This is a genomic window from Chelatococcus sambhunathii (genome assembly GCF_001418005.1).
Lineage (GTDB): Bacteria > Pseudomonadota > Alphaproteobacteria > Rhizobiales > Beijerinckiaceae > Chelatococcus_A > Chelatococcus_A sambhunathii.
In genome coordinates this window covers 52709-108553 of sequence record NZ_LIOL01000001.1, presented here as the reverse complement: position 1 = coordinate 108553, position 55845 = coordinate 52709, and the positions used below count along the sequence as shown (strand labels likewise).

Annotated in this window: 52 protein-coding genes (2 of these 52 only partly in view); 35 read left to right on the top strand and 17 right to left on the bottom strand. The window is 68.3% G+C overall.

Annotated elements, in window-relative coordinates:
• Positions 1-247, top strand: partial view of an Lrp/AsnC family transcriptional regulator gene (locus tag ASC46_RS00570; RefSeq protein WP_055457363.1) — the 3' portion only. It extends 230 nt beyond the left edge of the window; 247 of the gene's 477 nt are visible here — the last part of the coding sequence; the start codon falls outside the window, past its left edge; the stop codon is at positions 245-247.
• Between the two features lie 426 nt (positions 248-673).
• Positions 674-1519 (top strand): AAA family ATPase, encoded by an 846-nt coding sequence (locus ASC46_RS00565; protein WP_055457362.1) that lies wholly within the window; start codon positions 674-676, stop codon positions 1517-1519.
• A 358-nt stretch (positions 1520-1877) separates the two neighbouring features.
• Here the strand turns inward: ASC46_RS00565 and ASC46_RS00560 are convergent, their stop codons facing one another.
• A complete protein-coding gene (locus tag ASC46_RS00560; RefSeq protein ID WP_055457361.1) occupies positions 1878-2561 on the bottom strand; it encodes a GntR family transcriptional regulator in 684 nt (227 codons plus the stop codon).
• 80 nt (positions 2562-2641) lie between these two features.
• Here ASC46_RS00560 and ASC46_RS00555 point away from each other — a divergent pair, with 80 nt between their 5' ends.
• The 8 genes from ASC46_RS00555 (at position 2642) to dksA (ending at position 10785) form a co-directional block, all read left to right on the top strand.
• Positions 2642-3571: a dihydrodipicolinate synthase family protein gene (locus tag ASC46_RS00555; protein WP_055457360.1), complete on the top strand. Its 930-nt coding sequence runs from the start codon at positions 2642-2644 to the stop codon at positions 3569-3571.
• A 16-nt stretch (positions 3572-3587) separates the two neighbouring features.
• Positions 3588-4604 carry a 4-hydroxyproline epimerase gene (locus tag ASC46_RS00550; RefSeq protein ID WP_055457359.1) on the top strand — a complete coding sequence of 339 codons (1017 nt, stop codon included), beginning with the start codon at positions 3588-3590 and terminating at the stop codon, positions 4602-4604.
• Positions 4605-4667: 63 nt separating this feature from the next.
• On the top strand, positions 4668-5195 hold the full coding sequence (locus ASC46_RS00545; RefSeq protein ID WP_096335309.1) for a SixA phosphatase family protein: 528 nt from the start codon (positions 4668-4670) through the stop codon (positions 5193-5195).
• 27 nt (positions 5196-5222) lie between these two features.
• Positions 5223-6668: a YcjX family GTP-binding protein gene (locus ASC46_RS00540; RefSeq protein ID WP_055457357.1), complete on the top strand. Its 1446-nt coding sequence runs from the start codon at positions 5223-5225 to the stop codon at positions 6666-6668.
• A 4-nt stretch (positions 6669-6672) separates the two neighbouring features.
• On the top strand, positions 6673-7692 hold the full coding sequence (locus ASC46_RS00535; RefSeq protein WP_055457356.1) for a YcjF family protein: 1020 nt from the start codon (positions 6673-6675) through the stop codon (positions 7690-7692).
• Positions 7693-7831: 139 nt separating this feature from the next.
• A complete protein-coding gene (locus ASC46_RS00530; RefSeq protein ID WP_055457355.1) occupies positions 7832-9205 on the top strand; it encodes an MBOAT family O-acyltransferase in 1374 nt (457 codons plus the stop codon).
• A gap of 393 nt (positions 9206-9598) precedes the next feature.
• Positions 9599-10198, top strand: coding sequence for a hypothetical protein (locus ASC46_RS00525; protein ID WP_055457354.1), 600 nt, complete (start codon positions 9599-9601; stop codon positions 10196-10198).
• A 167-nt stretch (positions 10199-10365) separates the two neighbouring features.
• Entirely contained in the window at positions 10366-10785 is a 420-nt protein-coding gene (gene dksA, locus ASC46_RS00520) for an RNA polymerase-binding protein DksA (RefSeq protein ID WP_026015273.1), read from the top strand.
• Between the two features lie 41 nt (positions 10786-10826).
• On the opposite strand, the gene ASC46_RS21820 is transcribed toward dksA, so the two are convergent.
• Complete coding sequence (locus ASC46_RS21820; protein ID WP_280949160.1) at positions 10827-11294, bottom strand: winged helix-turn-helix transcriptional regulator; 468 nt, start codon at positions 11292-11294, stop codon at positions 10827-10829.
• Between the two features lie 47 nt (positions 11295-11341).
• Here ASC46_RS21820 and ASC46_RS00510 point away from each other — a divergent pair, with 47 nt between their 5' ends.
• Positions 11342-11983 carry a glutathione S-transferase family protein gene (locus tag ASC46_RS00510; RefSeq protein ID WP_055457353.1) on the top strand — a complete coding sequence of 214 codons (642 nt, stop codon included), beginning with the start codon at positions 11342-11344 and terminating at the stop codon, positions 11981-11983.
• A 77-nt stretch (positions 11984-12060) separates the two neighbouring features.
• Here ASC46_RS00510 and ASC46_RS00505 read toward each other — a convergent pair whose 3' ends face one another.
• A complete protein-coding gene (locus tag ASC46_RS00505) occupies positions 12061-13578 on the bottom strand; it encodes a hypothetical protein (protein ID WP_055457352.1) in 1518 nt (505 codons plus the stop codon).
• Between the two features lie 352 nt (positions 13579-13930).
• On the opposite strand from ASC46_RS00505, the gene cckA reads away from it, so the two are divergent.
• The 3 genes from cckA (at position 13931) to alaS (ending at position 20655) form a co-directional block, all read left to right on the top strand.
• A complete protein-coding gene (gene cckA, locus ASC46_RS00500) occupies positions 13931-16426 on the top strand; it encodes a cell cycle histidine kinase CckA (protein WP_055457351.1) in 2496 nt (831 codons plus the stop codon).
• Between the two features lie 135 nt (positions 16427-16561).
• The gene (gene recA, locus ASC46_RS00495) at positions 16562-17647 is read left to right on the top strand and encodes a recombinase RecA (protein ID WP_055457350.1); all 1086 of its coding nucleotides are present in this window, start codon (positions 16562-16564) and stop codon (positions 17645-17647) included.
• Positions 17648-17994: 347 nt separating this feature from the next.
• On the top strand, positions 17995-20655 hold the full coding sequence (gene alaS / locus ASC46_RS00490) for an alanine--tRNA ligase (RefSeq protein WP_055457349.1): 2661 nt from the start codon (positions 17995-17997) through the stop codon (positions 20653-20655).
• A gap of 7 nt (positions 20656-20662) precedes the next feature.
• Here the strand turns inward: alaS and ASC46_RS00485 are convergent, their stop codons facing one another.
• A complete protein-coding gene (locus ASC46_RS00485) occupies positions 20663-21136 on the bottom strand; it encodes a GFA family protein (RefSeq protein ID WP_055457874.1) in 474 nt (157 codons plus the stop codon).
• A 342-nt stretch (positions 21137-21478) separates the two neighbouring features.
• Positions 21479-22693 carry an NADP-dependent isocitrate dehydrogenase gene (locus ASC46_RS00480; protein ID WP_055457348.1) on the bottom strand — a complete coding sequence of 405 codons (1215 nt, stop codon included), beginning with the start codon at positions 22691-22693 and terminating at the stop codon, positions 21479-21481.
• A gap of 199 nt (positions 22694-22892) precedes the next feature.
• Here ASC46_RS00480 and ASC46_RS00475 point away from each other — a divergent pair, with 199 nt between their 5' ends.
• From ASC46_RS00475 to rpsD, 3 genes are all read left to right on the top strand, one after another.
• Positions 22893-23681 carry an RNA methyltransferase gene (locus ASC46_RS00475; protein WP_055457347.1) on the top strand — a complete coding sequence of 263 codons (789 nt, stop codon included), beginning with the start codon at positions 22893-22895 and terminating at the stop codon, positions 23679-23681.
• 267 nt (positions 23682-23948) lie between these two features.
• Positions 23949-24818 carry a glutamate racemase gene (gene murI, locus ASC46_RS00470; RefSeq protein WP_055457346.1) on the top strand — a complete coding sequence of 290 codons (870 nt, stop codon included), beginning with the start codon at positions 23949-23951 and terminating at the stop codon, positions 24816-24818.
• A 191-nt stretch (positions 24819-25009) separates the two neighbouring features.
• Positions 25010-25627: a 30S ribosomal protein S4 gene (gene rpsD / locus ASC46_RS00465; protein WP_055457345.1), complete on the top strand. Its 618-nt coding sequence runs from the start codon at positions 25010-25012 to the stop codon at positions 25625-25627.
• Between the two features lie 131 nt (positions 25628-25758).
• On the opposite strand, the gene ASC46_RS00460 is transcribed toward rpsD, so the two are convergent.
• From ASC46_RS00460 to rpe, 3 genes are all read right to left on the bottom strand, one after another.
• Positions 25759-26310: an RBBP9/YdeN family alpha/beta hydrolase gene (locus ASC46_RS00460; RefSeq protein WP_055457344.1), complete on the bottom strand. Its 552-nt coding sequence runs from the start codon at positions 26308-26310 to the stop codon at positions 25759-25761.
• A 108-nt stretch (positions 26311-26418) separates the two neighbouring features.
• On the bottom strand, positions 26419-27726 hold the full coding sequence (gene purB / locus ASC46_RS00455) for an adenylosuccinate lyase (RefSeq protein WP_055457343.1): 1308 nt from the start codon (positions 27724-27726) through the stop codon (positions 26419-26421).
• Positions 27727-27754: 28 nt separating this feature from the next.
• Positions 27755-28438, bottom strand: a complete 684-nt coding sequence (gene rpe, locus ASC46_RS00450) for a ribulose-phosphate 3-epimerase (protein WP_055457342.1) — start codon at positions 28436-28438, stop codon at positions 27755-27757.
• A gap of 223 nt (positions 28439-28661) precedes the next feature.
• Between rpe and ASC46_RS00445 the strand changes: the two genes are divergently transcribed.
• Positions 28662-29933 carry a glycosyltransferase gene (locus tag ASC46_RS00445; RefSeq protein ID WP_055457341.1) on the top strand — a complete coding sequence of 424 codons (1272 nt, stop codon included), beginning with the start codon at positions 28662-28664 and terminating at the stop codon, positions 29931-29933.
• A gap of 5 nt (positions 29934-29938) precedes the next feature.
• On the opposite strand, the gene ASC46_RS00440 is transcribed toward ASC46_RS00445, so the two are convergent.
• Positions 29939-30907 carry a hypothetical protein gene (locus ASC46_RS00440; RefSeq protein ID WP_063189131.1) on the bottom strand — a complete coding sequence of 323 codons (969 nt, stop codon included), beginning with the start codon at positions 30905-30907 and terminating at the stop codon, positions 29939-29941.
• 197 nt (positions 30908-31104) lie between these two features.
• Between ASC46_RS00440 and ASC46_RS00435 the strand changes: the two genes are divergently transcribed.
• Positions 31105-32352, top strand: a complete 1248-nt coding sequence (locus ASC46_RS00435; RefSeq protein ID WP_055457339.1) for an FAD-dependent oxidoreductase — start codon at positions 31105-31107, stop codon at positions 32350-32352.
• Here the strand turns inward: ASC46_RS00435 and ASC46_RS00430 are convergent.
• Positions 32325-33350, bottom strand: a complete 1026-nt coding sequence (locus ASC46_RS00430) for a P1 family peptidase (protein WP_055457338.1) — start codon at positions 33348-33350, stop codon at positions 32325-32327. The two genes, ASC46_RS00435 and ASC46_RS00430, sit on opposite strands and share 28 nt — an antisense overlap.
• 96 nt (positions 33351-33446) lie before the next feature.
• Between ASC46_RS00430 and ASC46_RS00425 the strand changes: the two genes are divergently transcribed.
• Positions 33447-34175: a cytochrome c biogenesis CcdA family protein gene (locus tag ASC46_RS00425; RefSeq protein ID WP_055457337.1), complete on the top strand. Its 729-nt coding sequence runs from the start codon at positions 33447-33449 to the stop codon at positions 34173-34175.
• Positions 34176-34266: 91 nt separating this feature from the next.
• Positions 34267-34737, top strand: a complete 471-nt coding sequence (locus tag ASC46_RS00420) for a DUF1203 domain-containing protein (RefSeq protein ID WP_055457336.1) — start codon at positions 34267-34269, stop codon at positions 34735-34737.
• A 60-nt stretch (positions 34738-34797) separates the two neighbouring features.
• On the opposite strand, the gene ASC46_RS00415 is transcribed toward ASC46_RS00420, so the two are convergent.
• The 6 genes from ASC46_RS00415 to ASC46_RS00390 all read right to left on the bottom strand — a co-directional run bounded on the left by ASC46_RS00415 (position 34798) and on the right by ASC46_RS00390 (position 40351).
• The gene (locus tag ASC46_RS00415) at positions 34798-35925 is read right to left on the bottom strand and encodes a branched-chain amino acid ABC transporter substrate-binding protein (RefSeq protein WP_055457335.1); all 1128 of its coding nucleotides are present in this window, start codon (positions 35923-35925) and stop codon (positions 34798-34800) included.
• 117 nt (positions 35926-36042) lie between these two features.
• The gene (locus tag ASC46_RS00410; protein ID WP_055457334.1) at positions 36043-36396 is read right to left on the bottom strand and encodes a DUF6867 family protein; all 354 of its coding nucleotides are present in this window, start codon (positions 36394-36396) and stop codon (positions 36043-36045) included.
• 10 nt (positions 36397-36406) lie between these two features.
• Positions 36407-37177 carry an ABC transporter ATP-binding protein gene (locus ASC46_RS00405; RefSeq protein WP_055457333.1) on the bottom strand — a complete coding sequence of 257 codons (771 nt, stop codon included), beginning with the start codon at positions 37175-37177 and terminating at the stop codon, positions 36407-36409.
• Positions 37174-38016, bottom strand: a complete 843-nt coding sequence (locus ASC46_RS00400) for an ABC transporter ATP-binding protein (RefSeq protein WP_055457332.1) — start codon at positions 38014-38016, stop codon at positions 37174-37176. Before ASC46_RS00400 ends, ASC46_RS00405 begins: the two co-directional genes overlap by 4 nt.
• Positions 38016-39419, bottom strand: coding sequence for a high-affinity branched-chain amino acid ABC transporter permease LivM (gene livM / locus ASC46_RS00395; protein ID WP_055457331.1), 1404 nt, complete (start codon positions 39417-39419; stop codon positions 38016-38018). The genes ASC46_RS00400 and livM overlap by 1 nt, the downstream gene beginning before the upstream one ends.
• A 14-nt stretch (positions 39420-39433) precedes the next feature.
• Positions 39434-40351, bottom strand: a complete 918-nt coding sequence (locus ASC46_RS00390) for an ABC transporter permease subunit (RefSeq protein WP_055457330.1) — start codon at positions 40349-40351, stop codon at positions 39434-39436.
• A 476-nt stretch (positions 40352-40827) separates the two neighbouring features.
• Between ASC46_RS00390 and ASC46_RS00385 the strand changes: the two genes are divergently transcribed.
• Positions 40828-41562 carry a GntR family transcriptional regulator gene (locus tag ASC46_RS00385; protein WP_055457329.1) on the top strand — a complete coding sequence of 245 codons (735 nt, stop codon included), beginning with the start codon at positions 40828-40830 and terminating at the stop codon, positions 41560-41562.
• An 85-nt stretch (positions 41563-41647) separates the two neighbouring features.
• A complete protein-coding gene (locus ASC46_RS00380; protein WP_071923969.1) occupies positions 41648-42184 on the top strand; it encodes a flavin reductase in 537 nt (178 codons plus the stop codon).
• A 5-nt stretch (positions 42185-42189) separates the two neighbouring features.
• Here ASC46_RS00380 and pcaD read toward each other — a convergent pair whose 3' ends face one another.
• Positions 42190-42969 carry a 3-oxoadipate enol-lactonase gene (gene pcaD, locus ASC46_RS00375; RefSeq protein ID WP_055457328.1) on the bottom strand — a complete coding sequence of 260 codons (780 nt, stop codon included), beginning with the start codon at positions 42967-42969 and terminating at the stop codon, positions 42190-42192.
• Positions 42970-43156: 187 nt separating this feature from the next.
• Between pcaD and ASC46_RS00370 the strand changes: the two genes are divergently transcribed.
• From ASC46_RS00370 to ASC46_RS21645, 12 genes are all read left to right on the top strand, one after another.
• The gene (locus ASC46_RS00370; RefSeq protein WP_055457327.1) at positions 43157-43615 is read left to right on the top strand and encodes an SRPBCC family protein; all 459 of its coding nucleotides are present in this window, start codon (positions 43157-43159) and stop codon (positions 43613-43615) included.
• Between the two features lie 755 nt (positions 43616-44370).
• Positions 44371-46080 (top strand): hypothetical protein, encoded by a 1710-nt coding sequence (locus ASC46_RS00365; RefSeq protein ID WP_157672306.1) that lies wholly within the window; start codon positions 44371-44373, stop codon positions 46078-46080.
• A 293-nt stretch (positions 46081-46373) separates the two neighbouring features.
• Positions 46374-46868, top strand: a complete 495-nt coding sequence (locus ASC46_RS00360; RefSeq protein WP_055457325.1) for a (2Fe-2S)-binding protein — start codon at positions 46374-46376, stop codon at positions 46866-46868.
• 114 nt (positions 46869-46982) lie between these two features.
• Positions 46983-49355: a xanthine dehydrogenase family protein molybdopterin-binding subunit gene (locus ASC46_RS00355; protein ID WP_055457324.1), complete on the top strand. Its 2373-nt coding sequence runs from the start codon at positions 46983-46985 to the stop codon at positions 49353-49355.
• Between the two features lie 64 nt (positions 49356-49419).
• On the top strand, positions 49420-50226 hold the full coding sequence (locus ASC46_RS00350; protein WP_055457323.1) for an FAD binding domain-containing protein: 807 nt from the start codon (positions 49420-49422) through the stop codon (positions 50224-50226).
• A gap of 264 nt (positions 50227-50490) precedes the next feature.
• Positions 50491-51414 carry an AAA family ATPase gene (locus tag ASC46_RS00345; RefSeq protein WP_055457872.1) on the top strand — a complete coding sequence of 308 codons (924 nt, stop codon included), beginning with the start codon at positions 50491-50493 and terminating at the stop codon, positions 51412-51414.
• A 104-nt stretch (positions 51415-51518) separates the two neighbouring features.
• Positions 51519-52733 carry a vWA domain-containing protein gene (locus tag ASC46_RS00340; RefSeq protein ID WP_096335307.1) on the top strand — a complete coding sequence of 405 codons (1215 nt, stop codon included), beginning with the start codon at positions 51519-51521 and terminating at the stop codon, positions 52731-52733.
• A 23-nt stretch (positions 52734-52756) separates the two neighbouring features.
• On the top strand, positions 52757-53080 hold the full coding sequence (locus tag ASC46_RS00335) for an XdhC family protein (protein ID WP_019400496.1): 324 nt from the start codon (positions 52757-52759) through the stop codon (positions 53078-53080).
• A 34-nt stretch (positions 53081-53114) separates the two neighbouring features.
• Positions 53115-53744, top strand: a complete 630-nt coding sequence (locus ASC46_RS00330; RefSeq protein WP_055457322.1) for a LysE family translocator — start codon at positions 53115-53117, stop codon at positions 53742-53744.
• A 20-nt stretch (positions 53745-53764) separates the two neighbouring features.
• The gene (locus ASC46_RS00325) at positions 53765-54451 is read left to right on the top strand and encodes an XdhC family protein (protein WP_055457321.1); all 687 of its coding nucleotides are present in this window, start codon (positions 53765-53767) and stop codon (positions 54449-54451) included.
• Positions 54448-55485 carry a molybdopterin-binding protein gene (locus ASC46_RS21650; RefSeq protein ID WP_055457320.1) on the top strand — a complete coding sequence of 346 codons (1038 nt, stop codon included), beginning with the start codon at positions 54448-54450 and terminating at the stop codon, positions 55483-55485. Before ASC46_RS00325 ends, ASC46_RS21650 begins: the two co-directional genes overlap by 4 nt.
• On the top strand, positions 55482-55845 hold the 5' portion of the coding sequence (locus ASC46_RS21645) for a nucleotidyltransferase family protein (RefSeq protein WP_055457319.1). Its footprint extends 233 nt past the window's final position; the window shows 364 of its 597 coding nt (coding positions 1-364); it begins with the start codon at positions 55482-55484; the stop codon falls past the right edge of the window. The genes ASC46_RS21650 and ASC46_RS21645 overlap by 4 nt, the downstream gene beginning before the upstream one ends.

Sequence of the window (55845 nt, the reverse complement as noted above, 5' to 3'; positions counted from 1 at the left end):
ACGCCAGAACGAGGAGGAGATCGCGGCCTTCGAGCAGGCGGTCGCCGGCTGGGACGAGGTGAGCGCCTGCTATCTGATGACGGGCACGCAAGACTATCTCCTGCACGTCGTCGGCGAGGGCATCGAGGCCTACGAGCGCTTCGTCAAGACGCGGCTGACGCGCCTCAGGTGCATCGCCGCCATCGAATCGAACTTCGTGATGGGCGTCGTGAAGGAGGGGGCCGTCTTTCCGGAGGTGGCGGGGTAGGCCCCCGTCATGCCCGCGCTCGTCGCGGGCATCCACGCCGCGACGCAGGCGCGGGGTCGAAGGGCGTGGATGGCCGGGACAAGCCCGGCCATGACGAACGGGGGAGGTTGTGCCACGCTCGTTCCGCTCCGTTTGCGTACCCGTCTCCGCCGTCATGCCCGCGCCCGTCGCGGGCATCCACGCCGCGACGCTGGCGTGGGGGCGGAAGGGCGTGGATGGCCGGGACAAACCCGGCCATGACGGGTGGGGGAGGTTATGCCACTCCTCCCGTTCCATTTGCGTACCTGTCTCCGCCGTCATGCCCGCGACAATCGACGGCATGACGGCGGGGCGGGCTTTCGTCGAGAGGCGTGCCCCGCTTGCCCCGTCCCCGTCCGCTCCCTACTGTCGCCGGCGAGGCTGCGCCCCCCGGTTTCAGGAGACGACATGCGGTTTGACGGCACCGATACCTATGTGGCCACGGAGGATCTCAAGGTCGCGGTCAATGCGGCCATCGTGCTGGAGCGTCCGCTCCTCGTGAAGGGCGAGCCCGGCACCGGCAAGACCGTGCTCGCCGAGGAGATCGCGCGGGCCGTCGGCGCGCCGCTCATCACCTGGCACGTCAAGTCCACCACCAAGGCGCAGCAGGGGCTCTACGAATACGACGCCGTCTCGCGCCTGCGCGACAGCCAGCTGGGCGACCCGCGCGTCTCCGACATCGCCAACTACATCAAGCGCGGCAAGCTGTGGGAGGCCTTCGTGTCGGAGCGGCGCCCGGTGTTGCTCATCGACGAGATCGACAAGGCCGACATCGAGTTCCCCAACGACCTCCTGCTCGAGATCGACCGCATGGAGTTCCACGTCTACGAGACGGGCGAGACCGTGCAGGCACGCCAGAGGCCCATCGTCGTCATCACCTCCAACAACGAGAAGGAGCTGCCGGACGCCTTCCTGCGCCGCTGCTTCTTCCACTACATCCGCTTTCCCGATCACGAGACCATGGCCCGGATCGTCGAGGTGCACTATCCCGGCATCAAGAAGCGCCTCGTCGAGGAGGCGCTGCGCCTCTTCTTCGATATCCGCGACGTGCCCGGCCTCAAGAAGAAGCCGTCGACCTCGGAGCTCATCGACTGGCTGAAGCTCCTCATGGCCGAGGACATCGACGCCGAGACCCTGCGCGAGCGCGACACGCGCAAGCTTATCCCGCCTCTGCACGGGGCGCTCCTCAAGAACGAGCAGGACGTCGGGCTTTTCGAGAAGCTGGCGTTCCTGGCGCGGCGCGAGGGGCGGTAGGCGCACCGAGATGCCCGCGCCAGCAGATTAGTATGATGACCTGAAATTGGTGTGCACGTCGATCCTCCCCCGCATGGGGGAGGTGGCGCCGCGAAGCGGCGACGGAGGGGGCCTGCGGGGTGGCATTTACGCGCGCCGTACCCGGAATTGACCCCACCCGTCTCGCGCCTTTGGCGCGATCCACCCTCTCCTTGAGGGGAGGGATCAAGCCAAGTCAACTGCCCCGACTTGAATGCATAATGCTGTGGGCTCGCTGGCAATCCCTGGGATCTCAAGCGATCTGAGCGGAGCGTCCGGAAGGCGGAGCCGCCCCCACCTGTAACCCCTCCCCGCACAAGCGGGGGGAGGGGAATTGCATTCAGCGCTCCTCCAAGAACCGCCGCAGCGCCCGGCCGACGTTCTCGATGTGGGCGCGCAGCAATTCACAGGCATCGTCGATGCGCCCCGCGCGGCAGAGGTGCACGAGCTCGGCGTGCTCGGCCTCGGCCCGTTCCATGCCGCCGGTCAAGGACAGTTGCAGACGCGTGTGGCGGTCGCAGTCCTGCAGGAGGTTGGCGACGATGCCGGCGGTGCGCGGCTTTTCGGCACGGCTGTAGAGCAAGAGGTGGAACGCGCGGTTGAGCTCGCCCCAGCGGCTGACGTGCCGGGCGCGCAATTCGTCGCTGTATTCCTCCAGGATGCGGTCGAGGCGGGCGTAGTCGTCGTCCGACAGCTGCGGGGCAGAGGCGGCGAGGAGGCGCGGCTCGAGGAGGAGGCGCAGTTCGAACAGCTCCTCGATCTCGGCGAGCGACAGTTCCGGCACCACGGCGCCGCGGTGCGGATGGATCTTTACGAGCCCCTCGGCCTCGAGCTGCATCAGCGCCTCGCGCACGGGAATGCGGCTGACGGCGAACTCGGTGGCGAGCGCATCCTGCCTGAGCTGGCTGCCGGCCGGCACCTCCCCGTCGAGGATGCGCCGGCGCAGCTCGGCGGCGACGGCGGCCGAGATGGTGCGGTGCTGAACCGTCTTGCGGAGCGGAGAGGTGAGGGGGGTGCCGTCCATCGGGGTCCCGGTGTGCGCTTGACAGCATGAATTTTATACAATCTACAATTCATGGCAATCTCACCATCCGGAGAACGGCCATGGCAGCGCGCATCGGCTGGGAAGGTGTCTTCCCCGCAGTCACCACGCAGTTCCGCGCGGATTTCAGCCTCGACATCGAGGCGACCCACAAGGTGATGGCCGGGCTGATCGACGACGGCGTTTCCGGCCTCATCGTCTGCGGCACCGTAGGCGAGAACACCTCGCTCTCGCGGCCCGAGAAGGTAGCGGTGATGGAGGCGGCGAAGGATGTCGCCCAAGGGCGCGTGCCGGTCATCGCCGGCATCGCCGAGTTCACCACCACCTTCGCCGCCGAGACGACGCGGGAGGCGGCGCGGGTCGGGCTCGACGGCATCATGGTGATGCCGGCGCTCGTTTATTCGGCCAAGCCCCACGAAACGGCGGCGCATTTCCGCGGCGTCGCCGGGGCCACCGACCTGCCGGTGATGGTCTACAACAACCCGCCGATCTACAAGAACGACGTCACGCCCGACATCCTCGCTTCGCTCGCCGATTGCGACACCATCGTCTGCATCAAGGATTCCTCCGGCGACACGCGCCGCTTCACCGACATGCGCAACATGGTGGGCGAGCGCTTCGTGCTCTTCGCCGGGCTCGACGACGTGGTGGTGGAGAGCGTGATGCTGGGGGCCGCCGGCTGGGTGTCGGGCATGTCGAATGCCTTTCCCCGCGAGGGCGAGACGCTGTTCCGCCTCGCGCGCGCCGGGCGCTTCGAGGAGCTGCGGCCGCTTTACGACTGGTTCATGCCGCTGCTCCATCTCGATGCGCGGCCCGACCTCGTCCAGTGCATCAAGCTGTGCGAGGAGATCATGGGTCGCGGCTCCGCCCTGACGCGCCCGCCGCGGCTGCCGCTCACGGGCGAGGAGCGCCGGGCGGTCGAGGACGTCATGCAAAAGGCGCTCGCCACGCGCCCGGCGCTGCCGGACGTCGGGCTGAAGAGCGCGGCCTGACAGACGGAGGCGGACCATGGCGCGCCACACCTTCTTCTGCATCGACGGGCACACCTGCGGCAATCCGGTCCGGGTCGTCGCCGGCGGCAGCATCCCGCGGCTCGAGGGCGAGACCATGTTCGCCCGCCGGCAGCATTTCCTTGCCGAATACGACTTCATCCGCACCGGCCTCATGTTCGAGCCGCGCGGGCACGACATGATGTCGGGCGCGATCCTCTATCCGCCGACGCGGGAAGACTGCGACGTCGGCATCCTCTTCATCGAGACCTCCGGCTGCCTGCCCATGTGCGGCCACGGCACCATCGGCACGGTGACGATCGCGCTCGAGAACGGGCTCGTCCGTCCGAAGATGCCGGGCGTATTGAGGCTCGACACGCCGGCGGGGCTCGTCGAGGCGCGCTATGTCGAGAACGGGCCGTTCATCGAGCGCGTGCGCATCACCAACGTGCCGTCCTTCCTCCTCGGCACGGGCTATGACGTTGCGGTGGAGGGGCTCGGGCCGCTCAGGGTGGACGTCGCCTACGGCGGCAATTTCTACGCCATCGTCGAGCCGCAGGAGGGCTACGGCGATCTTGCCGAGGTGAACCCCTCCGACATCCTGCGCTGGAGCCCAAAGCTCAGGCAGGATTTCAACGCCCGCCACCGTATCGCCCATCCCGAGAACCCGGCCATCGACCGGCTGACCCATGTCATGTGGACGGGCCGGCCGAAGACGCAGGAGGGAACCGCGCGCAACGCCGTGTTCTACGGCGACAAGGCCATTGACCGCTCGCCCTGCGGCACCGGCACGTCGGCGCGCATGGCGCAGCTCGCGGCGCGCGGGGCCCTACGCGAAGGGGATGTCTTCGTCCATGAAAGCATCATCGGCTCGACCTTCTCCGGCCGCATCGAGGCATGGGCGAAGGTCGGCGGGCACGATGCGATCATCCCCTCCATCGAGGGCTGGGCGCGCGTCACCGGCTTCAACACCATCGTCATCGACGACCGTGATCCCTTCGCCCACGGCCTCCAGGTGGTCGACGGCATCGGCTGAGACAGGGGGCATCCCGGCGGGCTGCCCTTGCGTGGCCGGGGCGGGATGCCTAGCTTGGCGCCCATGCTTCGCCTCATGCTCCTTCGTCACGCCAAATCCGCCTGGCCCGCCGGCGCCGCCGATCACGAACGGCCGCTCGCGCCGCGCGGGCGCGAAGCCGCGCCGCTCATGGGGCGCTACCTTGCCGGCGAGCATCTGGTGCCCGACCTCGCGATTGTCTCGACGTCGAAGCGCACGCAGGAGACATGGGCCCTCGTCGCGCCCGCCTTCGCCGAGGAGGTGCCGAAACGCGACGAGCGGCGCATCTACGAGGCGAAGACGGACGCCATCCTCGCCGCCATCCGCTCGACCGGGCCGGACGTGCGCACGCTGCTCGTCATCGGTCACAACCCGGGCTTTGCCGATCTCGCGACGCGACTCGTCGGCCACGGCGACCGCTATGCCTTTGCCCGCCTGCGCCAGAAATATCCGACGGCGGGGCTCGCCGTGATCGATTTCGACGTCGCGTCCTGGGCCGACGTGGCCGATCACGGCGGGCGGCTCGACCGCTTCGTCACGCCGAAGATGATCGGGGGCGAGGATGAGGACTGAGGCCGGCACGGACGCGGAGCGCGCCTGATGCCGCCGTCCTTCCTCGACGGCACGGTCGATGCGCTGAAGAGCCTCGCCGAATATGCGGCCGGCGCGGTGCGGCCGACGCTGCGCCTCGGCGTCACCGGCCTCGCGCGCTCGGGCAAGACCGTCTTCACCACGGCGCTGGTGCATCACCTCACGGGCGTAACGCCCATGCCCGTGTTCCGTGCCTCGGCCGAAGGGCGGATCCGCCGTGCGCGGCTCGCACCGCAGCCGGACGATACGGTGCCGCGCTTCGCTTACGAGGACCATCTTGCGGCGCTGACGGGCCCCGGCCGGCAATGGCCGCAGTCGACCAACCGCATCGCCGAGCTGCGCGTCGAGATCGACTACGAGCGCCGGCCCGGCTGGCGGTCCGGCCCGGCGACGCTCGCGCTCGACATCGTCGACTATCCCGGCGAGTGGCTGCTCGACCTCGGCCTGCTCGACCTCTCCTATGCCGAATGGTCGCGTGCGACGCTCGAGGCGAGCCGGCGGCCGGAGCGGGCGCAGCTCGCCGCCGCCTGGCACGCGCATCTTGCGACGCTCGCGCCCGAGAAGCCTGCAGTCGAGGCGGAGATGGTCGCCGCGAGCGACCTCTTCAAACAGTACCTGTCGGCGTTGCGCGCCGGTCCCGAAGCAGTGGCGACGACCCCGCCGGGCCGCTTCCTGATGCCGGGCGACCTCGCCGGCTCGCCGGCCCTGACCTTTGCGCCGCTCGACGTCAGGCCCGGCGCCCCGCACGCGCCGGCGAGCCTCGCGAGCCAGATGGAGCGGCGCTTCGAGGCCTACAAGAACCATGTGGCGCGGCCTTTCTTCCGGGAGCATTTCTCGCGGCTCGACCGCCAGATCGTGCTCGTCGACGTGCTGGCGGCGCTCGATGCCGGGGCGCGGGCGGTCGGCGAGCTCGAAGGCGCGCTCGACCAGGTGCTCGGCGCCTTCCGGGCCGGCCGCAACACGCTCGTCAGCAGCCTCTTCGCCCCGCGCATCGACAAGGTGCTCTTCGCCGCCACGAAGGCCGACCATCTGCATCGCAGCGACCATGCGCGGCTCGACGCCATCCTGCGGCTCCTCGTCGAGCGCGCCATCCGCCGCTCGGAAGGGGCAGGGGCGCGCGTCGACACGCTGGCGCTCGCCTCGGTGCGGGCGACGCGCGAGGCAAGCGTGCGCGAGGGCGGCGAGCGGCTGCCAGCCATCGTCGGCGTGCCGTGCGCGGGCGAGCGCGTGGGCAACGAGGTCTTCGACGGCGAGGGCGAGGCGGCCATTTTCCCCGGCGAACTGCCCGATGACCCGAAGGCGATCTTCTCCGGCGCCGTCGTTCCCGGCAGCCTGCGCTTCCCGCGCTTCCGCCCGCCGCTCAGAGTGCCGGATGCCGCCGGCCGCATGCCGCCGCTGCCGCACATCCGCCTCGACCGGGCGCTCGAATTCCTCATCGGCGATCGATTGGCCTGACGACATGAGCAAGGGACCGCGCGCCTTCCGCCTCGACGAAATGCCGCCCGACCGGGAGCGGCAGACGATCGAGCTTTCGCCCGGCATCGTCGTCGAGCACGAGCCGGAGGAGGCCATCGCCGACGAGGAGGCGGTGACGGCACGCCCGCCGCGGCGCCGGCGCCTGCCATGGCTCGGCATGCTGCTCTCCGCGCTCGGCGGGCTGCTGCTGCTCGCGCTGGGGCTCGGCGTCGAGCGGCTCGTGCGCGATCTCATGGCGAGCTACCCGGCCCTCGGCTGGTTCGCCCTCGCGCTGGCAGCGCTGGCGCTCGCCGGCCTCCTCGGTATCGTCGTGCGCGAAATGCTCGGCATGCTGCGCGAGCGGCGCATCGAGGGGCTGCAGAAAGAGGCCGCGCGCATCCTCGCCGACAAGGACGAGGTGGGAGCGCGCAAGCTCGTCGCCGATGTCGCCGCCCTCTATGCCCGGAGGCCGGAGACGGCGCGCGCCCGGGGGCGCCTCGCCGATCTCGGAGATGCCGTGATCGACGCGTCGGAGCTTCTCGGCCTTGCGGAGCGGGAACTGCTCGCGCCGCTCGACCGGCGGGCGCGAAGGCTGGTGGCGGAGACGGCGCAGCAGGTTTCGGTCGTCACCGCGCTCAGCCCCCGTGCCATCGTCGATGTCGCCTTCGTGCTCTATTCTGTCGCGCGGCTGATGCGCCGCATCGCGGCGCTTTATGGCGGGCGGCCGGGCACGCTCGGCTTCCTGCGCCTTGCCGGCAACGTGCTGTCGCATCTCACCGTGACGAGCGGCATCGCAATGGGCGACAGCCTGCTGCAGCAGGTGATGGGGCTCGGGCTCGCCGCGCGCGTCTCGGCCAAACTCGGCGAGGGTGTCGTCAACGGCCTCCTGACGGCGCGCGTCGGCCTTTCGGCCATCGCCGTCTGCCGCCCCCTGCCGTTCACAGCGCTCGAGCCGCCGGTCCTCGGGGACGTGGCCTCGAGCCTCTTCGACCGCTCGGCAGCGAAGCCTCCGGAAGGGCAGTAAGGGTCGCCGTCCGACGGCCGCCGGCGCAAGGCGCATTGACGTTGCGGGAACGATTTCCCACAACGGGCGCGGTTCGCAACGCCGATCGTGCAGCCTCCCCGCTGCGCCGGCGCGTGGCGGGGGCTGTGGACACCGATCTATGCTGTTCAATTCCTTTGCGTTTCTTCTGGCGTTCCTGCCGCTGGCGCTCGCCCTGCACTGGCTCGCCGAGCGATTCGCGCCGGCCGCCCGGCTGCCGCTGCTCCTCGTCCTATCCTTCATCTTCTATGGCTACTGGGATGTGCGCTTCATCCCGCTCTTGGCACTGTCGATCCTTATCAACTGGGTGATGGCGCAGCTCTTCGTCAGGACCCGCCTCGCCACGCTCATCGTCGCGGCCATCGCCGCCAACCTGACGGTGCTCGGCATCTTCAAATATGCGGCCTTCTTCGCCGATCTCGCCAATGCGGCGGCGGACCTCGGCCTGCCGCGCTACGAGTTCGCGCTGCCGCTCGGCATCTCCTTCTTCACCTTTCATCACGTGATGTATCTGGTCGATCTGAGGGCCGGGCGGGCGCCGCGGTTCGACCTCATCCGCTACGGTCTCTACATCGGCTTCTTCCCGCAGGTGCTGGCCGGACCGCTGGTGCGCTGGACCGAGCTGATGCACCAGCTCGACGAGCGGCCCTATCTGCGCAGCGATGCCGCCCAGCGTTTCGCGCAGGGGCTGATGCTGCTCACCGTCGGGCTTGCGAAGAAGGTGCTGATCGGCGATCCGCTCGCGGGCTACGCCAATCCCGTCTTCGAGGCTGCCGCGAACGGCGGCGCGCTCACGACGCTGCAGGCCTGGCAGGGCACGCTCGCCTTCACCTTCCAGATCTATTTCGACTTCTCCGGCTACACCGACATGGCGCTCGGCATCGCGCTGATGTTCGGCGTCGTGCTGCCCCAGAACTTCGAGGTGCCCTACCGCGCCGTCTCGCTGCAGGATTTCTGGCGGCGCTGGCACATGACGCTGTCGCGCTTCCTGCGCGACTATCTCTACATCCCGCTCGGCGGCAACCGGCATGGCCTGTCCATCCAGCTCTTCGCGCTGTTCGCCACCATGACGCTCGGCGGCCTGTGGCACGGGGCCGGCCTCACCTTCATCTTCTGGGGCATCGCCCACGGCCTCGGCCTTTGCGCGGGCATTCTCTGGCGGCGCACGGGCGTCGTCATGCCGGCCGTGCTCGGCTGGGCGCTGACCTTCCTGTTCGTGGCGCTGACGTGGGTGCTATTCCGCGCCACCAGTTTCGACGCGGCGATGCGGCTCTATGAGGCGATGTTCGGCTTCGCCCCCTTCGGCTCGGGCTTCAAATGGCGTGCGCTGGTGATCGCGGCGCTCGTCGCCATGATCGGGCCCACCGCCTGGGCGGCCGTTCACCGCCTGCCGCCCAACCGCTGGCTCGCTGTGGCCTTCGCCCTCCTTTTCGTGGTCATCCTTCTCAAGATCGGCGACGATGCCAACTACGAGTTCATCTACTTCCAGTTCTGAGGCGGGCGATGCGGCGCCGTGGCGCCGCTTCGCCGCGACCTTCGTCGGGGCCGCGGTCCTGACCGTCGGCATCGTGCTCGGCGCGGTCGTCGTGCTCGATCCGTATGACACGGGGCGCGGCCCGGTCGACTGGGGCGTCGGCGTCTCTCCCCAGGGGCCGCGCACGGCCAATGCGAGCCGGGGCCGCGACCCGTCCTTCAATGCCGCCGTCATCGTCAATTCGCACGTCCAGCTTCTCTCGCCCGAGCGGCTGTCGGCCGGGACGGGGCTGTCCTTCGTCTCGCTGATCGTGCCGGGCACCGGCGCGCGCGAGCAGGTCGCCATGCTCGACTGGTTCGTCAGGCATCACGAGGGAACGGCGCGGGCGGTCGTGCTCGGCATCGACGAGTTCTGGTGCGAGGGCGACCCGCGCTGCCGCTGCGCCATCCCTTTCCGTTCTGGCTCTACGACGCGGACGTCCTGTCCCACCTCAAGGGGCTGCCGCGCTTCGACGTCGTGGAACGCCTCGGCGAACGCGTGGCCTTCCTCGCCGGCTACGGCGAGCGGGCGCGGCCGGACGGCTACTGGGACTACGCGCCGGAATATCTCGGCATGGGCTATGACGGGCCCGACAAGGTGAAGGACCTGTCCGTGCCGCGGCCGACCATGCAGGCAGACCCCACGGGACGGTTCCCGGCGGCCGTGCTGTTGCGGGAGGTTCTTGCAGGGCTGCCGCCCGATCTCGTCGTCGTCCTCATCTCGCCGCCGGTCTTCATCGCCGGGCTGCCGGCCGCCGGCAGCGAGGAGGCGGCCAACGAGGGCCGCTGCATGGCGGCCTTCGCGGCCCTCGCGGCCGGGCGCCCGCGGACCGCGTGGCTCGACTGGCGCAGCGACAGGCCGGAGAATCGCGACCCGGCCAACTTCTTCGACAAGACCCACTATCGGGCGTCGCTGGCGCACGAAGTCGAGCGGGCTGTCGCGCAAGCGGTGAGCAAAATGACAGCGGCCGAGTGAGAAGGCAGGCCCTCCGCATGGTGTCATCTCGAAAAGCGGGCCAAGTCGCAAAAGTTCGACAAAAGGAGAGTGTCAAACCGCGTTGTCGGGGCTGGTGCGGACCGCTATATAGGCGCCACTCCGGGGAATGCCTCGGGCTGGTCATGGGATGAGAGCAGAAGCCACGCATGCCTGAAATCGAACTCGAGGAAGGCTACCGGCCATCTGAAGACGAGCCTTTCATGAACGAGCGGCAGCGGGACTATTTCCGCCGGAAGCTCAATGCCTGGAAGGACGAGATTCTACGAGAGAGCCGCGAGACGCTGGCGGCATTGCAGAACGAGAGTGAGAACCACCCCGACATTGCCGACCGTGCCTCGTCCGAGACGGATCGCGCCATCGAGCTTCGGGCGCGCGACCGGCAGCGCAAGCTGATCGCCAAGATCGACGCGGCGCTGCAGCGCATCGAGGACGGCACCTACGGCTATTGCGAGGAGACGGGTGAGCCCATCTCCCTGCGGCGTCTGGAAGCGCGGCCAATCGCCACCTTGTCGCTCGAGGCGCAGGAGCGGCACGAGCGCAACGAGCGCGTCTACCGCGACGACTGACGGTCATTGCAGCGTTGTTATCGCGACGGCGGCGCGGGCTGTCAGGGGGCCGCGCCGTCCGCCTTTCTGCGCTCCATGAAGCGTGCCTGGTTGTCGGCGACAACATTGCCGTAGGTCGCCGCCCAGCGGGCGAGCGCGTCGAGCACGGGATCGAGCGACCAGCCGAGTTGCGTCAGCGTGTACTCCACCTTGGGCGGCACGACCGGATAGACCTTGCGCAGGACAAGGCCGGCGGCCTCCATCTCGCGCAGCTGTTTCGTCAATTCCTTCTGCGTGATGCCTGGAATGGCGCGGGCGAGCTGCGTGAAGCGCAGCGGCTCGCCCTTCGCCCGCACCAGTTCCACGAACACCGGCACCGCCCATTTGTTGGCGATGACATCGAGCGTGCTGCGGATGCGACGATGGCAGGTGCAGGGGCCGAGATCTTCGCGCAGGAAGGCGGCACTGGCGCCGCGATGGCCGATAGTATCCATCTGGTATGTATAGCACGAAAAGCTGCCTTCTTGCATATCGAAATCAGCAGGGCCATACCGGCTTCCCCAACTGGAGGAACCCGATGATCACCCTTCACTATGCGCCCGGCGCCTGTTCCATCGCGGCCCATATCGTCCTCGAGGAAATCGGCCAGCCGTTCGAGGCGCGACCGGTCTCGCTGCGCAAGGGCCAGCAATACGAGCCCGCCTACCTCGCCATCAATCCGCGCGGCAAGGTGCCGGCCCTGAGCACCGCCGAGGGCATCGTGACGGAGAATGTCGCGATCCTCACCTACCTCGCCGATCTTGCCCCGGAGAAGGGGCTCCTGTCGCGCGACGGCTTTGCCCGCGCGCAGGCGCTGTCGTGGCTCGGCTTCCTGACGAGCGAGCTGCACGGCAGCTACGGGCCGCTCTTCGCGCCCCAGCGCTTCATCGACGGGGAAGAGGTGCAGGCCGCCCTCAAGGAGAAGGCACGCACCCGCCTTGCCGGCAACCTCGCGGATGTCGACGGCCGGCTCGCGGGCCGCGACTGGGCGCTCGGCGACTTCTCGGTTGTCGACGCCTATCTCTATCCCTTCTTCCACTGGGCGAAGACCTACATGGGCTTCGACATGACGCCCTACGCGAACTACTCCGCCCATCATGCCCGCATGCAGGCGCGGCCGTCCGTCCAGCGCGTCCTCGCCCGAGAACAGGCGGGCCAGGCGCTGCTCGACGCCGCCTGACGGCGGCAGGACCGGCAGGAAAGAAACGGCCCGGGTTTCCGTCCGGGCCGTTCCGCATTCCGCCTTATAAGCGCCGTCTACTTGTCCTTCGCCGGCTCGCCGCGGCCGAGCAGACGGGCGAACTCCGCCTCGATACTCTCCACCGAGAACGGATCGGGCCTGTCGCTGTCCGGCTTTGGCGCAGGCCGCTCCGCCGGCGTCACCGCGAGCGGCGCGGCGCTCTTCGCCGGCGCCTGTGGCAGAGGCTCGCCGGGATTCGTCACGGGAAGAGCCGCCCCGTCCGGCCGCGCCTCGGGGGGCCTGGGAGGCTCCTGGCGGGGCGGCTCGGGCGGTGGCGAGATCGGACGGGCCGGGCCGGGCGCAGACATGACGGGCACCTGCGATGAGGTCTGCGGCGTGCCCGGCGCCTTGGCAGCGGCCGGTGGCGGTGCGCTGCCGGCGGGCCTGTCCTCACGACGCATCGACCAGGCGTTGGCCGGTCGGGCGGAAGCCGCTATGCCGCCGCTGGCCGGTCCGCCGGTCGATGTCGGGGCCGGGGCGACGCGCGGTGCAGCCGGCGGCGCTGCAGCCGGTGCTGCCGGGCGCGGACCGAAGGTGTTCGCGGGCGGAACGGCTGGGGTCTCCGGCCGGGCCGGTGGCACCGCTTTCGTCAGTTCCCGTGCCAGCTCTTCGGCGAGTTGGGCGGAAAGGTCGGGAGCGGGCGCCTGCTGGGAGGTCGCGGGGGCCTGCTGGGAGGTCGCGGGGGCCTGCGGCCGGGGCGGCCCGGCGGCTTCCCGCACGGCCGGACGCGGCGCTGCCGGGGGCGGCGTTGGTGTTGCAGGCTGGGCCGTGGCGGTGCTCGATGGCCGGGCAGCCGAGAAGGGACGTTTCAGAGCCTCCTCGAGTTGACGGGCCATCGAGGATAGAGCCTTGTCCTCGGCGGGCTTGGCCGGTGCAGGAGGAGCCTCCCCGACCGGTTCTGCAGGGGGCTCGCTGCGCGCGGCGGCGGGCGCGCCGGCGCTGGCTGCAGTCGTCGGTGCCGGGGCCATCGGGGGCGGAACGGGTCTGGCGGACTGCGCGGCAGGCGCCGGCGGGAAAGGCGGGGGTACCGGCATCACGGGAGCCGTCGGTGCGGCCGGCGCAGGTCCCGGGGTCTGAACAGGCGAAACGTGGGCCGGCTGGCGGGGCTCGTCGCGTTCATCGTCGTCGAAACTGTCGCGCGGCTCGACCGCGGCCGGGCGCAGGGACGGCTGCGGCTCCAGGCCGGGAATGACGGGCGCGACCGTCGCCTCGAAGCCTGGCAGCGGCGCACCCGCGCGCGCCGCGCCGCGGATGATGCTGCCCTCGATCAGCACGTCCGTCGGCCCGCCGATCATCACGAGGTGCTCGACATTGTCGCGCCGGACGAGAACGAGCTGGCGCTGGCGGTCGAGATCGAAGACGTCGACGATGCCGAGCCGCGGCTGGCGGGCACGCGGAGAGGAGGAGCCAGCGACGCGACTGCGCCCGGCGGTGGCCCGCCGAACGGCGAGCGCCACCAGCGCCACCACGCCGAAGATGATCGCGAAAGCGATGAGATATTGGCCTGCGTTCGAGATTTCCATGCCGAACAACATGCGCGTGGCATGTTTCCCAAGTCATTCCACCACCGGACCCCTCCGGCAGTATCCCACATGGCGCGCAGCGTAAAGCGCTTTGCCGCAAAGGTTAATGCCGGAACAGCGCCAATGGCCTCAGAAATACGCCATTTCAACGGCATTTACGGTTCGTTTACCATAAGGGCGGCAATTTTTTCCGCCCCGCGGGGAGCGGACAGGAGCTGGCCATGGCGCGCCGCTCGCCTCGGTGTGCCAGAAGGCAGATGCCTGCGGCGTGGATCATCCATGTCTTGCGGCAATTGGGTCTCGGGACAGGCGCGAGAATCTGTCATTAGTCATGCATCAATCGCCTGAGGAGAGGCCGAAAGGCATGAGCGAGACGACCGCCGCGACCACGCTCGACCGCTCGGAACGGTCCGGCCATGCCGGGCTGCTGCTGCTGCTCGCCGGGCTCCTCGTCGCCGCCGTGCTGTCGTTGAGCCTCCTGTCGGACGAGAAGGCACAGATCTTCATCGTCGCCTTCCTGGCGATCCTCGCGGTCGCCGGCATCTTCTGCCTCTTCGGCCTTGCCGTCGGTGTCCTGCAGTTCGCCGGCCGTGTCGCGCGCAACGATCTTACCAAGCTGATGGCCGACACCGCGACCGAGGGCCTCATCGTCGTCGAGGGCGACGGGCGCGTGATCTATGCCAACGGCGCCTTCCTCACCCTGAGCGGCTGCCGCACGGCGGCGGAGGTGCGCACGGTCGAGCGGCTGTTCACCGGCGCGCCGGAGGTGTCGGAGGCGATCTACCGCCTGTCGCAGGCGGTGCGCGAGGGGCGGGCGGCCGGCGAGGAGATCCGCCTCGCGCCGGCGCTGAACGGGGCGGAGGCCGCCTGGTACCGTGTGCGCGTGCGCCCGCTCGCCCGCCCCGGCGGGCGCAAGGCCGCGCTCTGGACCATCGCCGACGTGACGCGCGAGCGTGAGCGCCAGGAAAACGTCTTCCAGGAGCTGCAGCATGCCATCGACTATCTCGACCACGCGCCGGCCGGGTTCCTGTCCATCGATCCGGCGGGCGAGATCGTCTACATGAACGCGACGCTCGCCGGCTGGCTCGACCACGACCTCGCGCAGGTTGGCTCCGGCGGCCTCAGCGTGGCCGACGTCGTGCCGCCGAACGCGGCGGCCCTGATCGGCGCCGTCACCGGCGGCCCCGGCGAGGTGCGCACGGAGATCATCGACGTCGACCTGCGCCGGCGTGGCGGCCAGTCGCTGCCCGTGCGGCTCTTCCACCGCGTCGCCTTTGGGGCCGACGGGCGGCCCGGCGCCTCGCGCACGCTCGTGCTCAACCGCTCGCCGGGCGAGGACGTGGCCGAGGGCCAGCGCGCCGCCGAAGTGCGCTTCGCCCGTTTCTTCAACGACACGCCCGTGGCGATCGCCGCCGTTGGCCGGCGCGGCGAGATCTTGCGCAGCAATGCCGCCTTTGCCCGCCTGTTCGGCGCGCCCGGCGAGCGCACCATCACCGGCGTCGTGGCTGAGCGGGATGAGGATGCGCTGGGCAATGCCCTCGCCGCGGCGGGGGAGGGGCGCGGCGACATCGTGCCGCTCGACGTTGCCATCCGGGGCGCCGAGGACCGCTCGGCCCGCATCTACGTCAGCGGCGTGGCGGATGCGGAGGGCGACGGCGAGGCCGCCATCGTCTACGCGCTCGAGACGACGGAGCAGCGGGCGCTCGAGGCGCAGTTCGCCCAGGCCCAGAAGATGCAGGCGGTGGGCCAGCTCGCCGGCGGCGTCGCGCACGACTTCAACAACGTGCTGCAGGCCATCATTGGCTATTCGGACCTGCTGCTCGCCAACCACCGGCCGACGGACCCGTCCTTCCAGGACATCATGCAGATCAAGCAGAATGCCAACCGGGCGGCGAGCCTGGTGCGGCAGCTGCTCGCCTTCTCGCGGCGGCAGACCCTGCGTCCGCAGGTCATCCAGCTTTCCGACAGCCTGTCCGATCTGTCGCTGCTGCTGAAGCGCCTCATCGGTGAGCGCATCGAGCTCGAACTGCGCCACGGGCGCGACATGTGGCTGACCAAGGCCGACGTCAACCAGTTCGAACAGGTGATCGTCAACCTCGCCGTCAACGCGCGCGATGCCATGCCGGACGGCGGCAAGCTGTCGATCCGCACGCAGAACGTGCCGGCGCAGGAGGTGGCGGCGTACGGCTACAAGGCGGTGCCCGAGGCCGACTATGTCCTGGTCGAGGTGTCCGATACGGGCACCGGCATCCCGCCGCATGTGCTCGACAAGATCTTCGAGCCCTTCTTCACGACCAAGGATGTCGGCAAGGGGACCGGCCTTGGCCTCTCCACCGTCTATGGAATCGTCAAGCAGACCGGCGGTTTCATCTTCTGCGACAGCACGGTTGGCGCAGGCACCACCTTCCGCATCTTCCTGCCGCGGCATGTGCCCGCGGAGCAGGAGGCGGCGCCCAAGGCTGGGGCAGCGAAGACGCTCGCGGCCGATCTCACGGGCCGCGGCACGATCCTGCTCGTCGAGGACGAGGAGGCGGTGCGCGCCTTCGGCGCCCGCGCGCTCACGTCGCGCGGCTACACCGTGCTCGAGGCAAGCTCCGGCACGGAGGCGATGGCCATCGTCGAGGGACTCGACCAGCCGGTCGACCTCGTCGTCTCGGACGTGGTGATGCCAGAGATGGACGGGCCGACCCTGCTGCGTGCGCTGCGCGAGCGCTTTCCGAGCCTCAAGATCATCTTCGTGTCGGGCTATGCGGAGGACGCCTTCAAGAAGAACCTGCCCGAGGGCGAGCAGTTCACCTTCCTGCCGAAACCCTTCAGCCTCAAGCAGCTCGTCGAGGCGGTCAAGACGCAGCTGAAATGACGGCGTCGCCGGGCCGGGAGCCCGGCGCGCGCGGTGCGAACAAAAAAAGAACTTTGTGAACGGGAACAAAACAGGTACATTGACTGCGGCGCGCATTGAGAATCCTTCGCTTCCCGTGCATAAGGACGAGCATTCATGTCTCAGCCCACATTGCGACTCGTAGAAGGTAGTTCCATGGACAAGGCGAAAGCCCTCGATGCCGCGCTGTCACAGATCGAGCGCGCCTTCGGCAAAGGCTCGATCATGCGTCTCGGGCAGAACGACAAGGCGATCGAGATCGAGACGGTCTCGACCGGCTCGCTCGGGCTCGATATCGCCCTCGGCGTCGGCGGCCTGCCGCGCGGCCGGGTGATCGAGATCTACGGGCCGGAATCGTCGGGCAAGACGACGCTCGCCCTACATACCGTCGCCGAGGCGCAGAAGAAGGGCGGCGTCTGCGGCTTCATCGACGCCGAACATGCGCTCGACCCCGTCTATGCCCGCAAGCTGGGCGTCAAGCTCGACGACCTGCTCATCTCCCAGCCAGACACGGGCGAGCAGGCGCTCGAGATCGCCGACACGCTGGTGCGCTCCGGCGCCATCGACGTGCTGGTGGTCGATTCGGTGGCCGCGCTCACGCCGCGGGCCGAGATCGAGGGCGAGATGGGCGATATGCAGCCCGGCATGCAGGCGCGGCTCATGAGCCAGGCACTGCGCAAGCTCACGGCATCGATCTCGCGCTCGAACTGCATGGTGATCTTCATCAACCAGATCCGCATGAAGATCGGCGTGATGTACGGCAGCCCGGAGACGACGACCGGCGGCAATGCGCTCAAGTTCTATGCCTCGGTGCGCCTCGACATCCGCCGCGTCGGCTCCATCAAGGACCGCGACGAGGTGATCGGCAACACGACGCGCGTGAAGGTGGTGAAGAACAAGGTGGCGCCGCCGTTCAAGCAGGTCGAGTTCGACATCATGTACGGCGAGGGCGTGTCGAAGATGGGTGAGCTCATCGACCTCGGCGTCAAGGCGGGCATCGTGGAGAAGTCCGGTTCCTGGTTCTCCTACGACAGCCAGCGCCTTGGTCAGGGACGCGAAAACGCCAAGCAGTTCCTGCGCGACAATCCCGACGTGTCGGCGCGCATCGAGGCGGCCATCCGGCAGAATGCCGGCCTCCTCGCCGAGCGTATCCTCGAGCATGTCGACCCGACGGCCGATGATCTCGACGAGGGCGAGGCCTGAGCCGGAGGCGGCCATCGCAAGGTCGAATGAAGACGGGGCCCGCGCGGCCCCGTTTCCATGTGGTCCTGTCTGGCGGCCTGTCTTCATGGGCAGCCTTGCCATCCTGGGGCCCGCGGAACCGCCCCTGGCCGGGCCGACTTCCTCTGCCGCAACGGATTCATCCTCTCGACAAGAGGTTGGCCCCTCTCTAGAAAACAGCGCTGAGTTCCCATTTTCCGGCTGCGGCTCCTGTTCCCGCATCCGGCTGAACGGGTGAGGGAGGGGCTCGGCCGGACCCCCGCAACCGCGGGAACGGGCGAGCCGGAACCGGCGGCCATGCGCCGCATATCGAACGAAGTGTGGGCTCTATGAGCGGCGTCAACGAGATCAGAACAACGTTTCTCGACTATTTCGCAAAGAATGGCCACGAGATCGTGCCGTCGAGCCCGCTGGTGCCGCGCAACGACCCGACGTTGATGTTCACCAACGCCGGCATGGTGCAGTTCAAGAACGTCTTCACCGGCTCGGAGAAGCGGCCCTATGCGCGCGCCACGACCTCGCAGAAATGCGTGCGCGCCGGCGGCAAGCACAACGACCTCGACAATGTCGGCTATACGGCGCGGCACCACACCTTCTTCGAGATGCTCGGCAATTTCTCGTTCGGCGACTATTTCAAGGATCGCGCGATCGAACTCGCCTGGAACCTCGTGACGAAGGAGTTCGGCCTGCCGGTCGACAAGCTCCTCGTCACGGTCTTCGCCGAGGACGACGAAGCCTTCGGCCTATGGCGCAAGATCGCTGGCCTACCCGAATCCAAGATCATCCGCATTCCGACCTCGGACAATTTCTGGCAGATGGGCGACACGGGTCCATGCGGCCCGTGCTCGGAAATCTTCTACGACCACGGCGACCACATTCCGGGCGGTCCGCCCGGCAGCCCGGACGAAGACGGCGACCGCTTCATCGAGATCTGGAATCTCGTCTTCATGCAGTACGAGCAGCTCGCGCCCGGCGAGCGCATCGCGCTGCCGCGCCCGTCGATCGATACTGGCATGGGGCTGGAGCGCTTCTCTGCCGTGCTGCAGGGCACGCACGACAACTATGCCACGGACCTGATGCGCGCGCTCATCATGGCCGTGGCGAACGCGACCGGCGTCGATCCCGACGGGGCACAGAAGGCGAGTCATCGCGTCATCGCCGACCACCTGCGCGCTTCGGCCTTCCTCGTCGCCGACGGCGTGCTGCCCTCCAACGAAGGGCGCGGCTACGTCCTGCGCCGCATCATGCGGCGCGCCATGCGCCATGCCCAGTTGCTCGGCGTGCGCGAACCGCTGATGTGGCGGCTCGTGCCGGCCCTGGTGCGCGAGATGGGGCAGGCCTATCCCGAGCTCGTGCGGGCCGAGGCGCTCATCACCGAGACGCTGAAGCTCGAGGAGACGCGCTTCCGCAAGACCTTGGCGCGGGGCCTCGCCATCCTCGACGAGGAGACGCGCGGGCTCACGGCCGGCGCGAAGCTGCCCGGCGAGACGGCCTTCACGCTTTACGACACCTACGGCTTCCCGCTCGACCTGACGCAGGACGCGCTGCGGGCGCGCGGCATCGGCGTCGACACGGACGGCTTTTCCAAGGCGATGGAGCGCCAGCGTGAGCTCGCGCGCGCCTCATGGGCCGGCTCCGGCGAAGCGGCCACCGAGGCGGTGTGGTTCGGGCTGCGCGAGAAGGTCGGCGCCACCGAGTTTCTCGGCTACGACACCGAGACGGCGGAGGGCGTGGTCGTTGCCATCGTGCGCAACGGTGCCGAGGTCGCGAATCTCGGGGCGGGCGAAGAAGGTTTCGTCATCCTCAACCAGACCCCGTTCTATGGGGAATCCGGCGGCCAGGTGGGCGACAGCGGTGTCATCCGCGCTCCCGGCGCGTCGGTCGTGGTGCGCGACACGCAGAAGAAGCTCGGCGATCTCTTCGTGCATGCGGCGAAGGTCGAGGCCGGCACGCTCGCGGTGGGGCAGGCGGTCGAGCTCGCCGTCGACCACAGCCGGCGCAGCGCGATCCGTGCCAACCATTCCGCGACCCACCTCCTGCACGAGGCCCTGCGCGAGGTGCTGGGCGACCACGTGGCGCAGAAGGGCTCGCTCGTCGCGCCCGATCGCCTCAGGTTCGACTTCAGCCACCCGAAGCCCATTGCCGAGGAGGAGCTGGAGGCGATCGAAGCCATCGCCAACCGGGTCGTTCTGCAGAACGAGCCGGTGGTGACGCATCTGATGGCCGTCGACGAGGCGATCGCCTCGGGCGCGCGGGCACTCTTCGGTGAGAAATACGGTGACGAGGTGCGGGTCGTCTCCATGGGCACGCGGCCGGAGGAGGGTGGCAAGACCTTCTCCATCGAGCTTTGCGGAGGTACCCACGCGGCGCGGACCGGTGACATTGGTCTCGTCACGGTCGTCTCGGAGGGCGCGGTGGCTGCCGGCGTGCGGCGCATCGAGGCGATGACCGGCGAGGCGGCCCGCCGCCACCTCGCGGCGGAGAGCCGGCGCCTGCGCGATCTTGCGGCCATCCTCAAGGTGCCTCCGGCGGAGGCCGCGGCGCGGCTCGAGGCTCTCGTCGAGGAGCGCCGCAAGCTCGAGCGGGACCTTGCCGAGACACGCCGCAAGCTCGCCATGGGCGGCGGCTCGGGCGACGGAGATGCCGCTGCCGTCAAGGAGGTGGCCGGCGTGAAGCTCTTCGCGCGCTCGGTCTCGGGCGTCGCCATGAAGGACCTCAAGGCGCTCGCGGACGAGGGCAAGAAGCGCGTCGGCTCCGGCATCGTCGCGATTGTCAGCGTCGATGACGAAGGCAAGGCCGGCGTCGTCGTCGGCGTGACGGAGGATCTCACGCAGCGCTTCGATTCGGTGGCTCTCGTGCGTGCCGCCTCCGAGCGGCTCGGCGGCAAGGGCGGCGGGGGCCGGCGCGATCTCGCCCAGGCCGGCGGGCCGGACGGCACCAAGGCGGCCGACGCGCTCGCGGCGATCGAGACGATGGTGGCCGGAGCCTGAACGCGCTCTACGGCCAGCGCTCGGTGTCGCGGTCCGGGTGCTGGCGCGAGGCGAAGGCCTCAGGGTCGTTCTGCCAGGAGTTCGTCGGCACTTCTTCCAGCCGCACCAGCTCGGCCGCGAAGGCTGGGCGGTTCTCGGGCACGAGCTGCCGCTCGGGCGGCCAGCGCGTCGGCTCGTCGAAGCTGCCGGCGGTCATCGCATAGTGATGGCCGCCACGGTAGCGGTAGAAGAGGGGCGTGCCACAGGCGGAGCAGAAGCCGCGCTCGGCAGCCTCGGAAGACCGGAAGCGCGACGGCTCGCCGCGCGTCCAGACGAGGTCGTCGTCGTTCACGGCGACGAAGGCGCCGAATAGGCCGCCGGTCGCCTTCTGGCACATGCGGCACCAGCAGATGCTGGGCCCGAATGGTTCGCCATAGACGGCGTAGCGCACGGCGCCGCACTGGCAGCCACCGCTCGCGACATGTCTGCGTTCGTCGGCCATCACTTCCTCCTTCTGTCGTGCAAATGTGCCATCGCTGAGCCGAAGCCGAAAACCGGCCGTGATGATCCCGTCCATCGCGTGATCGATGGCGGTGATCCCGGCTGCAGCGCCGCCATCCCGATCGGGCCATCCTGACACACAGTCTGCCTGTGCGTCAGAAGCGGGCCTACCCGCATGCCGTCTTTCGACCTGGTGCGGGTGTCGCGGCGTGGATGCTCGCGACAAGCGGGGGCATGACGCGGAAAAGACAGGGGTCCGGGCCCCAAGGTTCGGCAGTGGTCCAAAGCAAAACGCCCGGGCGGCGAGCCCGGGCGTCATTGCATGTGAAAAAGGCGGATGCGGTCAGGCGGCCATCGCCTTCTTCAGGTTCTCATCGATCTTGTCGAGGAAGCCGGTGGTCGACAGCCACTTCTGGTCGGCGCCGACGAGGAGGGCGAGGTCCTTCGTCATGAAGCCCGATTCGACCGTGTCGATGCAGACCTTCTCGAGCGTGTCGGCGAAGCGCTTGAGCTCGGCGTTGTCGTCGAGCTTGGCCCGGTGGGCGAGGCCGCGCGTCCAGGCGAAGATGGAGGCGATCGAGTTGGTCGAGGTCTCCTTGCCCTTCTGGTGCTCGCGGTAGTGGCGCGTCACCGTGCCGTGGGCGGCCTCGGCCTCGACGGTCTGGCCGTCCGGCGTCATCAGCACCGAGGTCATCAGGCCGAGCGAGCCGAAGCCCTGGGCCACGGTGTCGGACTGCACGTCGCCGTCATAGTTCTTGCAGGCCCAGACATAGCCGCCCGACCACTTGAGCGCCGAGGCGACCATGTCGTCGATGAGGCGGTGCTCGTAGTGGATGCCGGCGGCGTCGAACTTGGCCTTGAACTCGTTCTCGTACACCTCCTGGAACAGGTCTTTGAAGCGCCCGTCATAGGCCTTGAGGATCGTGTTCTTGGTGGAGAGGTAGACCGGGAATTTGCGGGCGAGACCGTAGTTCATCGAGGCGCGGGCGAAGTCGCGGATCGATTCGTCCAGGTTGTACATCGCCATGGCGACGCCGGCGCCCGGGAACTTGAAGACCTCCTTCTCGATGACCGAGCCGTCCTCGCCCTCGAACTTGATGGTGAGGCGGCCCTTGCCGGGCACCTTGAAGTCCGTGGCGCGGTACTGGTCGCCGAAGGCGTGGCGGCCGACGATGATCGGCTGCGTCCAGCCCGGCACGAGGCGCGGCACGTTCTTGCAGATGATGGGCTCGCGGAAGATGACGCCGCCGAGGATGTTGCGGATGGTGCCGTTGGGCGACTTCCACATCTCCTTGAGGCCGAATTCCTTCACGCGCGCCTCGTCGGGCGTGATCGTGGCGCATTTGACGCCGACGCCGTACTTCTTGATGGCCTCGGCCGCCTCGATCGTTACCTGGTCGTTGGTCGCGTCGCGATGCTCGACGCCGAGGTCGTAGTATTTCAGGTCGATGTCGAGATAGGGGTGGATCAGCTTGTCCTTGATGTACTGCCAGATGATCCGGGTCATCTCGTCGCCGTCGAGCTCGACGACCGGGTTGGCAACCTTGATCTTGCCCATGTGTCTCACCTCGCACGGGTTGAAGCGTAGTGGGGCCTCGGCGCGCGTCCGTGCGATGCACGCGCCGGCGCCTGCGTGATACATCGCAACGGCTGCAGTTTGAAGGCCGGCTTTCGCATCAGTGGCGCCGCTCCCGTCCCGCGGCCCCTTGCGGCAGGCGCCGCGGCGGCTAAAACCCCGGGTCAAGGAGAACGAGTTCATGTCCGAGAGTGCAGCCGCGCGCGGCCCCGTCATCATCCTGGTCGAGCCGCAGCTGGGCGAGAACATCGGCATGGCCGCGCGGGCGATGGCGAATTTCGGGCTCGCCGAGATGCGCATCGTCAACCCGCGGGACGGCTGGCCGAACGAGAAGGCGGAGGCCGCTTCGGCTGGGGCGCTTCATGTGCTTTCGGCTGCCCGGGTGTTCGGCTCCGTGGAGGAGGCAATCGCCGATCTCAATGTCGTCTTCGCCACCACCGCGCGCGAGCGCGGGCAGCAGAAGCGCGTCTTCGGCGCCGACGGAGCCATGGCCGAAACGGTTGCACATGCCGCCGCCGGCGCCGGTGTCGGCGTGCTCTTCGGCCGCGAGCGCACCGGGCTCGACAATGACGCCGTCGCGCTCGCCGACGCGATCATCACCTTTCCGGTCAACCCGGCCCATGCCTCGCTCAACCTCGCCCAGGCGGTGCTGCTCGTCGGTTACGAGTGGTTCAAGGCGAGCGGCGGGAGCCTGCCCTTCTCCGTAGGCGAGCGGCCGGTGCCGGCGACGCGCGAGGCCGTGCTGTCCTTCTTCGACTATCTAGAGGGTGAGCTTGATGCGGCCGGCTTCTTCATGCCGCCGGAGAAGCGCTCGATCATGGTGCGCAACCTGCGCAACATCTTCCACCGGCTCACGATGACCGATCAGGACGTGCGCACCCTGCGCGGCGCCGTCGTCGCTCTGGTGCAGGGGCGACGCGGTGGGCGAAACCTGCCGCGCAAGGGCCGGGCGGGGGAGGAAGAGAAGTGATCTGACGGATAGTCGGGCAGTGAAGGTCAACGATTCCGCGTTATGGCCGGGCTCGTCACCGCCAATCGGCTCGCCTGACTTGCAACACGTCAAGGAAACGCAGCGCGCATGCGCGTTGCCGCAGCCATCCAGGCCTTCTCCTTCCCTTTCCCAAAGGCGTGGATGCCCGCGACAAGCGCGGGCATGACGGCGGAAGGGGCGTTCTCAACCCTCCGTTAACCCGCCCGGCCGCTTCATTGCCGTTCGGATCAAGCGAGCCGCAGTGCCATGCGTATCGACCTTCTCGCCGGAACGGTCTATCACCCCGCCGTCATGCCGCCGCACGTGCCGACCATCCTCGTCTTCGATTCGGGCCTCGGCGGCCTGACGGTCTATGCCGAACTCGTCAAGGCGCGGCCGGACGCGCGCTTCGTCTATGCCGCGGATGATGCGGCCTTTCCCTATGGCCGGCTGTCGGAGGCTGCGCTCGTGATGCGCGTCCTTGCCGTGATGGAGGCACTCGTCGCCGCCCATGCGCCGGAGATCGTGGTCATCGCCTGCAACACGGCCTCGACGCTCGTGCTGCCGCACCTGAGGGCGCGCTTTTCCATCCCCATCGTCGGCACGGTGCCCGCCATAAAGCCGGCGGCGGCGCGGTCGGCGAGCCGCATGGTGAGCGTGCTCGCGACGCCGGGCACCGTGGCGCGGGACTATACGCAGGACCTGGTGCGGGCCTATGCCGGGGACTGCGCGGTGGAACTCGTCGGCTCGACGCGGCTCGCGGCCATCGCGGAGGCGGAGCTGGCCGGCGCGCCCGCGAGCGATGCCGAGATCATGGCGGAGATCGCCCCCTGCTTCCGCGAGGCGGCGGACGGGCGGCGGACGGACACCGTCGTCCTCGCCTGCACGCATTATCCGCTGCTGCTGCCGCGCCTCGAAAGGCTGGCGCCGTGGCCGGTCAGCTTCCTCGACCCCGCCCCGGCGATCGCGCGGCGCATGGTCGAGCTCATCGGCGCGCCGCTCCTCGGCCATGAGGGGGAGGAGGAGGCGCGCGCCGTCTTCACCGGCACGGGCGCGGGTGACACGCTGAAGGCGGCGCTCGCCGCGCGCGGCTTCACGCGCATCGACACCGGGGCGCTCGCCTTCGCCATGGCCTGAACGCCGCTGCGCGATGCTGAGCCGATTGACAAACCGCCTACTTGTCGCGTAAGGACCCCCATCGCTCGCGGGCTCGCAAGGCCCGCGTTCGTATTTCGTGCGCACCCGCGGACCGGCAATGTCCGGCCCTGTCGCCCGCAAGGGAGAGGAGGGCGCGTTCCTCACTGTTGTTCCGTTCTAGAGGACACGCGATGTCAAAGAGAATTTCGGCGAAGTACAAGATCGATCGCCGTATGGGCCAGAACATCTGGGGTCGCCCGAAGAGCCCCGTGAACCGCCGCGAATATGGCCCGGGCCAGCACGGCCAGCGCCGCAAGGGCAAGCTGTCGGACTTCGGCACCCAGCTGCGCGCCAAGCAGAAGCTCAAGGGCTACTACGGCAACATTTCCGAGAAGCAGTTCCGCCGCTACTACCAGGAGGCCATCCGCCTGCGTGGTGACTCGGGCGAGAACCTCATCGGCCTTCTCGAGCGCCGCCTGGACGCCGTCGTCTACCGCGCCAAGTTCGTGCCGACGGTCTTCGCCGCCCGCCAGTTCGTCAACCACGGCCACGTGCGCGTGAACGGCCGTCGCGTCAACATTCCGAGCTACCTCGTCAAGCCGGGCGACGTCATCGAGGTCAAGGAGAGCTCGAAGCAGCTCGCCATCGTGCTCGAGGCGGTGGCCCTCGGCGAGCGTGACGTGCCGGACTACATCGACGCCGACCACGCCAAGATGAAGGCCACCTACGTGCGCGTGCCGACCCTGTCGGACGTGCCCTATGCGGTGCAGATGGAGCCGAACCTGGTCGTCGAGTTCTACTCGCGCTGACCGGTTCCGGAACCGATCGAGACGAAAAGGCCGCAGCGATGCGGCCTTTTTTGTTGGCGGTTGGCCCGGCGATTTTCTGGTTCCCGGCTCTGCGCCGCGCCAATTCGTGCCGGGCGCTGGGCTGAAGCGGCTCAGAGCCGCTTCAGCATCCCCGCAAAACGCATCAGCCCCTCCGGCCAGGGCCCGTGGCCGCTGGCCGAATTGAGGTGGCCGGCATCGCCGGCGTCGACCAGCGCCGAGCCCCAGGCGAGGGCGAGATCGGCGGCTTCGTCATAGGGGCAGTATTGATCCGTGCGGCTGGCGACGAGCACGGACGGGAAGGGCAGGGGCTCGCGCGGGAAGGGCGTGAAGGCGGCGTCCGTGCCGGGAATGGCGCGGATGGCGCGCTCGCTCGGCGTCGCCACGAGGAAGGCCGCGCGTACCTTTCCGTCGGGCAGGTTCGGCGCCGCATGGGCGATCAGCGGCACGCCGGCGCTGTGCGCGACGAGGACGACCGGGCGTCGCGCGGCATCAACCTCCGCGACGAGGCGGGCTTCCCACTCCGGCCGGTCGATGCGGTACCAGTCGTCCTGCACCACCCGGCGGGCCGTGGAGAGCTTCTCCTCCCAGCGGGTCTGCCAGTGGTCCGGCCCCGAGCCGGACCAGCCGGGCACGATGAGGATGTCGCAGTCGGACGTGCGCATGGCGGTTCCGTTACTGTCCCATATTCGCCCGGCGCCATGCCCGCGCCTGTCGCGGGCATCCGTGCCTTGGAGCCTTAGGCAAGGCCGGCCATGGCCGGCGTGGAGAGGTCACGCCTCTCCGAACACCCGGCGGAAGATGGTGTCGACGTGCTTGAGATGGTAGCCGAGGTCGAACTTTTCCTCGAGCTCGGCGTCGGAGAGGTGCTTGTTCACCTCGGGGTCGGCCTTGAGCAGCGAGAGGAAGTCGCCCTCGCCGCGCCACACGGGCATGGCGTTGCGCTGCACGAGACGGTAGGCGTCCTCGCGGCTGACACCCTTCTGGGTAAGGGCCAAGAGCACGCGCTGGGAATGGACGAGGCCGCCGAGCCGGTCGAGGTTCTTCTGCATGTTCTCGGGATAGACGAGCAGCTTGTCGACGACACCGGTGAGGCGCGCGAGCGCGAAGTCCAGCGTCACCGTGGCGTCGGGGCCGATCATGCGCTCGACGGAGGAGTGGGAGATGTCGCGCTCGTGCCACAGCGCCACGTTCTCCATGGCCGGCATGGCATAGGCGCGCACCATGCGGGCGAGGCCGGTGAGGTTCTCGGTGAGCACCGGGTTGCGCTTGTGCGGCATGGCCGAGGAGCCCTTCTGCCCCTCGGAGAAGAATTCCTCCGCCTCGTAGACCTCGCTGCGCTGCAGATGGCGGACCTCGGTCGCCAGGCGCTCGATGGAGGAAGCGACGACGCCGAGGGTGGCGAAATACATGGCGTGCCGGTCACGCGGGATGACCTGGGTCGACACGGGCTCGACGGCGAGGCCGAGCTTTTCGGCGATGTATTCTTCCACGCGCGGGTCGATATTGGCGAAGGTGCCGACGGCGCCGGAGATGGCGCAGGTCGCGATCTCCCTGCGCGCATTGACGAGGCGTTCGCGGCAGCGGTCGAATTCGGCATAGGCCTGGGCAAGCTTAAGGCCGAAGGTCACCGGCTCGGCATGGATGCCGTGCGAGCGGCCGATGGTCGGCGTCATCTTGTGCTCGAAGGCGCGGCGCCGGATGGCGGCGAGGAGCCCATCCATGTCGGCGAGGAGGAGGTCGGTCGCGCGCACCAGCTGCACGTTGAAGCAGGTGTCGAGCACGTCGGACGAGGTCATGCCCTGGTGCACGAAGCGCGCCTCGGGGCCGACGATCTCGGCAAGATGCGTCAGGAAGGCGATGACGTCGTGCTTCACCTCGCGCTCGATCTCGTCGATGCGCGCCACGTCGAAGACGGCCTTGGAGCCCTTCTCCCAGACAATCGCGGCGGCCTCCTTCGGGACGACGCCGAGCTCGGCGAGGGCACTCGTCGCGTGGGCCTCGATCTCGAACCAGATGCGGAATTTCGTCTCAGGCGACCAGATGGCGGTCATCTCGGGGCGGCTGTAGCGCGGGATCATCCTCGCCTCCTGGCTGAACGGTTGAAAATCAGACGAGCTCGCCGCGCGCCCGCTCGGCGGCGCTGCGGATGGCGGCGATGTTGCCGGCATAGGCGCTCTCGCCGCCCTTGAAGACGGCGGAGCCGGCGACGAGGGCGTTCGCCCCGGCCTTTGCCAGCGCGCCGGCGTTGTCGGCGGTGACGCCGCCATCGACCTCGAGGTCGATGGGCCGGTCGCCGATCATCGCCTTGATGCGTGCCACCTTGTCCAGCGCCGAGGGGATGAAGGCCTGCCCGCCGAAGCCGGGGTTGACGCTCATGACGAGCACGAGGTCGACGAGGTCGAGCACATAGTCGATGGCGCTCTCGGGTGTGCCGGGATTGAGCGACACGCCGGCTTTCTTGCCGAGCGCGCGGATGGCCTGCAGCGACCGGTGCAGATGCGGCCCGGCCTCGGCGTGGACGGTGATGATGTCGGCGCCCGCGGCCGCGAATTCGGCGAGATAGGGGTCGGCCGGCGCGATCATCAGGTGCACGTCGAGCACCTTCTTCGTGTGCGGGCGGATGGCGCGCACCACCTGGGGACCGAAGGAGATGTTGGGCACGAAATGCCCGTCCATCACGTCCACATGCACCCAGTCGGCCCCGCCGGCGTCGATGGCGCGCACCTCCTCGCCGAAACGGGCGAAATCGGCCGCGAGGATTGAGGGGGCGATGGCGAGGGCGCGCTGCATGGGACCGTCCGCTTGAAGATGCTGCAGGGGCGAAGGCCCCGCGCGTGCCGCCTAGCACGGAGGGCGGGGCGGGGCAACGGCTGGGCGCCAAGGGAAGCTGCGCCCGGGTCGCCCGACTGTATGCACGTCGTGCAACCGGCTGCCGATGGGCATCAGGCGTCATGATCTTAAATATTGAACGTTCATGTTTCGCCATTCAATAAGAATATCGGATATTTTATTAATGCGATTATTATTTTTACACAATAATTTTCCCGGACAATATGCGCGTATCATCAGGCATCTCGCGGGCCGGAAGGGCATCGACATCCTCGCCGTGTCGCGGGCCGGCAACCGCCAGCCGTCACCCGTGCGGCGCATAGACTACGAGCCGCATCGGAGCGCCAGCGAGAAGGTGCATCCCGCCCTGCGCTACACCGAAGAGGCCGTCATCCGCGGCCAGGCGGTCTACAAGGCGCTCGCGCCGACGCGGGCGAAGGGCTGGCGGCCGGACCTGATGCTGGCCCATAGCGGCTTCGGCGACGGGCTCTTCCTGAAGGACCTGTGGCCCGATGCGCGCTACATGCCGTATCTCGAGTGGTACTACCGCGCCTACGGCTCCGATGCCTCTTTCTTCGATCGAAGGGCCAAGGATCCGAATGTCGAGCTGCGCATCCGGATGAAGAACAGCGTCATCCTGCAGGACCTTGCGGCGATGGACTGGGGGCAATCGCCGACACAGTATCAGAAGTCGCAGTTTCCCGGCGTCTTCCATGGGCGGATGTCGGTTCTCCACGACGGAGTCGACACCGACTATTTCTCGCCCGACGCGCGCGAGACCTTCACCGTCGGCAGTCACGTCTTCCGGCACGGCGATCCGCTCGTCACCTATATCGCGCGGGGCATGGAGCCCTATCGCGGCTTTCCCCAGTTCATCGAGGCGGTGTCGCTGCTCCAGAGGATGCACGCCGGCGTCCATGCGGTCGTCATCGGCGAGGACCGCATCGCCTACGGTCCGAGGGACAAGGCCTCCTACAAGCAATGGGCGCTGGAGACCTTCAGGCCCGACCTTGGGCGCCTGCACTTTCTCGGCCGCCAGCCGCTCGCCGTGCTGCGGCAGGTGCTGCGCGTATCGGCGGCGCATGTCTATCTCACCGCGCCCTTCGTGCTTTCCTGGTCGATGATGGAGGCGATGGCGACGGGCGCGCTCATCGTCGGCTCGGATACGGAGCCGGTGCGGGAGGTCGTCGACGATGGCCGGACGGGGCTGCTCGTGCCCTTCTTCGAGCCGCGGCGCCTTGCGGAGCGGCTGCTGGAGGTCATCGCGGCGCCGGAGCGTTTCGAAGATATCCGCCGCCGGGCACGTGCGCTCATGCTGGAGCGCTATGACCGGCGCGAACTGTGTGCCCGCTACGTCCGGCTGATTGAGGCGGTCGCCGCCGGGGGACGGCCGCGGCCGAACGGCGGTGCCTCTGTCAGTGAGAGTGCGCGCATGCCGGAGGCGGCCATCGTCTGAGCGCTTCAGCGCCGGGCGGGCAAGGGCGTGCGCAGCATGCGGCGGGCGAGCGGCTCCAGCACGAGCGGCATGAGGTAGATGGGGAACTGGGCCATGGCGAAATAGAGCCAGGTGCCGTCCGGCACCGCGCCCGCCATGGCGGCGACGAGAAGCCCCATGTTGCGGTGGCCAGTGGCATAGCCGATGACGAAGGCCTCGCGGGCGCCGAAGCGTGCCGCCAGCACGAGAAGGCCGGCCGCGATGCCGGCGAAGGCCACCACGAAGACGATCAGCGCATCGGTGACGACTGTGACCGGGTTGGCGACCATCGCCTCGGCCACCCCGTCCATGGCTCCGACGGCGAAGATGAAGAAGAAGACGACGTTGAGGCCGTCGAGCGCGGCGCGCTCGCGCGCGATCCGCGCGAGGCCGAGGAGCCAGCGCAGCACTTGGGCGAGCACGGCAGCCCCGCCCAGCAGCAGGGCCAGGCGCAGGGCGAGGACGGACGTATCGATCGGAACGGCGGCCCCCGCGATCACATCCGCCACGAGGGGTGCGGTCAGCGGCGTCGTCACCATGCTGGCGACAAGGACAGTGACGAGGAAGGAGGCATCGAAGCCGAGCAGCGTCGCCACGGCGGGCGCCGAGAGGATCGGCGGGGCAGCCGCCATCAGGGCAAGGCCGAGGGCGAGTTCCGGGCCGACGAGGTCGTGCCCGAGGGCGAGGACGATGCCGCCGAGGGCGATCGGCAGTGAGGCGACGATCCAGAACCAGGCGAGAAGGATGCGCCCCGGCTGCCGCAGGAGGGCGCGAATGGCGCCGAAATCGGCGCGCAGGAAGGTGAAGACCAGGAAGAAGAAGACGCAGGTGCCGATCAGCGGCCGGGCGAGGCTGGCGAACTGAGGCAGCGCGAGGCCGATGAAGATGGAAGCGGCGAGGGCCTTGGTGCCCTGGCGGCCGATGAGCGCCAGGGGCTTGAGGAGAATGGTATGCACGTCCTTGGCCCTTCCTTCCGTGTTTCCCCGGCCGCTATTCATATGCTCCCGGTCCGCATCCCTCATGAAGAAGCGTCCGGCCTCTTGCGCCGATGGCAGGCGTCGTGCTTTCGCCATGCGGACGCCGGCGTTGTCCGGGACGGGCCGCCATCCCAGAATGCGCTCCTGGGTTCGGCATCAGCAAGAAGGTCAAATGCATGCAAACGGACGTCGTCGTGCTCGGAGCGGGTATCATCGGAGTTTCGGCGGCGTTGCATCTGCAGGCGCGCGGACGGTCGGTCGTGCTTCTCGACAGGCGCGGGGCGGGGGAGGAGACCAGCCACGGCAATGCCGGGCTCATCGAGCGCGCCAGCGTCGTACCCTACGGCTTCCCGCGCGACGTTGCTTCGCTTATCCGCTATGGCCTCAACCGCTCGGCGGAGGCGCACTACCATCTCGCCTTCCTGCCCAAGGTGGCGCCCTGGCTGGCGCAATACTGGTGGCACTCCTCGCCCCGGCGCCATGCTGTCGCGGCCAGGGCGATGCTACCGCTGATCGAGCGCTGCGTCGCCGAGCACGAGGCGCTGATGCGCGAAGCCGACATCCTGCCGATGCTGCGGCGGATCGGTTGGATCAAGGGCTTCCGCGACAAGGCCGAATTCCAGCTGGCGGAGGAAGAGGCGCGGGCGAGCGCCGCGCTCTACGGCCTCAAGCTCGAGGTGCTCAGCGGCGCGGAGCTGCGCGCCAAGGAGCCGCACCTCACCGGCGACTTCGCCGGCGGGCTGCACTGGCTCGATCCCGCCAGCGTGCCGGACCCGGGCGCCGTCACGCGGGCCTATGCCGAGCTCTTCGAAAAGCGCGGCGGGCGCTTCCTGCGCGGCGACGCCCGTTCTCTCGTCGCCTCCGGCAGCGGCTGGACGGTGGCAGCGGAAGAGGGGCCTGTCACGGCGCGCGAGGTGGTCGTGGCGCTCGGCCCGTGGTCGGGCGAGATCTTCCGCCCCCTGGGGTACCGCATCCCGCTCGCGGTCAAGCGCGGCTACCACATGCACTACCGGCCCGCGGGCAATGCGGTGCTCAACCACCCGCTCTACGATGTCTCGGGCGGCTACCTCATCGTGCCGATGACGCGCGGCATCCGCCTCACCACGGGGGCCGAGTTCGCCGACCGCGACGCGGCGCCGAGCCCGGTGCAGCTCGCCCAGGTGGAGCCCGAGGCGCGTCGCGTCTTCCCCCTCGGTGAGCGGGTGGATCCCGAGCCGTGGATCGGCGCGCGGCCGTGCCTGCCGGACATGCGCCCCGTCATCGGCGAGGCACCGCGCCATAAGGGGCTGTGGTTCGCCTTCGGCCACAATCACCACGGCTTCACGCTCGGCCCCGTCACCGGCCATCTCCTGGCGCAGATGATGACCGGGGAGGCACCGCTGACCGACCCCGCGCCCTATGCCGTCGGGCGCTTCGGCCGATAGAGGTCGCGCCAGGCCGGCAGGGCGCCGGGCAGGGGGAGCGCCGTCGCCTCGTAGACGCCGCGGGCGATGGCGCGGGCAAGGCAATCGGCCGCGACGGCGCCGAGATCGGCGAAGGCATAGATGTCGTCTTCCGGCAGCGGCTTGCGGCCCGTCGCCGCGGCGAAGACGAGGTCCCCGTCGAGCGGCGCATGGGCCGGGCGCAGGGCGCGGCCCATGCCGTCGTGGGCGACCATGGCGAGGCGCTTGGCCATGGCCTTGTCGAGGACGGCGTCGGTGGCGACAAGGGCTATCGTCGTGTTTTGACCCGGGCCGCCCTTGTAGCGCGGAGCGAGTGCCTGACGGTCGAAAACCGCCGGCAGGCCGCAGTTGCCGAATTCGCCGCCTTCCTCATAGGGCGCAGCCCAGAAGTGCGGCCCGTCGCCAACGGTCGCCGAGCCGACGGCATTGACGGCGACGACGGCGCCGACGGTGTGGCCGGTGCGGGTGACGGCGCTCGCCGAGCCCAGCCCGCCTTTCAGGTTGACCGTCGTCGCGCCATAGCCGGCCCCCACCGTCCCGAGCGGAAAATCTTCCCCGGACGCAGCGACAGCCGCCATGGCGAGGGCGCGATGGGGCGGCTCACCCTCGCCGCGCGCCCAGGGCTTGTCGGCGCCATTGAGGAGATCGAAGAGAATCGCCTGCGGTACGATCGGCACGCGCACGTCCCGGATGGCGAAGCCGCGGCCCTGTGCCGCAAGCGCCTGCATGACGCCGCCGGCCGCATCGAGCCCGTAGGCCGACCCGCCGGACAGGACGATGGCGTCCACCGCCGCCACCGTCATCTCCGGCTCCAACAGCGCGCTCTCGCGCGTGCCCGGCGCGCCGCCCATGATGGCGAGACTCGCCGTCGCCGGCCTGTCGAAAATGGCGACCGTGACACCCGTCGCCGCCGCCGCATCGTGGGCATTGCCGATGCGGAGGCCGGGAACGTCGGTGATGAGATTGCGCGAGGTGCTCATGCCCGATGGTTGCCGTGAAGGGTGACGTATCACAAGGGGGCGAGGCGGCATTTCACCGCCTTTCGCCGGACCGGCGCTGCGGCTAAGAGCAGCGCCATGACCGACGTCTCTACCTCCGCCGCGGTTCTAGCCGGGCTCGTCAGCTTTCTCAGCCCCTGCGTGCTGCCACTGGTGCCGCCTTACCTGTGCTATCTCGCGGGCACGACGCTCGACCAACTGACGGAGCGGCGGGAGCCGCGCGTCAGCCGCAAGGCCCTGTTCGCCGCCTTCTTCTTCGTGCTCGGCTTCGCAACGGTCTTCGTCATGCTGGGCGCGACGGCCTCGGTCTTCGGCCAGCTGCTGCGCCGCTATGTCGACGTCCTCGGCACCGTGGCCGGCATCGCCATCATCGTCATGGGTCTGCACTTCCTTGGCGTCTTCCGCCTGTCCTTCCTCTACCGGGAGGCACGGCTCGATGTTGCCAAGCCGGCCGGCATCGGCGGCGCTTACGTCATGGGGCTCGCCTTTGCCTTCGGCTGGACGCCGTGCATCGGTCCCATCCTCGCCGCGATCCTCGCCGTCGCCGGCTCGGAGGAGAGCGTCGGGCGCGGCGCCTTCCTGCTCGCCGCCTATTCGGCCGGGCTCGGCATTCCCTTCCTCCTCGCGGCGCTCGCCATGAAGCCGTTCGTTGCGCTCCTGCGTGGCATGCGCTCGAAGTTCCACCTCGTCGAGAAGGTGATGGGCGGTTTGCTCGTGCTGACCGGCATCGCCTTCCTCACCGGCGCGCTGACGGACGTGTCCTTCTGGCTGCTGGAGACATTCCCGGCGCTGGGGGCACTCGGCTGAGCAACGGCCCCGCAGGAAACGGGTGGGTAAAACGGGTCGCTGGACGCGATCCAGGGGCGAAGATGGAGGCTCCTCGACTTGGAGCAGTTCCATGGCCTATCGGATCCGCGGCCTCGATCCGCGCCTTTTCAACCATTTGTTCCAGCTGGATGATACCGCGCTGGCGCGTCGCGGCATCCTCCGGCGGCGCGTCGCGGCATGCGGCACCAGCCCGTGCCGCGTCAGCCTGCAGGACGCGCAGCCGGGCGAGGAGGTGCTGCTGCTCGCCTTCGCCCATCACACCGAGGAGACGTCGCCCTACCGCGCGTCGGGGCCCATCTTCGTGCGCCGCGCGGCCGAGGAGGCTTACGATGCCGTGGACGAGGTGCCGCCGATCCTGCCGGCGCGGCTGATCTCGCTGCGCGCCTATGACGCCGCGGGCATGATCGTCGATGCCGGGGTCGTGCCGGGCGTCGAGATCGAGAGCCACATCTACCGCTTCCTGGCCCGGCCGGATATCGCCCACGTCGACGCGCATTTTGCGGCCCGCGGCTGCTTCGCCTGCCGCATCGAGCGCAGCTGACGCCAAAAGGAAAGGCCCGCCTCGGGGAAGGCGGGCCCGTTGTCTTCCAGTGCTGCGAGATCAGTTGATCTCGTTGCCGGCGTAGTCGATCTTGCCGTCGGAGCCCTTCTTCCAGACGTACATGACGTAGTCCGGACGGGTGATGTCACCCTTCTTGTCGAAGGAGAGGTCGCCCAGCACGGTCTTGAAGACCTTGCCGGAGTGGATCACCTCGGCCACCTTCTTCGGCTCCAGGGACTTCGCCTCTTCCGCCGCCTGCTTGATGATCTCGACTGCCGCATAGCTGTAGAGCGTGTAGGCCTCGGGATCGTAGTTCTTGTTCTTCAGGAAGCGCTCGACGACCTCCTTGGCCGCCGGGTTCTTGCGCGGATCGGGCGCGAAGGTCATGAGCGTGCCCTCGGCGCCGGGACCGGCGATGGAGACGAACTCGCTCGACACGATGCCGTCACCCGACATCAGCGGCGCCTGCAGGCCCTGGTCGCGCATCTGCCGGATGATGAGGCCGGCTTCCGTGTGCAGGCCGCCGAAATAGACGACGTCGACATTCGCGGCCTTGAGCTTGGAGACGAGGGCCGAATAGTCCTTCTCGCCCGGGTTGACGCCTTCGTAGAGGACTTCCTTGAGACCCTTGGCGTTCATCGCCTTCATGGTCTCATCGGCGAGGCCCTTGCCGTAGGGCGTCTTGTCGTGGATGACGGCCACCTTCTTGCCGGCATAGTGCTTGGACAGGTAGTCGCCCGCCACCTGGCCTTGCTGGTCGTCGCGGCCGCAGATGCGGATGGTGTTCCACAGCCCACGCTCGGTGAACTGCGGATTGGTGGAGGCCGGCGTCAGCTGCAGGATGCCGGATTCCTCGTAGACCTCCGAGGCCGGGATCGATACACCCGAGTTGAAGTGGCCGACAACGTACTTCACGCCGTCGCTGGCGAGCTTGTTGGCAACGGATACGCCCTGCTTGGGATCGGAGACGTCGTCGCCCACGCTGACCACGATCTTCTGCCCGAGGATGCCGCCGGCGGCGTTGATATCCTCCGCCGCCTGCTCGACGCCGTTCTTCATCTGGGTGCCGAAGCTTGCGTTCGGCCCCGTGATGGGAGCGCCGACCGCGATCTTCACCTGGGCGTTGGCAGCGCTGGCGAAGGCGAGGCCAAGACCGAGCGCAATCCCGGTCAACAGCACTTTCTTCATCTGGTACTCCCCTGGTTTTTGTCGGGCCCCGCCCCCGGGGCTCCGGTCGGCGAGCCTCTCGCCTTGGGCGCAATCTTGCGCCATTTGCGGCGAGAGTCACTCGCAAACGGTGGTGTCTCAGCCGCTGCCCTTCTCGCGCCAGGTGAGGGGACCCGTACGCTCGTAGAGCCAGCGGTATTGGGTCGTCATCTGCCGCGCGCGCGTGTAGCGGAAGCCGGTGAGGCCGATGACGAGGAGCACGATTGCGTCCACGATGTAATAGTGGAGCGACAGCAGCGTGCCCCCGAAGAGGGCGAAATGGATGAAGCGCACGCCCCACGCGAGCGCGAGCAGGTAAAGCACCGCCTGCCACACCGGCGCCCAGATGAGCGCTACCGCCCGCCCCGTCATCCAGGCGGCCCAACCGCCCATGATGCAGGTGACGAGCAGAAAGAGGAAGAACGAGCTTTCTTCGTAGAGGATGCCCTGCATCGTGTGTTCCTCAGTGGGCCCCGCCTTCGAGATAGGCGGCGCGGACCTGCGGGTTCTCGAGCAATTCCTTGCCGGTGCCCTGCAGGGTGATGGACCCCGTCACCATCACGTAGCCGCGGTGGGCGAGCTTGAGCGCGTGATAGGCGTTCTGCTCGACGAGGAAGACGGTCATGCCGTCGCGCTCGTTGAGCTCGCGGATGACATTGAAGATCTGCTTGACGACGAGCGGGGCAAGGCCGAGCGAAGGCTCGTCGAGCAGCAGCAGCCGCGGTCGGCTCATCAACGCGCGGGCGATGGCGAGCATCTGCTGCTCGCCGCCGGAGAGGGTGCCGCCACGTTGGTTGAGTCGTTCCTTCAGACGCGGGAACATGGTGCAGACCCGCTCCAGATCCTCGTCGAAATGGGTGAAGTCCTTGATGGACGCGCCCATTTGCAGGTTCTCGAACACCGTCATGCGCGGGAAGATGCGCCGGCCTTCGGGCGATTGCGCGATGCCCAGACGGGCGATCTCGTGCGTCGGCATCTGCGTGATATCGCGCCCGCCATACGTGATCGTGCCCTGGCGGCAGCGTGGGTTGCCGAAGATCGTCATCATCAGCGTGGATTTGCCGGCACCGTTGGCGCCGATCATCGTCACGATCTCGCCCTCGTGCACGTCGAGGTCCACGCCCTTGAGGGCGATGATGTTGCCGTAGTAGGTCTTGACCCCGCGCACCGAAAGAAGGGGTGTGCGCCCGGCCGTGGCCTGAGCCGGCGCGGGCATCGTCGCTGCGTCGCTCATAGGCCGACCTCCGCCTCCACATGCTCCACTTCTTCGTCTTCGACGCCGAGATAGGCGGCGATGACACTCTGGTCGTTACGGACCTCCTCGGGCGTCCCGTCGGCGATCTTGGTGCCGTAGTCGAGCACCACGACATGGTCGGAGATGCCCATCACCACCGACATGTCGTGCTCGATGAGCAGGATCGAGGTGCCGTGGTCCTGCCGGATCGACAGAAGCAACTCGTTGAGCTCGTGGCTCTCACGCGGGTTGAGGCCGGCGGCCGGCTCGTCGAGGCACAGGAGGATCGGGTCCGTGCACATGGCGCGGGCGATCTCCAGGCGGCGCTGGGCGCCGTAGGGCAGGTCGCCGGCGGGATCGTCCGCCCGGTCGATGAGGTTGATCTTCTCCAGCCAGAATTTCGCCTGCTCGACCGCCTGCCGCTCCGCATCGCGGAAGCCGGGCAGGCCGAGGAGGCCGAAGACGGTGAAACCGGAGGCGAGCATCAACGGGTTGTGTCGGGCGACGAGGAGGTTCTCCAGCACCGTCATGCCCGTGAACAGGCGGATGTTCTGGAAAGTGCGGGCGACCTTCGCCTTCCAGGAGATGGAATGGCCCGGCAGCCGCTCCAGCAGGAGCGTGGTGCCGTCGTCGTGGCGCAGCGAGAGCATGCCCTCGCTCGGCCGGTAGAAGCCGGTGATGCAGTTGAACACCGTCGTCTTGCCGGCGCCGTTGGGGCCGATGAGGGCGGTAATGTCGCCGCGGCCGACACTGAAGGAGAGGTCGTTGACGGCGACGAGGCCGCCGAAGCGCATCTTCAGATGCTCGACCTCGAGTACGGGATCGTCTTGCCAGCGCATCAGCCGTGCCCTTCCTTGACGAGCGAGCCCGCGATGGCCTTGCGCTCGGTGAGTACGATCGACGGCTCGCGGTGGCCGACGAGCCCGCGCGGGCGCCAGACCATCATCGCCACCATGGCGAGCCCGAAGATCAGCAGGCGGTATTCATTGGGATCGAAGCCCGCGCCGAAGACCTGCTTGAGGAAATCGAGATTGCGCAGCAGCTCGGGCGCGCCGACCATGAGTACGGCCGCGATGGCGACGCCCACCTGCGAGCCCATGCCGCCCAGGACGACGATCGACAAGATGATCGCCGATTCGAGGAAGTTGAAGCTCTCGGGCGACACGAATCCCTGGCGCACGGCGAAGAACGACCCCGCGAAGCCGCCGAACATGGCGCCGATGGCGAAAGCGGTGAGCTTGGTGTTGCGGGTGTTGATGCCGAGCGAGCGGCAGGCGATCTCGTCCTCGCGCAGTGCCTCCCAGGCCCGGCCCACCGGCAGGCGGCGCAGGCGGATGGTGACGAGGTTCGTGATCAGCGCCAGCACCAGGATGAGATAGTAGAGAAACACCATCCGGTGCATGGGGCTGAAGGGAATGCCAAAGAGAGAGGCAAAGCCGTCTTCGCTCGAGTCGAACGGCACGCCGAAGAAGGTGACGCGCGGGATCGAGGAAATGCCCGCCCCGCCGTTGGTCAGGTCCACCCAGTTGATGAGCACGAGGCGGATGATCTCTCCGAAGGCGAGGGTGACGATGGCGAGATAGTCGCCGCGCAGGCGCAATACCGGAAAGCCGAGGATGATGCCCCAGAAGGCGGCGAGGATGCCGGCCAGTGGCAGGCACAGCCAGAACGACCAGCCGAACGTCGTCGACAGGAGCGCATAGGAATAGGCGCCAACCGCATAGAAGGCGACATAGCCGAGGTCCAGCAGTCCCGCGAGGCCGACGACGATGTTGAGACCCCAGCCGAGCATCACATAGGTGAGGATGAGGATGCCGAGATCGATCCAGTAGCGTGCGCCGCCGAGCCCGCCGGAGGCGAGGGTGGCGAGCATCGGATAGGTGACGGCGACGCCGAGGAAGAGCGGCACGGCGATGCCGAACAGCTTCTGAAGGGCGGGGCTCGCTGGCGCCTTGGGCCGGGCAGGGGCGGCGGCGCGGCGCGCGGCGCGCAGGCAGAGCGCGAATCGCAGGGCGAAGATGAGCGCGCAGGCCGCCGCGACCATGCCCCAGCGCGGCTGCAGGTAGAGGGCGTTCGCCTGATCCTGCTCGGTCTTGAAAGCGAGGATCGGGATGGAGAGCCCGAGCGTCAGCAGCGCGGCGATGCCCGCTTCGCGCAAGGCGGCAGCGATCTGCGCGCCCGTTGCGGGGGCGGTTACTTCGGCGGCCGTGATGGCGGGGGCATGCGGTGTGTTGAGGGCCATTGTCCGCGCCTTTCTCAGACCTTCTCGACTTCAGGCCGCCCGAGAATGCCGGACGGCATGAAGACGAGGACGATGGCAAGCAGCGAGAAAGCCGCGACATCCTTGTATTCGATGGAGAAATAGGCCGACCACAAGGTCTCCACCAGGCCGATGATGAGCCCGCCGAGCACGGCGCCCGGCAGCGAGCCGATGCCGCCGAGAACGGCGGCGGTGAAGGCCTTCACCCCCGGCACGAAGCCGTCGGCGAAGCTCACGACGCCATAGTAGAGGAGGTACATGGTGCCGGCGACGGCAGCGAGCGCGGCGCCCATCACGAAGGTGAGCGAGATCGTCCGGTCCACATTGATGCCCACGAGGGCGGCCATGCGCCGATCCTGCTCGCAGGCACGCTGGGCGCGCCCGAGCGACGTCTTCTGCACCACGTACCAGAAGATGGCGAGCAGAACAGCCGTCGTGACCATGATGATGATCTGCTTGTAGGACAGGGCCACGGCATAACCGTCACGCTCGAAGAGCACGATCACGTCGCGCACCATGGGCGGGATCGGCTTGTTGCGCGCGCCCTGCGAAACCTGGACGAAATTGGACAGGAAGATCGACACGCCGATGGCGGAGATGAGCGGCGCGAGGCGGAAGGAGCCGCGCAGCGGGCGATAGGCCATGCGCTCCAGTGTCCAGCCCCAGAGGGATGTCAGCAGCATGGCGCCGATCATGACGATGATCAGAGCAATGGCGATGGAGCCGATGCCGAGCCAGGCCGTGACGAAGAGAAAGAGCATGAGCGCGATGAACGCGCTGAGCATGAAGACGTCGCCGTGGGCGAAATTAATCATGCCGATGATGCCGAAAACCATCGTGTAGCCGATGGCAATGAGGCCATAGATAGACCCCAGCGTCAGCCCGTTGATGAGCTGCTGTACGAAAACTTCCATAATCGACCGTTCCCCTGATGGGTGGGCCCTCGTTTTTCTTGTCGCCCGCCTCGTGTCGGCGAAAACACGGGGCGGAAAGAGACCACCGGAACAACACTGTGCTTAGCAACGGTGATCGGTCAAGACAATTGCCAAGACTGCCCCGGCGGGCAAAAAAGCAACGGATGCTCCGTCCGCGCCCCGACATGCGACAAAAAATTGCGCTGCGCCGGCTGCGCTACGCTGCTCCGGCCCGTGGTTGTCGGCGGACCCCTTCGTCGCCGCCCGCATAAGCCCGCCGGTTGGTGTCTGCGCATTTCCATGCTGGCTCGCCCCAATTGATCATATTCATATATTATTCATATAGTAAAAAATATTTATTGATCATCATTTTATAAATACACTGTATTCTACAAATCTATTGTGGCGATGGCTTTATCTGCATTTCTTCCTGCAAAGGGAGGGCGAGCCAACGTAGGTTTGGGACGATGAGTTCTGTGGACAACGATGTAGACGTATCCTGCGGTGCAGAGGCCCAGTCGCTGGCCGAGCGGGCCTACCGTGCCATCGAGGACATGGTTGTGCGGCTCGATCTGCCGCCCGGTTCCCGCCTGACCGAGAATGACCTGTCACAGCGGGTCGGCTTCGGCCGCACCCCCGTACGCGAGGCGCTGCAGCGCCTCCATTACGACGGGCTCGTGCGTGTCTTTCCCCGCAAGGGCATTGCCGTGTCCGAGATCAACCCGCTCGAGGTGCTCGTGGCGCTCGATGTCTGCGTCGGAATCGAGCGGCTGGTCGCCGCGGGCGCCGCCCGCCGCATCGCGTGCGGGGCGCAGGCGGTGACGGAGCGGCTGGCGGGCATGCAGAGCAAGCAGGTCCATGCCGCCGGCGGACCGTTAGCCGTGACGGAGCAACTGGCCTCGGCAATGGCACGGGCGGCCGGGACGGGCGACGTCGTCGGCTTTGTCGAGGCCGACAAGGCGATCGACAGGACGCTCGCAGAGCTGTCGGGAAATCCCTATGCCGCCCGGGCCCTCATGCCGCTGCAGGCGATGGCCCGCCGGGCTTGGTTGTTCTTTCGCCGCGCGAGCGACCTCGTGCCCGCGGCGCGTCGGCACGAGGACCTGCTTCGCGCCGTCGGCACGGGCGACGTGCAGGCGGCCGAAGCGGCTGCGGACGCGCTCGTCGCCCATCTGCGCGAGAGCATCAAGGACGCCGTCAGCCGCCTCTAGCGCGACATGCCCCTGCTCCTCGATCCGGCCGCCGGTTGCTTCGCCGTTCGTGCCGCGCCATATGAAAAGGCCGCAGGAGGCCTTGATGCACCGGGTTTTCATCGACGACGCATTCGGCGATGCGCATGACGACCATGCCGCAACGCCTACCGAGCAGGCGTTTCGCGAGGCCATGAGCCGCGTGCCCGGTGCCGTGCATGTTGTCACGACTGCCGGTGCCGCGGGACGCATGGGCTTCACGGCGACTTCCGTCGCGGCGGTCTCCGATGCGCCACCGACGGTGCTCGTGTGCCTCAACCGGGCCAGCCAGGTCCTGCCGGTCCTCGAGGCCAACGGGGTCTTCTGCGTCAATACGCTGGCCGGTGGCGAGGGGGCGCTCGCCGATGTCTTCGCCGGCCGCACCGGCCTGTTCGGCACCGCGCGATTCCGGTCGGGCGGCTGGACGACGCTGGACACGGGTGCTCCGACGCTCGTCACCGCGCGGGCGGCCGTGGACTGCCGCCTCGTCAAGGCGGTCGATGCCGCGACGCACCGCATCCTCATCGGCGAGGTTCAGGCGCTCGCCGTCGGCGCCGAGGGGGACAGCCTCGTCTACAAGGGGCGCCGCTACCACGCCCTGTAAAGGCCTCAGCCGCGCAGGAAGTCGCCGGCCACCTGGTTGAACGCGGCCTCCGCCTCGACGTTGGAAATGTGCGCAGCCTCGAGGATCACTAGCGAGGAGCCGGCGATGGCCTCGTGGATCTGGCGGCCGGCGGCGAGCGGCGTGGCCGGATCATGCGCGCCGACGACGACCAGCACGGGGTTCTTCGCCGCCCGGATCTCCCAGCGCTGGTCCATGTCGCGGATGGCGGCACAGCATCCGGCATAGCCGTGGGCGGGTGTCGTCACGATCATCTCGCGCATGGCGGCGATCGTCTGCGGCGCCCGCTCACGAAAGCCTGTCGTGAACCAGCGCTCGACCGTCGCGTCGGCAAGCGCCGCCATGCCGGCGCGCCGGGCGGTGCGGATGCGGCCGTTCCAGAGCTCGGGCGGTCCCATGTGCGCGGAGGTGTTGGCCAGGACCACCCGCTCGAGCCGTTCCGGCGCATGCGTCATGAGCCACATGCCGACCATGCCGCCCTTGGAGACGCCGCACCAATGGGCCTTCGCGATGCCGAAATGGTCGAGGATCGCCACGGCATCGCGGCCGAGTTCGGCTATGGAATAGGGCCTGTCCGGCGCGACCGAGGCGCCGTGCCCGCGCGAATCATAGCGCAGGATGCAGAAGTGCGATTGCCAGGCGCGCACCTGCGCGTCCCACATCGACATGTTGGATGACAGCGAGTTGGACAGCATGAGAACCGGGGCGTCCTTCGGCCCGTCCATGCGCACGTTGAACGGCTCGCCAGCGATGTCGATGATCGTCATGTATCGCGCTCCTCCCTGACCGCGAGCATCTCGCGCAGGTTATGCCGTCGGCGCAAGGGGGCCGAGGGGGCAACTGCAGCCCGTCATGCGTCCGAGGGGCTGGTCGCGCCTGCGTTCTTGCGTAGATTGGAGCGGATCGAACCGGCCCGCTCGCACCAGGCGGCAAAGACGACGAGGGAGGCAACCCATGGCCATGACGATGACGGGCGAGAACATCCTGCCGGCGGACCGGGCCACGGTCTGGGAAAAGCTCAACGACCCGGAGGTGCTCAAGGCCTGCATTCCAGGCTGCGAGGAACTGGAGCGGACGGAGGATAACGGCTTCCGCGCAGTGGCGAAGGTGAAGGTCGGGCCGGTGAAGGCGACCTTCAAGGGCAAGGTCGTGCTCTCGGACATCGACGCGCCGAACGGCTATACCATCACCGGCGAAGGCGAGGGGGGCGTCGCCGGCTTCGCCAAGGGCGGGGCCAAGGTGCAGCTCGCCGACGTGCCGGAGGGCACGAAGCTGACCTATGACGTCGAGGCGCAGATCGGCGGCAAGCTCGCCCAGCTCGGCGGCCGGCTGATCAACGGCGTCGCCAAGAAATACGCCGACGAGTTCTTCGCCAATTTCGCCAAGGTGGTGGGAGCGGAGGAGGCGGCCTGACAGGCCGTGCGAGCGACGCGCGGCGGGAGGCGAGCTCCGCCCGCCGCATCCAGCGACATCTCACGATTTCCTGCGGCACCGCAACCCGATCTGGCCCCGGGGGCGTCCTGTCCGGGAATCGGAACCGGCAAACCCTTCGAACTGTGAATTGACCGACTGCCCGCTGGCACCGCGAAACCGGATGCCGGACAAGGGCGGATTATTTTTTAGTCATTCATCCGAGGGTTTTCAGAATGGGCCGAGTCTCGGCGTTTCACCCGCCCGTTGCCGGCAAGACACGGGCAGAGGATTTCAACCAGCAACGGCGCGCCGTCGGGACGAGCGCACAATGGGTGGCTGAACACGGCCGACCCCAGCGGCACGGCAGGCCGCCGCTGCCCCCGTCGCCCCGCGCGCCGGGGATCGCTCTTGTCGCTGCGATCCTGCTGGCCGTCGACTACGGGGCCAATGCGGAAGCGGTTCTCCGCACGCGGGGCGAGCAGATGCCCCATGGCGGTCCCCGGCCGAACCCGCAATCGCAGCGGGATGGTCGCGGCAGCGGGGCGACCCAGGCGGCCGGGAACGCCACCGCCCTTTCGCCGGCGCCGGCGCGACCTGCGGGCGGGCCTCCATCCGGTCCTGCCCCTGCCGGCGGCGAGCCGCCGCATCCCGTCGTTCCCGGTCTGCGGCCGAGTCCGGCGTCCCGCCATCCGAGGGCTGCCGGGCCGGCGCGCACGGCCGCGACGGCCTCGATGAAATGCAAGGACGACCACAGCATGCAGATCCACGACGCGATACAGGCTCCGCCCAGCCGACGCGGCGTCGGCGAGGAGGTGATCCGGCGGGAGGGGCACGACCCGCACGAGGAGGTGAGCGTCACCGACCATATGCCGCTCGGCGTCGGCGGCGCGAGCATCCCCGCCAAGATGAGCCGGATCGATGTCTACCTCGACGACCAGATATCGGTGTTTCCGTTCTTCCATCGGGACGTGCCCGACGAGGTCAAGAAACTTCCTGATCTGAACAAGCTCTTCGATCAGCGGTTTTCCGAATACATCGGCGAGGTCGCGGCTTCCTTTTCCGAGGCGGTGTCCGACAAACTGTCGCAGATGGGCATCGCGGCAGGCGACGACGCGTCCATCCTCACCGTGCACGGCCGGGTGATGGCCAGCAAGGGCGGGCATTTCGAGATGCTCTATCCCCAGGGGCAGCAGGGCTATCTCCTGAAGATCACCCAAGGCGGCGAGGCGCGTTACTTTGCATTGTCGAACAAGCTGTGCGGCCTCGTCACCCCGGTTCCCGCGGATGAGGCCGGCCGTAACGCCTGGCTCGCTCAACATGCCGATCTGTTCTTCGAGGCGGATGTGCAGAACACGATGCTGCCGGCCGCTTCGTATTCCGCACGCCCTCACAAGGAGGGGCTCGATGCCAACAGTGCCGTGCAGGAAAGCGCCCTCGACATCGTCTCACATGCCATCCTGCCCCTGAAGGACGAGGCGTTCGGCGAGACCGATCTCGAAGCCGCCATTCATCTGGCACGCAGCGCCATCCTGCCCTACTACGAAGCGGGCCGGGAGCTGAGCGACGGCGAGATCAAAGAGGCGCTGAAGGCCGCCGGACTCGAGACTCTGGTCCTCGCCGGAGGGCGCGTCATCAAGGGGGGAGCGCAAACCCTCACCAAGGGCGTGCGAAAGGCCTTCGGCAAGGGCAAGTCGGCGCTGAAGGGGGCCGCCGACGCCGTCGGGGATGCTCTTGCCGGCCGCGCAAAGCCCAGCGGCCGCGGCGTCAAGGCGACGCATGCGGGCCTGCCGATGGGCGCCGGATCGGGCCGTTCGGGCCGGTTGAAACACGCTGCCAGCGAAGTCGTGAGGACATTCAGCCCCGGCGCGCAGGATCTGCGCTCGCCGTCCGTCACGAATGACCTGAAGGAGATCGGGGCTCTGGTGAGGGGCGACCGGCAGATTCAGAAGTTTCTGTCCTGCCCGAAGGAGGGCTGCGAAGCGGCGCTCGAACCCGTCATCGCCGCGCTGAAGGGGGCGGGCTACGAAACGCGCGTCCGCGGCATGTATCTGTGGAGCAACGCCAATATCGACGCCCCCAAGAATCACTTCCTTGTCCTCGCAAAAAAGCACGGCGTCGACTATGCGGTCGACGTAACCGCCGGGCAGTTCAGCGAGTTCGGCTTCTCGGGCGCCCTCATCAACACGGAGGAGGCCTGGGCGAAGACGCTCCATGACGCAGCCAGGCGCACGCTGATCAAGTACAGGGATTTCAAGACGCCGCAGGCCGCTCGGTCGGCCTTCCATCCGCTCAAGGCCGTCGGGCCCACCGATGCGCTCGAGGGTTCGGTCATCCTGTCCAGCCCGCGCTGGTACGGCGTCGCCAAGAAGACCGTCGAGATCTACAAGTTCATCGACAGGAAGAGCGGCATCTACAGGAAGGCGAAGGTGACGCGCTACCACGTCACGCGGCAGGGCAGGGGCTGATGCCTTGACGCTACCGTAAGCGGGGGATCGAAGGGCGCGACGCGGGGTCACCGCGTCCGCCGCTTTCTCCGACGGAGGTATCGCCACGTTCGATATTTTACGGCGCAAAGCGCAAAAAACGACTGCCAGCCGGTTCTCATTCAACCCTTGACCCCCGATTCCGGCCGGTTCAGACTGGATTTCGACCAGTTCCAGGGTAGGGGTCTCGATCCTGGTATCCCGTGTCCGATGTCGCCGTAAGCGACCATCGCAACGAGCCGCACGCACGTGCGCGCCTAAGGGGAGGGTTCCGAATGACCACCGTGACGATGACGGTGAACGGCAAGACCGTCAGCGCGGATGTCGAGCCGCGCACGCTGCTCGTACAGTTCCTGCGTGAAAACCTGAAGCTCACCGGCACCCATGTGGGCTGCGACACCAGCCAATGCGGCGCCTGCGTCGTGCATCTCGACGGTGTCGCCGTCAAGAGCTGCACGACGCTCGCGGTCAGCTGCGAGGGCGCGTCGGTCACGACGATCGAGGGCCTTGCCGCCGGCGGCAAGCTGCATCCCATGCAGGAGGCCTTCCGTGACAACCACGGCCTGCAGTGCGGTTTCTGCACGCCGGGCATGATCATGGCTGCCATCGACATCGTGAACCGGTGCGGGCACGACCTTGCCGAGCACACCATCCGCGAAGAGCTTGAGGGCAACATCTGCCGCTGCACCGGCTATCACAACATCGTCAAGGCCGTTGCCGCCGGGGCCGAGGCCATGCGGGCCTCATCGCTCGCGCAGGCCGCCGAATAGCGTGCCGCTCGGTCCGGCGGAGCAAGGCTCCGTCCGCCGCCGGAACAACGGATCGCGTGTCGAGCCGGCCGTCCGAGAGCCTGTGCCGCGCGCTGCAGTTTCTGGGAGGAAACGATGTCCGTGACGCATATCGGCGCTGCCGTGCGCCGCAAGGAAGACCAGCGCTTCATCACTGGCCGCGGCCAATACACCGACGACCTGTCGCGCCCGGGCCAGGCTTACGCCTATTTCCTGCGCTCGCCCCATGCCCATGCGAAGATCCGCTCGATCGATACCGCCAAGGCCGTGGCCATGCCGGGCGTCGTCGCCGTGCTGACGGGCGAGGATCTGGCGAAGGACAACGTTGGTGGGCTGATCTGCGGCTGGATGATCCATTCCAAGGATGGCACGCCGATGAAGGCGGGGCCGCACCCGGCGCTGGCGCAGGGCAAGGTGCGTTATGTCGGCGACCATGTGGCTGTCGTGATCGCCGAGAGCCTCGCCGAGGCCAAGGACGCGGCCGAGGCCGTCGAGGTCGATTACGAGGTGCTCCCCGCCGTCGTCGATCCCGCCCTGGCACAGAAGGCGACGAAGGGCGCCGAGCCGGTGCACGCGATCGCGCCCGACAATACCGTCTTTGCCTGGCATCTCGGCGACAAGGCGGCCACCGACGCCGCCTTCAAGCGGGCCAAGCACGTCACGACGATCGATCTCGTCAACAACCGGCTCATCCCCAATGCGCTCGAGCCGCGGGCGGCGATCGGCGACTACGATCCGGGGACGGACGCCTATACGCTCTACACCACGAGCCAGAACCCGCATGTGGCGCGGCTTGTGCTGTCGGCCTTCGTCGGCATTGCGCCCGAACACAAGCTGCGCGTCATCGCGCCGGACGTCGGCGGCGGCTTCGGCTCCAAGATCTTCATCTATGCCGAGGAGACCGTATGCGTCTGGGCGGCGAAGAAGGTCGGGCGGCCGGTGAAATGGACGGCCGAACGTACCGAGGCCTTCCTCGCCGACGCCCACGGGCGTGACCACGTTTCCCATGCCGAACTCGCGACGGACGACAAGGGCAAAATCCTCGGCCTTCGGGTGAAGACCACCGCCAATCTCGGCGCCTATCTCTCCACCTTCGCTTCCTCGGTGCCGACCTATCTCTATGCGCCGCTCCTGTCCGGGCAGTACGACATTCCGGCGATCTATTGCGAGGTCGATGGCGTCTACACCAATACCGCGCCGGTCGATGCCTATCGCGGAGCCGGGCGGCCGGAGGCAACCTTCGTCGTCGAGCGCCTCATGGAGGTGGCGGCGCGGCAACTCGGCATCGACCCGGCACAGTTCCGCAAGCGCAACTACATCAGGAAGTTCCCGCATCAGACGCCGGTCATCATGAACTACGACGTCGGCGACTATCACGCCTCGCTGCAGAAGGCGCTGGAACTCGCCGATTACAGGAACTTCGGCAAGCGCAAGCGCGAAAGCGCGCGGCGCGGCAAGCTGCGCGGCATCGGGTTCTCGTCCTACATCGAGGCCTGCGGCATCGCCCCCTCGCAGGCCGTGGGCTCGCTTGGCGCGGGCGTCGGCCTGTGGGAATCGGCGGAGGTGCGCGTCAATCCGACCGGCTCGGTCGAGGTGCTGACCGGCTCGCACAGCCACGGTCAGGGTCACGAGACGACCTTTGCGCAACTCGTGTCGGACCGGCTCGGCATTCCCATCGACCAGGTGACCGTGGTGCATGGCGATACTGACAAGGTGCAGTTCGGCATGGGCACCTATGGCTCGCGCTCGGGTGCCGTCGGCATGTCGGCCATCGCCAAGGCGCTCGACAAGGTCATCGCCAAGGGCAAGAAGGTCGCCGCCCACGTCCTCGAGGCGGCGGAAGGGGACATCGAGTTCAAGGACGGCCGGTTCGCCGTCGCCGGCACGGACAAGGCGCTCGGCTTTGGCGAAGTGGCGCTGCAGGCCTATATCGCCCATAAGTTCTCGGGCCAGGAGCTGGAGCCAGGGCTCAAGGAAGGAGCGTTCTACGACCCGACCAACTTCACCTTCCCGGCGGGGGTGCACATCTGCGAGGTCGAGGTCGACCCGCAGACCGGTGTCACCCGCATCGAGCGCTGGACCGCTGTGGACGATTTCGGTGTCGTCATCAATCCGATGATCGTCGAGGGCCAGGTGCACGGCGGTATCGCACAGGGTGTCGGCCAGGCGCTGCTCGAGGGCGCGCGCTACGACAAGGACGGGCAGCTGGTGACGGCGAGCTTCATGGACTACTGCATGCCGCGCGCCGACGACCTGCCGTCATTCAACGTGGGCATGACGTCGACGCCGTGCCCCTCCAACCCCCTTGGCATCAAGGGCTGCGGCGAGGCGGGGGCCATCGCCGCGCCGGCCGCTGTCGTCAATGCCATCACGGATGCGCTCGGCCATGAGGACATCGCCATGCCGGCGACGCCGCAGGCCGTCTGGCGCGCCTGCCGCAAGGCGCCGATGCGCATGGCGGCAGAATAGGGCTCAGGATCGGGACAGGCCCCGCCGCGCCCCGCGGCGGGGATATCGGAACGGGGAGAAATCCATGTACGCCTTCGACTACCACCGGCCGACGAGCCTGAGGCAGGCGGCTAACATGCTGGCGAAGAACGGAGATGCCAAGCTGCTCGCCGGCGGCCACACGCTCCTCCCGACCATGAAGCAGCGGCTCGCCGCGCCTTCGGCCATCATCGACCTCAATGCGGTCGCGGAACTGTCGGGCATCGAGCTCAGGGGTCGCTCGCTCGTCATCGGCGCCATGACGCGGCACGCGGCCGTCGCTACGTCGCCCGTGGTGCGCGAGGCGCTGCCGGCGCTCTGCGAACTCGCCGAGGGCATCGGCGACCCGCATGTGCGCAACCGCGGCACCATCGGCGGCTCCATTGCCAACAACGACCCGGCGGCGGACTATCCGGCGGCGTGCCTCGCGCTCGGGGCGACCATCGTCACCAACAAGCGCAAGCTCCCGGCCGAGGAGTTCTTCACGGGCCTGTTCGAGACGGCGCTGGAGGAAGGGGAGATCGTGACGAAGATCGCCTTCCCCCTCGTCGGCAAGGCGGCCTACGAGAAATTCCCCAACCCCGCCTCGCGCTATGCGCTCGTCGGTGTCTTCGTCGCCAAGCGCGGCGGCGACATCCGCGTCGCGGTGACGGGCGCGGGCGGCGACGGCGTCTTCCGCGTGCCGGCCATGGAGGAGGCGCTGAAAAAGCGCTTCTCGCCGAAATCCCTCGAAGGCGTGACGGTGCCGGCCGACGGGCTCAACAGCGACATCCATGCGGATGCGGAATACCGCGCCCACCTCATCGGCGTCATGGCCCGCCGCGCGGTGGCGAAGGCGGCGAACCGGGGGTGACCGGGCGGGCAGACCCGTCGCGCTCATCTGGAGGGACGCGCCCTCCTCTTGTCATGCCCGGCCTCGTGCCGGGCATCCACGCGTTGACATGCCGCTCGATGTGCAGGACGTGGATGGCCGGGACAGATCCGGCCATGACGGGCGGGGAAGGTGTGCGCCATGTCCGGCGGCAAGCCGCGTGGGCGATGACGGGCGCCTCCCGGCTTTCCTCCCATCGCGGCTGTGCGTAACCTGCGCTCCGATCACCCATTGACGAAGGACCGCATGACCCAGCCCCTTCATCTCCCCACCTCCATCGACGAGACGGTCAAACTCCTCAAATCGGCCGGCTATGTCAGCGACAGGCCGCTGGCGACGGTGCTGTTCCTGGCGCTGACGATGGAGCGGCCGCTCTTCCTCGAGGGCGAGGCAGGGGTGGGCAAGACCGAGATCGCCAAAGTGCTGGCGACCTCGCTCGGCCGCCGCCTGGTGCGGCTGCAGTGCTACGAGGGGCTCGACGTCGCCTCCGCTGTCTACGAATGGAACTATGCGGCGCAGATGATGGCGATCCGCCTCGCCGAGGCGGCGGGCACCGTCGACCGCGAGCAGCTCGAGCACGACATCTTCTCCGAGCGCTACCTCTTGCGCCGGCCGCTGCTGCAGGCGCTCGAGGGCGACACCGCCGGCCCGCCGGTGCTTCTCATCGACGAACTCGATCGTGCGGACGAAGCCTTCGAGGCTTTCCTGCTCGAGGTGCTGGCGGATTCCCAGGTCACGGTACCCGAACTCGGTACCATCCGTGCGGAACGCCCACCCATCGTCATCATCACCTCCAACCGCACGCGCGAGATCCATGACGCCCTGAAGCGGCGCTGCCTCTACCACTGGGTGGACTATCCGACGGCGGTGCGCGAACTCGCCATCCTCAAGGCCAAGGTGCCGCAGGCGCCGGCGCGCCTGTCGAAGGAGGTGGTGGCCTTCGTGCAGGCGCTGCGGCGCGAGGAGGTGTTCAAGGTGCCGGGCGTCGCCGAGACACTGGACTGGGCCACGGCGCTCGTGGAGCTCGACGCCGTGGCGCTCGACCCGGCCATCGTCTCCGACACCCTCGGCGTGCTCCTGAAATATCAGGACGACATCCAGAAGCTGCAGGGCTCGAAGGTCAAGGAGATGCTCGATGCCGTGCACGCCGACCTGAGGGCGGCGGAGTAGCCGGCGCTTCGGCAGAAAAGCGGCGATCACCTTCCCTCGAGACGAAGGGCGGGCAGCCGGCGGCGGCTCGTGCATCGCAGCATGAGAGCCTATATGGTACCGGGATGCAGGGGATCGATGCCGGCATGGACGGCAAGCTCACCGAGAACGTTGCCTATTTCGCCCGGGCGCTGCGCGCTGCCGGCCTGCCGGTCGGGCCGGGCAGCGTCGTCGATGCCGTGCAGGCCGTCGCCGCGGCGGGCATCGGCGGGCGCGAGGACTTTTACTGGATCCTGCATGCCGTCTTCGTGAAGAAGCACGAGCACAGCGCGCTTTTCGACCAGGCCTTCCGCCTCTTCTGGCGCCGGCGGGCGCTCGTCGAGAAGCTCATCGCCATGATGAGTCCCATCGCGCCGGGCAGTCCGACCGAGGACAAGCGGCCGCCGGGCGCGGCGCGTATCGCCGATGCCATGGCCCCGCCGCTCCGCCCGCCCGAAGAGGTGCGCGAGGAGGTCGAGTTCTCCGCCCGTCTCACCGTTTCCGATCGCGAGGTGCTGCGGACCAAGGACTTCGCCCAGATGAGCGCGTCCGAGATCGCCCGCGCCCGTCAGCTCATCGCCCGGCTGCGCCTGCCGGCCGACAGGGTGAAGACGCGCCGCTACGCCGCCGACCCGCACGGCAGCCGCATCGACGCGCGCCGGAGCCTGCGCCGCACCTTGCGGGCCGGCGGTGGCCTCATCGAGCTCGCCAGGCGCGAGCGGGCCGAGAAGCACCCGCCGGTGGTGGCGCTGGTCGACATCTCGGGCTCGATGGCGGAGTACAGCCGCATCTTCCTGCATTTCCTGCATGCGCTCACCGAGAGTCGTCGGCGGGTGACGAGCTTCGTCTTCGGCACGCGGCTCACCAACATCACGCGCGAGCTCAAGGCGCGCGACCCGGACGAGGCGCTGGCGCGGGCCGGTGCGCTGGTGCGCGACTGGGAGGGCGGCACGCGCATCGCCACCTCGCTCGCAGCCTTCAACCGGCACTGGTCGCGGCGCGTGCTGGCGCAGGGAGCGGTCGTTCTCCTGTTCACCGATGGGCTGGAGCGCGATGTGGGCGACGACCTCTCCTTCGAGATGGACCGGCTGCACCGCTCCTGCCGCCGGCTTGTGTGGCTCAACCCGCTCCTGCGCTTCGACGGGTTCGAGGCGCGGGCGCGCGGCATCAGGGCCATGCTGCCGCATGTGGACGATTTCAGGACGCTGCATAATCTTGCCGCGATGGAAGAGCTGTGCGCGGCGCTCGCCGGGCCGGCGCGCCGGGCGGAGGATCCGCGGCGCTGGCTGGCGGCGGCCTGAGGCCGCCGGAAAGGGACGAACCGATGTTCGCGAACGAGGAAGACATCCTGAAACAGGCGGAGAAGTGGAAGCACGAGGGCCGCGAGGTCGCCATCGCCACGGTGGTCGAGACCTGGGGCTCGGCGCCACGGCCGGTCGGCAGCCATCTCGTCATCGACGGGGAGGGCAATTTCCTCGGCTCCGTCTCGGGGGGGTGCGTCGAGGGCGCGGTGGTGACGGAAGCGCTCGAGGTCATCGACGAGGGCAGCCCGCGCATGCTGGAGTTCGGCGTCGCCGACGAGACAGCCTGGAAGGTCGGGCTGTCCTGCGGCGGGCGTATCAGGGTCTATCTCGAGCCGCTCGATTGAGCGGCGGCGCAGCCGGGCAGCAGGGGAAGGGAACATGCCGCCGATCGAAACACTCATCGCCTTTGCCGCAGCGACCGCGGTCTTCGCCTATATGCCGGGGCCGGCGATGCTCTATGCCGCGGCGCAGACCTTCGCGCGCGGCCGGCGCGCCGGCTTCATGGCGGCGCTCGGCATCCATCTTGGCTGCTATGCGCATGTGCTGGCGACGGCCTTCGGCCTGTCGGCGCTGCTCGCGCTCGTGCCCGTCGCCTTCACGGTCATCAAGGTGCTCGGCGCCGCCTATCTCGTCTGGCTCGGCCTCAGGATGATCCTGCAGAAGGCAGACGCCGGGGCGTCGGAGGCGGCGGCTCCGAAATCGGCCCGCCGGGCCTTTGCCGAAAGCGTCATGGTGGAGGTGCTCAACCCCAAGGCGGCGCTGTTCTTCCTCGCCTTCCTGCCGCAGTTCGTCGATGCCGGGGCGGGGCTGCCGGTCTGGCAGCAGCTGCTCATCCTCGGCACGATCGTCAATTTCGCCTTCTCCTCGGCGGATATCGCGGTCGTGCTGACGGCCTCGGCGGTGATGCGGCGCCTCGGGCGGGGCGGCTGGGGCGAAAGGCTGACGCGGATCGCGGGCGGTTCGCTGCTGGTCGGGCTCGGCGTCAAGCTGGCGACGGACAAGAGTTGAGGGGCTGAAGGGCGGACGGCATGAAGCTCGACCTACTGGCGGCGATGAACGCGGAACGCGCCGCGCGGCGCGCCTGCGTGCTGGTGAGCGACCTCGACAGCGGCGAGCAGCGGCTGGTGGTCGAGGCGGCGCTCGGCGAGGATCCGCTGGCGCCGCTCCTCCTCGCGCAGCTGCGCTCGGGCAAGAGCGGCATGGTGGAGAGCGGAGGGCGCCGTCTGTTCCTGACGGTGCAGGCGCCGCCCATCCGCCTCGTCATCACCGGCGCCGTGCACATCAGCCAGGCGATGGTGCCGATGGCGCGCCAGCTCGGGCTCGACGCGGTGATCATCGATCCACGCACCGCCTTCGCGACGCCGGAACGCTTCCCCAATGTCCGTCTCGTGCCGGAATGGCCTGACGAAGCCCTGCCCCGGATCGGGCTCGACCGCTACACGGCCTTCGTCGCCCTGACGCACGATCCGAAGATCGACGATCCGGGGCTGTCGGCCGCCCTGCGCAGCGACTGCTTCTACATCGGCGCGCTCGGCTCCCGGAAGACGCATGCCAGACGCGTCGAGCGGCTGACGGAGGCCGGGTTCACGCCCGTGGACATCGGGCGCATCCACGCCCCCATCGGCCTGTCCATCGGCGCCGTCAGCCCGGCGGAGATCGCGCTTGCCATCCTCGCCGAGGTGGTGGCGAGCCTGAGGCAGGGGGACGGGGCATGAGGTTCGGCTCGCTCCGGGTCGTCGACGCCATCGGCGGCATCGCCGCTCACAGCGTGCGCGCCGGCGCGGTAGTGATCCGCAAGGGGCATCGCCTGACACGGGAGGATGCGCAGCGCCTGAAGGCCGCCGGCGTTTCTTCGCTGACTGTCGCGATGATGGAGCCCGGGGACGTCAACGAGGATGAGGCGGCGCACAGGCTCGCCTGCGTGGTCGCGGGCGAGGGGGTGCGCGTCGAGCATCCCTTCACCGGCCGATCCAACCTCTTCGCCGAATGGCCGGGCGTCTTCGTCGTCGAGGCCGAGGGCGTCGATGCCGTCAATGCGGTCAGCGAGGAGGTGACGCTGGCGACGCTGCCCGCCTTCAAGCCCGTGGTGGCGGGCGAGATGCTGGCGACGGTCAAGATCATTCCCTATGCGATTTCCGGCAACCTCCTGGAGCGGGCCGAGGCTGCCGCGCGCCACAGCGCGCCGATCCTGAAGGTACTGCCCTACCGGCTGACTTCCGTGGGAGTCATCTCAACGCGCCTGCCAGGGCTCAAGGAGAGTGTCATTGACAAGACGCTGCGCGTCCTCGCCGGGCGGCTGGCGCCCGCCGGGGCGGTCGTCGCATCGGACGAGCGCGTGGCGCATGACGAGGCGGCGCTGTGCGAGGCGGTGGCTGCCGTCGCGGAGCGGCCGGACATCGACATGGTCATCGTCTTCGGTGCCTCGGCCGTCGCCGACCGGCGGGACGTAGTGCCGGCGGCGATCACGGGCGCTGGCGGGATAGTCGATCATCTCGGGATGCCGGTCGATCCCGGCAATCTGCTGCTCGTCGGCCGGCTCGCCGGCAAACCCGTCCTCGGCGCGCCGGGCTGCGCCCGTTCACCGAAGGAGAACGGCTTCGACTGGGTGCTGCACCGGCTGCTCGCCGGTCTCTCCGTCACCTCCGCCGATATCATGCGGCTCGGCGTCGGCGGCCTGCTGATGGAGATCGTCTCGCGGCCGCAGCCGCGCGAGGGCGGCGAGCCGCAGCCCGAGGACAACGGCGCATGAGCGCGGTCGCGGCCATCGTGCTCGCGGCCGGCCGCTCCACCCGCATGGGCGCGGCGAACAAGCTGCTGTGCCCGGTCGATGGCGAGCCCATGGTGGCGCATGCCGTTGCCGCCGCGCTCGCCTCGCGCGCCCGTCCGGTCATCGTCGTGACGGGGCACGAGGCCGACGAGGTCGAGGCCGTGCTGCCGAAGGGCGTCACGGTCGTGCGCAACGCGGACCATGCGAGCGGCATCGCCGCTTCGCTGCGCTGCGGCCTCGCGGCGGTGCCGGATGAGGCGGGGGCGGCCGTCGTGCTCCTCGGCGATATGCCGCGCGTCGGCGCTGCCGCCATCGACACGCTGATTGCGCTCTTCGCGGAGG

Excerpts from the sequence above, each read along its gene's own strand:
- ASC46_RS00565 (WP_055457362.1), top strand. The coding sequence starts at position 674 with ATGCGGTTTGACGGCACCGATACCTATGTGGCCACGGAGGATCTCAAG.
- ASC46_RS00560 (WP_055457361.1), bottom strand. The coding sequence starts at position 2,561 with ATGGACGGCACCCCCCTCACCTCTCCGCTCCGCAAGACGGTTCAGCAC.
- ASC46_RS00555 (WP_055457360.1), top strand. The coding sequence starts at position 2,642 with ATGGCAGCGCGCATCGGCTGGGAAGGTGTCTTCCCCGCAGTCACCACG.
- ASC46_RS00550 (WP_055457359.1), top strand. The coding sequence starts at position 3,588 with ATGGCGCGCCACACCTTCTTCTGCATCGACGGGCACACCTGCGGCAAT.
- ASC46_RS00545 (WP_096335309.1), top strand. The coding sequence starts at position 4,668 with ATGCTTCGCCTCATGCTCCTTCGTCACGCCAAATCCGCCTGGCCCGCC.
- ASC46_RS00540 (WP_055457357.1), top strand. The coding sequence starts at position 5,223 with ATGCCGCCGTCCTTCCTCGACGGCACGGTCGATGCGCTGAAGAGCCTC.
- ASC46_RS00535 (WP_055457356.1), top strand. The coding sequence starts at position 6,673 with ATGAGCAAGGGACCGCGCGCCTTCCGCCTCGACGAAATGCCGCCCGAC.
- ASC46_RS00530 (WP_055457355.1), top strand. The coding sequence starts at position 7,832 with ATGCTGTTCAATTCCTTTGCGTTTCTTCTGGCGTTCCTGCCGCTGGCG.
- dksA (WP_026015273.1), top strand. The coding sequence starts at position 10,366 with ATGCCTGAAATCGAACTCGAGGAAGGCTACCGGCCATCTGAAGACGAG.
- ASC46_RS21820 (WP_280949160.1), bottom strand. The coding sequence starts at position 11,294 with ATGCAAGAAGGCAGCTTTTCGTGCTATACATACCAGATGGATACTATC.
- ASC46_RS00510 (WP_055457353.1), top strand. The coding sequence starts at position 11,342 with ATGATCACCCTTCACTATGCGCCCGGCGCCTGTTCCATCGCGGCCCAT.
- ASC46_RS00505 (WP_055457352.1), bottom strand. The coding sequence starts at position 13,578 with ATGTTGTTCGGCATGGAAATCTCGAACGCAGGCCAATATCTCATCGCT.
- cckA (WP_055457351.1), top strand. The coding sequence starts at position 13,931 with ATGAGCGAGACGACCGCCGCGACCACGCTCGACCGCTCGGAACGGTCC.
- recA (WP_055457350.1), top strand. The coding sequence starts at position 16,562 with ATGTCTCAGCCCACATTGCGACTCGTAGAAGGTAGTTCCATGGACAAG.
- alaS (WP_055457349.1), top strand. The coding sequence starts at position 17,995 with ATGAGCGGCGTCAACGAGATCAGAACAACGTTTCTCGACTATTTCGCA.
- ASC46_RS00485 (WP_055457874.1), bottom strand. The coding sequence starts at position 21,136 with ATGGCCGACGAACGCAGACATGTCGCGAGCGGTGGCTGCCAGTGCGGC.
- ASC46_RS00480 (WP_055457348.1), bottom strand. The coding sequence starts at position 22,693 with ATGGGCAAGATCAAGGTTGCCAACCCGGTCGTCGAGCTCGACGGCGAC.
- ASC46_RS00475 (WP_055457347.1), top strand. The coding sequence starts at position 22,893 with ATGTCCGAGAGTGCAGCCGCGCGCGGCCCCGTCATCATCCTGGTCGAG.
- murI (WP_055457346.1), top strand. The coding sequence starts at position 23,949 with ATGCGTATCGACCTTCTCGCCGGAACGGTCTATCACCCCGCCGTCATG.
- rpsD (WP_055457345.1), top strand. The coding sequence starts at position 25,010 with ATGTCAAAGAGAATTTCGGCGAAGTACAAGATCGATCGCCGTATGGGC.
- ASC46_RS00460 (WP_055457344.1), bottom strand. The coding sequence starts at position 26,310 with ATGCGCACGTCCGACTGCGACATCCTCATCGTGCCCGGCTGGTCCGGC.
- purB (WP_055457343.1), bottom strand. The coding sequence starts at position 27,726 with ATGATCCCGCGCTACAGCCGCCCCGAGATGACCGCCATCTGGTCGCCT.
- rpe (WP_055457342.1), bottom strand. The coding sequence starts at position 28,438 with ATGCAGCGCGCCCTCGCCATCGCCCCCTCAATCCTCGCGGCCGATTTC.
- ASC46_RS00445 (WP_055457341.1), top strand. The coding sequence starts at position 28,662 with ATGCGATTATTATTTTTACACAATAATTTTCCCGGACAATATGCGCGT.
- ASC46_RS00435 (WP_055457339.1), top strand. The coding sequence starts at position 31,105 with ATGCAAACGGACGTCGTCGTGCTCGGAGCGGGTATCATCGGAGTTTCG.
- ASC46_RS00430 (WP_055457338.1), bottom strand. The coding sequence starts at position 33,350 with ATGAGCACCTCGCGCAATCTCATCACCGACGTTCCCGGCCTCCGCATC.
- ASC46_RS00425 (WP_055457337.1), top strand. The coding sequence starts at position 33,447 with ATGACCGACGTCTCTACCTCCGCCGCGGTTCTAGCCGGGCTCGTCAGC.
- ASC46_RS00420 (WP_055457336.1), top strand. The coding sequence starts at position 34,267 with ATGGCCTATCGGATCCGCGGCCTCGATCCGCGCCTTTTCAACCATTTG.
- ASC46_RS00415 (WP_055457335.1), bottom strand. The coding sequence starts at position 35,925 with ATGAAGAAAGTGCTGTTGACCGGGATTGCGCTCGGTCTTGGCCTCGCC.
- ASC46_RS00410 (WP_055457334.1), bottom strand. The coding sequence starts at position 36,396 with ATGCAGGGCATCCTCTACGAAGAAAGCTCGTTCTTCCTCTTTCTGCTC.
- ASC46_RS00405 (WP_055457333.1), bottom strand. The coding sequence starts at position 37,177 with ATGAGCGACGCAGCGACGATGCCCGCGCCGGCTCAGGCCACGGCCGGG.
- ASC46_RS00400 (WP_055457332.1), bottom strand. The coding sequence starts at position 38,016 with ATGCGCTGGCAAGACGATCCCGTACTCGAGGTCGAGCATCTGAAGATG.
- livM (WP_055457331.1), bottom strand. The coding sequence starts at position 39,419 with ATGGCCCTCAACACACCGCATGCCCCCGCCATCACGGCCGCCGAAGTA.
- ASC46_RS00390 (WP_055457330.1), bottom strand. The coding sequence starts at position 40,351 with ATGGAAGTTTTCGTACAGCAGCTCATCAACGGGCTGACGCTGGGGTCT.
- ASC46_RS00380 (WP_071923969.1), top strand. The coding sequence starts at position 41,648 with ATGCACCGGGTTTTCATCGACGACGCATTCGGCGATGCGCATGACGAC.
- pcaD (WP_055457328.1), bottom strand. The coding sequence starts at position 42,969 with ATGACGATCATCGACATCGCTGGCGAGCCGTTCAACGTGCGCATGGAC.
- ASC46_RS00370 (WP_055457327.1), top strand. The coding sequence starts at position 43,157 with ATGGCCATGACGATGACGGGCGAGAACATCCTGCCGGCGGACCGGGCC.
- ASC46_RS00365 (WP_157672306.1), top strand. The coding sequence starts at position 44,371 with ATGCAGATCCACGACGCGATACAGGCTCCGCCCAGCCGACGCGGCGTC.
- ASC46_RS00360 (WP_055457325.1), top strand. The coding sequence starts at position 46,374 with ATGACCACCGTGACGATGACGGTGAACGGCAAGACCGTCAGCGCGGAT.
- ASC46_RS00355 (WP_055457324.1), top strand. The coding sequence starts at position 46,983 with ATGTCCGTGACGCATATCGGCGCTGCCGTGCGCCGCAAGGAAGACCAG.
- ASC46_RS00350 (WP_055457323.1), top strand. The coding sequence starts at position 49,420 with ATGTACGCCTTCGACTACCACCGGCCGACGAGCCTGAGGCAGGCGGCT.
- ASC46_RS00345 (WP_055457872.1), top strand. The coding sequence starts at position 50,491 with ATGACCCAGCCCCTTCATCTCCCCACCTCCATCGACGAGACGGTCAAA.
- ASC46_RS00340 (WP_096335307.1), top strand. The coding sequence starts at position 51,519 with ATGCAGGGGATCGATGCCGGCATGGACGGCAAGCTCACCGAGAACGTT.
- ASC46_RS00335 (WP_019400496.1), top strand. The coding sequence starts at position 52,757 with ATGTTCGCGAACGAGGAAGACATCCTGAAACAGGCGGAGAAGTGGAAG.
- ASC46_RS00330 (WP_055457322.1), top strand. The coding sequence starts at position 53,115 with ATGCCGCCGATCGAAACACTCATCGCCTTTGCCGCAGCGACCGCGGTC.
- ASC46_RS00325 (WP_055457321.1), top strand. The coding sequence starts at position 53,765 with ATGAAGCTCGACCTACTGGCGGCGATGAACGCGGAACGCGCCGCGCGG.
- ASC46_RS21650 (WP_055457320.1), top strand. The coding sequence starts at position 54,448 with ATGAGGTTCGGCTCGCTCCGGGTCGTCGACGCCATCGGCGGCATCGCC.